The 57,671-nt window shown below is 64.7% G+C and carries 47 protein-coding genes (2 of these 47 cut by a window edge); 18 read left to right on the top strand and 29 right to left on the bottom strand.

Annotated elements, in window-relative coordinates; genetic code table 11:
- On the top strand, positions 1-39 hold the 3' end of the coding sequence (locus tag GUY30_RS16190; protein ID WP_167199816.1) for a sensor histidine kinase. 1,368 nt of this gene lie to the left of the window's left edge; only the last 39 of its 1,407 coding nucleotides appear in the window; the start codon falls outside the window, past its left edge; its stop codon occupies positions 37-39.
- Positions 36-668, top strand: coding sequence for a response regulator (locus tag GUY30_RS16195; RefSeq protein ID WP_167199819.1), 633 nt, complete (start codon positions 36-38; stop codon positions 666-668). The genes GUY30_RS16190 and GUY30_RS16195 overlap by 4 nt, the downstream gene beginning before the upstream one ends.
- 109 nt (positions 669-777) lie before the next feature.
- On the opposite strand, the gene GUY30_RS16200 is transcribed toward GUY30_RS16195, so the two are convergent.
- Both GUY30_RS16200 and GUY30_RS16205 read right to left on the bottom strand, forming a co-directional pair.
- Complete coding sequence (locus GUY30_RS16200; protein ID WP_139469088.1) at positions 778-1,539, bottom strand: 3-hydroxyacyl-CoA dehydrogenase; 762 nt, start codon at positions 1,537-1,539, stop codon at positions 778-780.
- A gap of 118 nt (positions 1,540-1,657) precedes the next feature.
- On the bottom strand, positions 1,658-2,236 hold the full coding sequence (locus tag GUY30_RS16205) for an NADPH-dependent FMN reductase (protein ID WP_167199822.1): 579 nt from the start codon (positions 2,234-2,236) through the stop codon (positions 1,658-1,660).
- 397 nt (positions 2,237-2,633) lie between these two features.
- Between GUY30_RS16205 and GUY30_RS16210 the strand changes: the two genes are divergently transcribed.
- A complete protein-coding gene (locus tag GUY30_RS16210) occupies positions 2,634-3,293 on the top strand; it encodes a TetR/AcrR family transcriptional regulator (RefSeq protein WP_167199825.1) in 660 nt (219 codons plus the stop codon).
- Positions 3,294-3,359: 66 nt separating this feature from the next.
- Here the strand turns inward: GUY30_RS16210 and GUY30_RS16215 are convergent, their stop codons facing one another.
- From GUY30_RS16215 to GUY30_RS16230, 4 genes are all read right to left on the bottom strand, one after another.
- Positions 3,360-5,186 carry a dipeptide ABC transporter ATP-binding protein gene (locus GUY30_RS16215; protein WP_167199828.1) on the bottom strand — a complete coding sequence of 609 codons (1,827 nt, stop codon included), beginning with the start codon at positions 5,184-5,186 and terminating at the stop codon, positions 3,360-3,362.
- Positions 5,183-6,244 carry an ABC transporter permease gene (locus GUY30_RS16220; RefSeq protein ID WP_228281483.1) on the bottom strand — a complete coding sequence of 354 codons (1,062 nt, stop codon included), beginning with the start codon at positions 6,242-6,244 and terminating at the stop codon, positions 5,183-5,185. Before GUY30_RS16220 ends, GUY30_RS16215 begins: the two co-directional genes overlap by 4 nt.
- A complete protein-coding gene (locus GUY30_RS16225) occupies positions 6,244-7,335 on the bottom strand; it encodes an ABC transporter permease (RefSeq protein ID WP_135808835.1) in 1,092 nt (363 codons plus the stop codon). Before GUY30_RS16225 ends, GUY30_RS16220 begins: the two co-directional genes overlap by 1 nt.
- A gap of 153 nt (positions 7,336-7,488) precedes the next feature.
- Complete coding sequence (locus tag GUY30_RS16230; protein WP_167199831.1) at positions 7,489-9,123, bottom strand: ABC transporter substrate-binding protein; 1,635 nt, start codon at positions 9,121-9,123, stop codon at positions 7,489-7,491.
- Between the two features lie 375 nt (positions 9,124-9,498).
- Between GUY30_RS16230 and GUY30_RS16235 the strand changes: the two genes are divergently transcribed.
- Entirely contained in the window at positions 9,499-11,037 is a 1,539-nt protein-coding gene (locus GUY30_RS16235) for an alanine/glycine:cation symporter family protein (RefSeq protein ID WP_167199835.1), read from the top strand.
- Between the two features lie 208 nt (positions 11,038-11,245).
- On the opposite strand, the gene fbaA is transcribed toward GUY30_RS16235, so the two are convergent.
- On the bottom strand, positions 11,246-12,271 hold the full coding sequence (gene fbaA, locus GUY30_RS16240) for a class II fructose-bisphosphate aldolase (protein ID WP_167199838.1): 1,026 nt from the start codon (positions 12,269-12,271) through the stop codon (positions 11,246-11,248).
- A 314-nt stretch (positions 12,272-12,585) separates the two neighbouring features.
- Entirely contained in the window at positions 12,586-14,499 is a 1,914-nt protein-coding gene (locus GUY30_RS16245; RefSeq protein WP_167199841.1) for a BCCT family transporter, read from the bottom strand.
- 234 nt (positions 14,500-14,733) lie between these two features.
- Here GUY30_RS16245 and GUY30_RS16250 point away from each other — a divergent pair, with 234 nt between their 5' ends.
- Positions 14,734-16,068 carry an MFS transporter gene (locus tag GUY30_RS16250; protein ID WP_167199844.1) on the top strand — a complete coding sequence of 445 codons (1,335 nt, stop codon included), beginning with the start codon at positions 14,734-14,736 and terminating at the stop codon, positions 16,066-16,068.
- Positions 16,069-16,161: 93 nt separating this feature from the next.
- Here the strand turns inward: GUY30_RS16250 and GUY30_RS16255 are convergent, their stop codons facing one another.
- Together GUY30_RS16255 and GUY30_RS16260 are read right to left on the bottom strand one after the other, a co-directional pair.
- Complete coding sequence (locus GUY30_RS16255; protein ID WP_167199847.1) at positions 16,162-16,692, bottom strand: SRPBCC family protein; 531 nt, start codon at positions 16,690-16,692, stop codon at positions 16,162-16,164.
- A 25-nt stretch (positions 16,693-16,717) separates the two neighbouring features.
- Entirely contained in the window at positions 16,718-17,065 is a 348-nt protein-coding gene (locus tag GUY30_RS16260) for an ArsR/SmtB family transcription factor (RefSeq protein ID WP_167199850.1), read from the bottom strand.
- Positions 17,066-17,167: 102 nt separating this feature from the next.
- Here GUY30_RS16260 and GUY30_RS16265 point away from each other — a divergent pair, with 102 nt between their 5' ends.
- Genes GUY30_RS16265 through GUY30_RS16275 form a run of 3 tightly spaced genes read left to right on the top strand, consistent with a single transcriptional unit; the run spans position 17,168 to position 20,480 of the window.
- Positions 17,168-17,812 carry a TetR/AcrR family transcriptional regulator gene (locus GUY30_RS16265; RefSeq protein WP_135808842.1) on the top strand — a complete coding sequence of 215 codons (645 nt, stop codon included), beginning with the start codon at positions 17,168-17,170 and terminating at the stop codon, positions 17,810-17,812.
- Positions 17,809-18,747, top strand: a complete 939-nt coding sequence (locus tag GUY30_RS16270) for an ABC transporter ATP-binding protein (RefSeq protein ID WP_167199853.1) — start codon at positions 17,809-17,811, stop codon at positions 18,745-18,747. Before GUY30_RS16265 ends, GUY30_RS16270 begins: the two co-directional genes overlap by 4 nt.
- Positions 18,744-20,480, top strand: a complete 1,737-nt coding sequence (locus GUY30_RS16275) for an ABC transporter permease (RefSeq protein WP_228281485.1) — start codon at positions 18,744-18,746, stop codon at positions 20,478-20,480. The genes GUY30_RS16270 and GUY30_RS16275 overlap by 4 nt, the downstream gene beginning before the upstream one ends.
- Here the strand turns inward: GUY30_RS16275 and GUY30_RS16280 are convergent.
- The 7 genes from GUY30_RS16280 to GUY30_RS16310 form a co-directional block, all read right to left on the bottom strand.
- Positions 20,470-22,761 (bottom strand): helix-turn-helix transcriptional regulator, encoded by a 2,292-nt coding sequence (locus tag GUY30_RS16280; RefSeq protein ID WP_167199856.1) that lies wholly within the window; start codon positions 22,759-22,761, stop codon positions 20,470-20,472. The genes GUY30_RS16275 and GUY30_RS16280 overlap by 11 nt on opposite strands.
- 288 nt (positions 22,762-23,049) lie before the next feature.
- On the bottom strand, positions 23,050-24,306 hold the full coding sequence (locus GUY30_RS16285; RefSeq protein ID WP_167199859.1) for an O-antigen ligase family protein: 1,257 nt from the start codon (positions 24,304-24,306) through the stop codon (positions 23,050-23,052).
- 19 nt (positions 24,307-24,325) lie between these two features.
- Positions 24,326-25,504 carry a glycosyltransferase family 4 protein gene (locus GUY30_RS16290; protein ID WP_167199862.1) on the bottom strand — a complete coding sequence of 393 codons (1,179 nt, stop codon included), beginning with the start codon at positions 25,502-25,504 and terminating at the stop codon, positions 24,326-24,328.
- A 4-nt stretch (positions 25,505-25,508) separates the two neighbouring features.
- Positions 25,509-26,870 carry a lipopolysaccharide biosynthesis protein gene (locus tag GUY30_RS16295; protein WP_167199865.1) on the bottom strand — a complete coding sequence of 454 codons (1,362 nt, stop codon included), beginning with the start codon at positions 26,868-26,870 and terminating at the stop codon, positions 25,509-25,511.
- Positions 26,857-27,540: a sugar transferase gene (locus GUY30_RS16300; protein WP_323127760.1), complete on the bottom strand. Its 684-nt coding sequence runs from the start codon at positions 27,538-27,540 to the stop codon at positions 26,857-26,859. The genes GUY30_RS16295 and GUY30_RS16300 overlap by 14 nt, the downstream gene beginning before the upstream one ends.
- Positions 27,540-28,154: an arsenate reductase/protein-tyrosine-phosphatase family protein gene (locus GUY30_RS16305; RefSeq protein WP_167199868.1), complete on the bottom strand. Its 615-nt coding sequence runs from the start codon at positions 28,152-28,154 to the stop codon at positions 27,540-27,542. Before GUY30_RS16305 ends, GUY30_RS16300 begins: the two co-directional genes overlap by 1 nt.
- Positions 28,154-29,860 (bottom strand): tyrosine-protein kinase domain-containing protein, encoded by a 1,707-nt coding sequence (locus GUY30_RS16310; protein WP_167199871.1) that lies wholly within the window; start codon positions 29,858-29,860, stop codon positions 28,154-28,156. Before GUY30_RS16310 ends, GUY30_RS16305 begins: the two co-directional genes overlap by 1 nt.
- Positions 29,861-30,240: 380 nt before the next feature.
- On the opposite strand from GUY30_RS16310, the gene GUY30_RS16315 reads away from it, so the two are divergent.
- Complete coding sequence (locus tag GUY30_RS16315; protein ID WP_167199874.1) at positions 30,241-31,308, top strand: ATP-grasp domain-containing protein; 1,068 nt, start codon at positions 30,241-30,243, stop codon at positions 31,306-31,308.
- Here GUY30_RS16315 and GUY30_RS16320 read toward each other — a convergent pair.
- From GUY30_RS16320 to GUY30_RS18225, 6 genes are all read right to left on the bottom strand, one after another.
- On the bottom strand, positions 31,297-32,613 hold the full coding sequence (locus tag GUY30_RS16320; protein WP_167199877.1) for a phenylacetate--CoA ligase family protein: 1,317 nt from the start codon (positions 32,611-32,613) through the stop codon (positions 31,297-31,299). The two genes, GUY30_RS16315 and GUY30_RS16320, sit on opposite strands and share 12 nt — an antisense overlap.
- A 92-nt stretch (positions 32,614-32,705) precedes the next feature.
- Positions 32,706-33,926, bottom strand: coding sequence for a DegT/DnrJ/EryC1/StrS family aminotransferase (locus GUY30_RS16325; RefSeq protein ID WP_167199880.1), 1,221 nt, complete (start codon positions 33,924-33,926; stop codon positions 32,706-32,708).
- Positions 33,923-35,869: a nucleoside-diphosphate sugar epimerase/dehydratase gene (locus GUY30_RS16330; RefSeq protein WP_167199883.1), complete on the bottom strand. Its 1,947-nt coding sequence runs from the start codon at positions 35,867-35,869 to the stop codon at positions 33,923-33,925. Before GUY30_RS16330 ends, GUY30_RS16325 begins: the two co-directional genes overlap by 4 nt.
- 249 nt (positions 35,870-36,118) lie before the next feature.
- A complete protein-coding gene (locus GUY30_RS16335; RefSeq protein WP_167199886.1) occupies positions 36,119-38,806 on the bottom strand; it encodes a LuxR C-terminal-related transcriptional regulator in 2,688 nt (895 codons plus the stop codon).
- Between the two features lie 282 nt (positions 38,807-39,088).
- Complete coding sequence (locus tag GUY30_RS16340; RefSeq protein WP_167199889.1) at positions 39,089-41,662, bottom strand: LuxR family transcriptional regulator; 2,574 nt, start codon at positions 41,660-41,662, stop codon at positions 39,089-39,091.
- Positions 41,647-42,414, bottom strand: a complete 768-nt coding sequence (locus GUY30_RS18225) for a helix-turn-helix transcriptional regulator (protein WP_407645315.1) — start codon at positions 42,412-42,414, stop codon at positions 41,647-41,649. The genes GUY30_RS16340 and GUY30_RS18225 overlap by 16 nt, the downstream gene beginning before the upstream one ends.
- Before the next feature lie 2,081 nt (positions 42,415-44,495).
- Between GUY30_RS18225 and GUY30_RS16350 the strand changes: the two genes are divergently transcribed.
- A complete protein-coding gene (locus GUY30_RS16350; RefSeq protein WP_167199895.1) occupies positions 44,496-45,689 on the top strand; it encodes an acyl-CoA dehydrogenase family protein in 1,194 nt (397 codons plus the stop codon).
- Positions 45,690-45,727: 38 nt separating this feature from the next.
- Positions 45,728-46,873, top strand: a complete 1,146-nt coding sequence (locus tag GUY30_RS16355) for an acyl-CoA dehydrogenase family protein (RefSeq protein WP_167199898.1) — start codon at positions 45,728-45,730, stop codon at positions 46,871-46,873.
- A gap of 359 nt (positions 46,874-47,232) precedes the next feature.
- Here GUY30_RS16355 and GUY30_RS16360 read toward each other — a convergent pair whose 3' ends face one another.
- From GUY30_RS16360 to pyrE, 4 genes are all read right to left on the bottom strand, one after another.
- Complete coding sequence (locus GUY30_RS16360) at positions 47,233-47,862, bottom strand: TrmH family RNA methyltransferase (protein WP_167199901.1); 630 nt, start codon at positions 47,860-47,862, stop codon at positions 47,233-47,235.
- Positions 47,859-49,541, bottom strand: coding sequence for an ABC transporter permease (locus GUY30_RS16365; RefSeq protein WP_167199904.1), 1,683 nt, complete (start codon positions 49,539-49,541; stop codon positions 47,859-47,861). Before GUY30_RS16365 ends, GUY30_RS16360 begins: the two co-directional genes overlap by 4 nt.
- Positions 49,541-50,416: an ABC transporter ATP-binding protein gene (locus tag GUY30_RS16370; protein ID WP_039212056.1), complete on the bottom strand. Its 876-nt coding sequence runs from the start codon at positions 50,414-50,416 to the stop codon at positions 49,541-49,543. The genes GUY30_RS16365 and GUY30_RS16370 overlap by 1 nt, the downstream gene beginning before the upstream one ends.
- 180 nt (positions 50,417-50,596) lie before the next feature.
- Entirely contained in the window at positions 50,597-51,163 is a 567-nt protein-coding gene (gene pyrE / locus GUY30_RS16375) for an orotate phosphoribosyltransferase (protein WP_039212054.1), read from the bottom strand.
- A 367-nt stretch (positions 51,164-51,530) separates the two neighbouring features.
- Between pyrE and GUY30_RS16380 the strand changes: the two genes are divergently transcribed.
- The 4 genes from GUY30_RS16380 (at position 51,531) to GUY30_RS16395 (ending at position 53,500) form a co-directional block, all read left to right on the top strand.
- On the top strand, positions 51,531-51,803 hold the full coding sequence (locus GUY30_RS16380; RefSeq protein ID WP_167199907.1) for a GlsB/YeaQ/YmgE family stress response membrane protein: 273 nt from the start codon (positions 51,531-51,533) through the stop codon (positions 51,801-51,803).
- A 313-nt stretch (positions 51,804-52,116) separates the two neighbouring features.
- Positions 52,117-52,335 (top strand): Asp23/Gls24 family envelope stress response protein, encoded by a 219-nt coding sequence (locus tag GUY30_RS16385; RefSeq protein ID WP_208091442.1) that lies wholly within the window; start codon positions 52,117-52,119, stop codon positions 52,333-52,335.
- Positions 52,332-52,907, top strand: coding sequence for a DUF6286 domain-containing protein (locus GUY30_RS16390; RefSeq protein WP_167199910.1), 576 nt, complete (start codon positions 52,332-52,334; stop codon positions 52,905-52,907). Before GUY30_RS16385 ends, GUY30_RS16390 begins: the two co-directional genes overlap by 4 nt.
- On the top strand, positions 52,904-53,500 hold the full coding sequence (locus GUY30_RS16395) for an alkaline shock response membrane anchor protein AmaP (protein ID WP_167199913.1): 597 nt from the start codon (positions 52,904-52,906) through the stop codon (positions 53,498-53,500). Before GUY30_RS16390 ends, GUY30_RS16395 begins: the two co-directional genes overlap by 4 nt.
- Positions 53,501-53,927: 427 nt before the next feature.
- Here GUY30_RS16395 and GUY30_RS16400 read toward each other — a convergent pair whose 3' ends face one another.
- Both GUY30_RS16400 and GUY30_RS16405 read right to left on the bottom strand, forming a co-directional pair.
- A complete protein-coding gene (locus GUY30_RS16400; protein WP_228281487.1) occupies positions 53,928-54,779 on the bottom strand; it encodes an SDR family NAD(P)-dependent oxidoreductase in 852 nt (283 codons plus the stop codon).
- Positions 54,776-55,600, bottom strand: coding sequence for a thioesterase family protein (locus tag GUY30_RS16405; RefSeq protein WP_167199916.1), 825 nt, complete (start codon positions 55,598-55,600; stop codon positions 54,776-54,778). Before GUY30_RS16405 ends, GUY30_RS16400 begins: the two co-directional genes overlap by 4 nt.
- Before the next feature lie 176 nt (positions 55,601-55,776).
- On the opposite strand from GUY30_RS16405, the gene GUY30_RS16410 reads away from it, so the two are divergent.
- The 3 genes from GUY30_RS16410 to GUY30_RS16420 form a co-directional block, all read left to right on the top strand.
- A complete protein-coding gene (locus tag GUY30_RS16410) occupies positions 55,777-56,571 on the top strand; it encodes an exodeoxyribonuclease III (RefSeq protein ID WP_167199919.1) in 795 nt (264 codons plus the stop codon).
- 110 nt (positions 56,572-56,681) lie between these two features.
- The gene (locus tag GUY30_RS16415) at positions 56,682-57,596 is read left to right on the top strand and encodes a GTP pyrophosphokinase (RefSeq protein ID WP_167199922.1); all 915 of its coding nucleotides are present in this window, start codon (positions 56,682-56,684) and stop codon (positions 57,594-57,596) included.
- A gap of 70 nt (positions 57,597-57,666) precedes the next feature.
- On the top strand, positions 57,667-57,671 hold the 5' portion of the coding sequence (locus tag GUY30_RS16420; protein WP_167199925.1) for a DUF5926 family protein. 874 nt of this gene lie beyond the right edge of the window; the window shows 5 of its 879 coding nt (coding positions 1-5); the start codon lies at positions 57,667-57,669; the stop codon falls past the right edge of the window.

Below are 57,671 nucleotides of genomic sequence, written 5' to 3' on the forward strand. Positions count from 1 at the left end.
GGCACGGCCGGCTCCCCGGACGAACAGGAGAGACCATGACGATCCGCGTCATCATCGCCGACGACGAATCGCTCATGCGCTCCGGCCTCAAGCTCCTCCTCGGCGCCGCCGATGACATCGACGTCATCGCCGAGGCGGTCGACGGTGTCGAAGCCATCGACCTCGCTCGCCGGCTGAGTCCCGACCTCGTGCTCATGGACATCCGGATGCCCCGCCTCGACGGTCTCGAGGCCGCGCAGACACTGCTGAGCGATCCCGAGCACCCACAGGTGCTCATGCTCACGGCCTTCGGCACCGACGATTTCATCCACCGTGCCCTGCAGTCCGGGGCCGCGGGCTACATCCTCAAGGACACCCCGCCGGAAGAGCTCATCAATGCCGTCCGGGCGGCGGCCGACGGCACCCGCACTCTGTCGGCGACCGCCCTGGCCACGTTGATGTCGTCCCGTCCGCCCGCCTCGGCGCCGGGTCAGGATCCGCTCGCGTCGCTGTCGACACGGGAGCGGGAGATCGCCGAGGCGGTCGCACAGGGTATGACGAACGCGCAGGTGGCGCGGTCGCTGTTCGTTTCGACCGCAACGGTGAAGACCCACTTGGCACGCGTCTTCGACAAGCTCGAGGTGACCTCGCGAGTGCAGCTGGCGCTGCTCGTCAACGCACGCCGCTGAGCAGCCCACCAGACGACAGAGCCGCCCGTCCGCAAATGCGGGCACCGGGCGGCTCTGTCGGTCAGGCGATTATTTCGGGGAGGACATCCTCGGTGAGAGTGTCAGGCGATCATTTCGGGGCCATGCGGATGGCGCCGTCGAGGCGGATCGTCTCACCGTTGAGCATCGGGTTGGCCACGATCGACTCGACGAGCTGCGCGTACTCGGCGGGCTTGCCCAGCCGGGCCGGGTGCGGGACGGACTTGCCGAGGGATTCCTGCGCCTCGGCGGGCAGGCCGGCCATCATCGGGGTCTCGAAGATGCCGGGGGCGATGGTGACGACGCGGATGAGGGAGGCGGCGAGCTCGCGGGCCATCGGGAGGGTCACCGAGGCCACGGCGCCCTTGGACGCGGAGTAGGCGATCTGGCCGATCTGGCCGTCGAAGGCCGCAACGGAGGCGGTGTTGATGATGACTCCGCGTTCCTCGCCTTGCGTCTCTTGGTTCTGCATGGCCGCGGCGGCGAGGCGACAGACGTTGACGGTGCCGACGATGTTGATGTTCAGCACCTTCTGGAATGCTTCGAGCGGCAGCGGACCCTTGCGAGAGACGAGCTTTCCGGGGGTCGCGACACCCGCGCAGTTGACGACGACGCGCAGAGCGCCGAGTCCGGTGGCGGTGTCGACTGCGGCCTGAACCTGCTCTTCGTTCGTGACGTCAGCAGTGACGAAATGGGCGGAATCGCCGAGTTCGGCGGCGGCCTGCTGCCCCACCTCGGCGTTGAGATCGACCATGACGACCTGGGCTCCGGCGGCCAGGAGGCGTTCGGTGGTGGCGCGGCCGAGGCCGGAGGCCCCGCCGGTGACGAGGGCGACGGTGTTCGTGAGATCCATGAGTGTCCTTTGCATCGCTGAGCGAACAGTTGATCACTGTGACTCTAACGCAAGTGCGGGGACGACGAAGCCCGCCGGTCGGGTGACCGGCGGGCTTCGAAGATGGTGTCGGGCAGACTCAGGCGGCCTGCTCCTCGGCGTCGGATTCGCGCACGGACTTCAGGGCCTCACCCCAGGCGACGATGTCGTCGACCATGGATGCGAACGGGGCGGCCGAGACCTCGGTCGGGGCGAAGGTGCCGTCGGCAACGTCGGTGAAGATCGAGAACGATGCCTGGTCGCGGACGACGGCCAGCTTGTAGTTCGCGAGGATATGGCGCAGGTGCTCAGCGGCGCGCACTCCCTTGTCGGCGCCGTAGTTCACGATGCCTGCGACCTTGTGGTTGAACTCGGTGGCAACGAAATCGAGGGCGTTCTTCAGCGAGCCGGAGATCGAGTGGTTGTACTCGGGCGTGACGAAGATGAAGGCGTCGAACTCTTCGAGCTTCGCACCCCAGGCCTTCGTGTGGTCGTTGGCGTACATCTTCGCGCCGGCGGGGACCACCTCGTCGAGCAGGGGCAGGTCGAAGCTGCCGAAGTCGACGACCTCGGCGCGGACATCATCATTGGAAGCCAGCTGCTGCTCGACCCAGTTCACGATCTGCGGGTTGAGAGCCTGCGGGCGGGAGGTTCCGGGAATGATGGCAATGTTGAGCATATGCATCCTCAATTCGTTGAGCGGTGTCCGCCGGCCGGGCGGCCGTGGCGGTCGAGTTCACGGGGCAGAGCCTGCGATCTCGGCATGCCGAATCGCCTGCAGCTCCGCACTGACCAACATGGTTGAACGCTCAATCATTCCCCACATTCGAGTGACCCTGGTCACTGATCAGCGCAAGGTGAGGTCACTGTCCAGCCACTGGTCGATCACTGTCCTGATGACGAGATCCGATGGAATCCGCATTCGGTCGCAACGGACGCTGAACACGGTGATACCGTAATTCCCCGCGAAATCAGGCCCGCAGAGACCACCGGTCGTGTATGGTCGTTGGGCAAGTGAAAGACTGTTCGTTAAAAAGTCGGCTTCAACGAAAAACTAGGCAAGGAGTCCGGTCATCGTGCGCTCAACCAACGGCCGCAACAACATTCTCCGCTCGGCCCGTGACACTTTCGCGGACAAAGGATTCGACGGCGCGTCCATCCGCGATATCGCACAGACAGCAGGTCTGAGCCTCTCTGCGCTCTACTACTACTTCCCATCCAAGCAGGAAGCTCTCTACGAGCTCGTCCACACCGCGTACACCTGGTACGTCGAGCACTGCCGAGCGGTCATCGCCGACGTCGATGATGATCCGGTCGGTCAGCTGGCCGTGGCCGTACGCTACCTCGCCCGCTATCGCATGGAAAACGTCTCGGTCTCCACCGTGCTGCTGCGCGACACCGAACGCCTCACCGGCGACAACGCGGTCCGCGTCAAGGAACTCCAGCGGGAAGCTCGCGAGATCATGGGCGATATCGTCCAGGCCGGCATCGACGCAGGCACGTTCCGCGTCAACAGTGCGGCTCTGGCCACTCGCGCAATCCACTCGATCTGCAATTCGCTCTCGCTGTGGTACCGACCGACGGGCGACCTGACGCCTGACATGATCGAGCGCGACTTCACCCAGTACTCGCTGCGCATCCTCGGCATCGACCCCGACGAGGCCGAACTCGACCGCCTGTTGGCTCTGCCGGTCAACCAGGCCGGAATGCTCGACTTCATCGCCGACACCAAATAACCCCTTGCTACCTGACGGCGGCCCAGCTACCTCGCGCGAGGTTGCTGGGCCGCCGTCAGGTAGTAATTAGGGGGTGGTGCGGAGGGTTCTGGCCAGTTCGCGGCGCTCAGCCTGCTCCTTCGGGTCCGGGACCGGCAGCGACGCGATGAGACGCTTCGTGTAGTCGTTGTCCGGTGATCCGAGCACCTGCTCACCCGTGCCCTCTTCGAGCAGCTCACCGTGGAAGAGCACCCCGATGCGGTCGGAGAGCATATCGACCACGGCGAGGTCATGGCTGATGAACAGGGCCGCGAAGTCGAAGCGGTTCTGCAGCTCGACGAAGAGCTCGAGCACCTTCGCCTGCACCGACACGTCGAGAGCCGAGGTCGGCTCATCGGCGATGAGCAGCTCCGGATCGAGCGCCAGCCCACGCGCCAACGACGCCCGCTGGCGCTGACCGCCAGAGAGCTCGTGCGGATAGCGGGCCGCATACGCCTTCGGCAGCTGCACGGAATCGAGGAGTTCGAGCACTCGCTGCGACCTGTCGGACGGGCTCATCTCCCGCCGGTGGATCGCGAACGGTTCGGCGATGCACTCCCCGATCGTCAAGTGCGGATTGAACGAGGCCGCCGGGTCCTGGAACACAAACCCGATCCGTCGCCGGATCTTCGAGAACGCACGCTCCTTGAACCCGACCATCTCGTGCCCGAGCACCGCGAGGCTGCCGCCGCTGGCCCTGGTCAGGCCCGCGATCGCACGCCCGATCGTGGTCTTGCCCGACCCCGATTCGCCGACGAGTCCGTAGACCTCGCCGGCCTTGATGTCGAAGCTGACCTTCTTCACCGCGTGGAAGTCCGATTTGCCGATTCCGCCCGGATAGACGATGTCGAGATCGCGCGCGGTCACGATCGATTCGCGTGCATCCCTCTCCTTCGCCGAGGCGGTCCCGACCGAGGTCTCCCCCGCTGAGTCGGTGCGGCGTGAGCCGGCACCGTCCGATGTCTCACCCGTCGACGACGGATCCCCCGCGGTCGCACCGGACTGGGGTTCCGCCTCGGCGGCGGCCGCCTTGCGACTGCCGGCCACGGTCGACCCGATCCGCGGCACTGCCGCGAGCAGCTCACGCGTGTACTGCTCCTGCGGATCATTGAAGAGCTGCTCGACGGACGAGACCTCGACGAGGTCGCCGCGCAGCATCACGGCCACGCGATCGGCGAGGTCGGCGACGACGCCCATGTTGTGGGTGATGAGGACGATGGCCGTGCCCGTCTCGTCCCGCAGTTCGCGCAGCAGGTCGAGGATCTCCGCCTGCACGGTGACGTCGAGGGCGGTGGTCGGCTCGTCGGCGACGATGAGCTTCGCGCCGAGAGCCAAGGCCATGGCGATGACGATGCGCTGCTTCTGCCCGCCCGAGAACTGGTGCGGATAGTAGTCGAAACGGCTTTCGGCATCGGGGATCCCGACCTGCTGCATGGCCGTGACGACGCGTGCCTTGAGGGAGGCCTTGCTCGCCTTCCTATCGTGGGCGCGCAGGCCTTCGGCGATCTGCCATCCGACCGTGTACACGGGGTTGAGCGCGGTCGACGGCTCCTGGAAGACCATCGCCACATCCCGGCCGCGCATGGCCCGCAGCTCATCGGCGGAGACGCTGAGCACGTTCTGCCCGGAGATGACGATGGCTCCGGAGCGCTGTGCCGTCTCCGGCAGCAGCCCGAGGATGGACCGGGCGGTCACGGTCTTGCCGGACCCCGACTCACCCACGATCGCCAGCACCTCACCGGGTGAGACGCTCAGCGATACGTCCTTGACGGCGTGGACGTCCCCGCCGTCGGTGGAGAAGGTGACGTCGAGGCCGTCGACGTCGAGGATGCTGCCGGTCGCCGAGGCGGTCTGCTCGTGTTTCTGCTTGCTCATGCCGTGACCTCCGCGGACTTGGTGTTCTTGACCTTGGCTTTGCGTCGCACGCGCAGACGCGGATCGTTGAGGTCGTTCATCGACTCACCGACCAGGGTGATTCCCAGCACCGTGAGCACGATGGCCAGGCCCGGGAAAACCGCCGTCCACCACACGCCGGAGGTGACGTCCGGCAGTGCCTTGTTGAGGTCGTATCCCCATTCCGACGCCGAGGTGGGTTCGATGCCGAAGCCCAGGAACCCGAGTCCGGCCAAGGTCAGGATCGCCTCGGAGGAGTTGAGTGTGAAGATCAGCGGCAGGGTCCGCGTGGCATTGCGGAAGATGTGCTTGGAGATGATCCGCGTCTTCGACGCGCCGAGGACGATCGCCGATTCGACGAACGGCTCGGCCTTCAGCCGCAGGGTCTCAGCACGGACGACGCGGAAGTACTGCGGGATGAAGACGACCGTGATCGAGAACGCGGCCGCGGCGATGCCGCCCCACGCACTCGACTGACCGCCGGAGATCGCGATCGACATGACCAGCGCCAGCAGCAGGGTCGGGAAGGCGTAGACGGCATCGGCGACGACGACGAGGATGCGGTCGAGCCAACCGCCGATGTAACCGGAGATGAGACCGAGGATGACACCGGCGAAGATCGACATGACCACGGCCACGACGATGACGGCCACAGCCGTCTGGGCGCCCCAGACGACACGGGAGAAGACATCGTAGCCGCCGACGGTCGTGCCCCAGATGTGGGTGCCGCCGGGCGGCAGCTTCGAGCCGAAGTTGCCCTCGGAGGTGCCCAGCTGGTTGAACCCGTAGGGGGCGATGAGCGGAGCGAAGATCGCGCAGATGAGCACGATTCCGCACAGCACCAAGCCGGTGATGAGCATTCCGCGCTGCAGACCGACCGACTGCCTCAGATGGGAGATGATCGGCAGGCGGGAGAACCAGGATTTCCTGGCCCGGTCGTCGAACGCCACTGCGGGGACACCGGAGCCGGGAGCCTCCTCGGCGAAGGTCTCGGCCGTCTCATCCGGGCCCGGGTTCTGTGGAGTCTCTGGAGTGGACATCAGTACCTCACTCTCGGGTCGATGAACGCGGCGATGACGTCGACGAGGAAGTTCGTGACCGCAACGATGACGGCGAGGAAGACGACGATTCCCTGGACGGCCACGAAGTCACGGGCGGTCAGGTATTCGGCGAGCTTGAAGCCGAGCCCCTTCCACTCGAACGTCGTCTCCGTGAGCACGGCGCCGGCGAGCATGAGCGCGATCTGCATACCCATGACAGTGATGATCGGGATCAGCGCAGGACGGTACGCATGCTTGGTGACCAGGCGGTACTCGGAGATTCCGCGGGATCGACCGGAGTCGATGTACTGCTGTTCGAGCGTGCCGATGAGGTTCGTGCGCACGAGTCGGAGGAACACTCCGGCGGTGAGCACGCCGAGCGCGATCGCCGGCAGCACCGCATGGGCGAGGACATCGCCGAGGACGGAGAAGTTGCCGATGCGCAGAGCATCGATGAGGTAGAACCTCGTCGGGCCGACGACACCGGACATGATGTACTCGGTCTCCGTGGTGCCGCGGCCGGCCACCGGCAGGACCGGCAGGAAGACGCCGAAGATGAGTTTGAGGATCATGCCGGCGAAGAACACCGGGGTCGCATAGCCGAGGATCGCGAGCACACGCAGTGCCGCATCCGGGGCCTTGTCGCGGTGGTAGGCGGCGAGCATGCCCAGCGGGATGCCGAGGATGAACGCGACGATGAGCGCGTAGAAGACGAGTTCGACGGTCGCCGATCCGTAGTTGAGCAGGATCGACGAGACGGGCTGGCCGTCGGAGACCGCGGTGCCGAAGTCGCCCTTGAGCAGGTTGCCCATGTATTCGAAGTACTGGACGAGGATGGGCCGGTCGTAGCCGGCGGCGTGGACGCGCTCGGCCAGCTGGGCCTTCGTCAGGCGTCCGCCCAGCGCTGCGGTGATCGGGTCACCGGTGATGCGCATGAGGAAGAACACCAGAGTGGTGAGGATGAAGATGGTGGGAATGATGAGGAGGAAGCGGATGAGGACATAGCGTCCCAGACCGCCTCCCGAGGGCTTCTTGACCGCGACCGAAGTCTCGGCGGCCTCTGCCCCTGGTTCGCTGATGGCAGCAGACATGTGTTCCTTATGGGATGTGTTTCGAGGCGCTCGCGGCGAGGGACGGGCAGGGGTCGCCTCGGTGAGGGGTCACTGCAGATGTACGGACCTCACCGCGAACGCGCCACGAGGTGCAGGCGAACCGGTCGGCTCACCTGCACCTCGTGTGGGTGATCACTTGCTCAGCAGCGCCAAACGGAACTGGAAAGCTGGGTCGAGGGTGTCGTCGACGCCCTTGACGTCCTTGCCGGACACGGCGATCTGGTTGCCCTGCAGGAGCGGCAGGGTCGGCAGTTCGTCAGCCAGCTGACCCTGGATCTTCTTCAGAGCCTCTTCGCGCTTGCCCTCATCGGCGATCGAGGACTGAGCGTTGAGCTCCTTGTTCATCGCCTCGTCACGGTAGTGGTTGGCGAGGAACGACGGAGTCTCGTCCGTGTCGTAGAAGAACGGCACGAGGTAGTTGTCGGCATCCGAGTAGTCCGGGAACCAACCCAGCTGGTACATCGGGTAGACGTCGTCGGTGCGGTCCTTCGAGTACTGCACCCACTCGGTCGACTGCAGCTTGACCTTGAACAGCCCGGTCTTGTCGAGCTGGTCCTTCACCAGGGCGTACTCATCGCCCGAGGACGGACCGTAGTGGTCCGGGTTGTACTGCAGCTTGAGCTCGACCGGGGTCTTGACTCCGGCGTTCTTGAGCGCCTTCTTCGCCTTCTCAACATCGGCGCCGCCCTTGCCGTCGCCGTATTCGGACTTCAGCGGCTCGTCGGAGCCGGGCAGTCCGTCGGGCACGTGCGAGTACAGCGGGGTGAAGGTGTCCTTGTAGACCTGGCTGGCGATGGCCTGACGGTCGACGGAATCGGCCATGGCCTTGCGCACGGCGAGCGCCTTCTTCTCATCGGCCTCATCGGTCTTCGCACCGAAGGGCATCGTGTCGTAGTTGAACACGATGTAGCGGATCTCGCCGCCGGGGCCCTTGTGGACCTTGAGGTCCTCGTTCTTGCCGAGGTCCTCGACGTCGGTGGCCGAGAGCGAACGCCAGGCCACGTCGATGGTGTTCTCCTGGACGTCGAGCTTCATGTTGTTCGCGTCCGAGTAGTACTTCATCTGCACGGTCTCGGTCTTCGCGGGCTCGATGAAGCCCTTGTAGTCCGGGTTGGCCTTGTAGGTGATCAGCTCGTTGAACTTGAAGCCGTCGATCGTGTACGGACCGGCGAAGGCCTTGCCGTCGACGATGTCCTGATCCTTCGTGACCTTGTCGGCCGAGAACACGTCTTCGTCGACGATCGGTCCGGCAGCGCTGGCCAGCACTCCCGGCCAGGTCTGGTCGTTCTTGCGCTTGAGGTTGAAGACGACGGTCTTCTCGTCCGGGGTCTCCACGGACTTCAGTCCGCCCAGCAGCGAGGAGGGCCCGTTGGGGTCCTGGATCTTCAGCTGCCGGTCGAAGGAGAACTTCACGTCCGAGGACGTCAGTTCGTTGCCGTTGGCGTATTTGAGCCCGTCCTTGAGCTTGACCTCGTACTTCGTCGGCTCGGTGAAGTCAGCCGATTCGGCGATCGAGGGGTTGAGCTCGGCCGTGCCCGGCTTGTAGGCGAGGATATACGGGTAGATCTGCTGTTCGACGAGCGAGCTTCCGTTGTCGTAGGCAGCAGCCGGGTCGAGAGCCACGACCTTGTCCGTGGTTCCGACCGTGAGCATTCCGCCCTTGTCGTCCCCGCCGCCGCCTCCGGTCGTCGAGGTCGAGCAGGCGGAGAGGAGCAGAGCTCCGGCTGCGGCGATGGCCACAGCCTTTGCACCGGTTCGTCGTTTCATGGTGTTCCTGTCGTTTCAAAAGTGCTCTTCGTGTCTTCTTTGCTCGAAGAGATCCGCACCACATCATACGGTTCCCGTCCCAAATAGTGAACTGACCCACATAAAGTGATCCAGTTCGCAACGACTTCGCAACAATTCGCCGAGGCGGCCCTGCCCGGCACAGCGAAACCTCTTTTGCCGGAACGGGACACTGCGTCGGCGAATGCGATTTGCGTCACCGATGACAATCGGCTTGACTTATGAGGTGCATCACAGAGAACACATGGGAAACTCTCGTGATACTGGCCGCTGAATCGCCGGCCGGCGCTCTGGCACAGACGCTAGATAAGCAACACCGTGTCGGCGATCCCGGCGCGGAAGAACGAATGGAGAAGCGTGTCCGCTTTCATCGACTGGCTCAACGGGGTGGTGTGGTCCTCCGCCCTCGTCTACCTGTGTCTCGGCGCGGGTGTCTATTTCACGATCCGCTCCCGCGCGGTTCAGATCCGCCAGATCCCAGCCATCTTCAGGCAGATGTTCAGGGGCAAGAGCTCCAATGAGGGAGTCTCGTCCTTCCAGGCCCTCGCGATCTCTCTGGCCGGCCGTGTCGGCGTCGGCAATATCGCCGGCGTCGCCACCGCCATCGGCTTCGGAGGCCCGGGTGCCGTCGTCTGGATGTGGATCTCGGCCCTCCTCGGCGCTTCGACGTCCTACGTCGAATCCACCCTGGGACAGATCTTCAAGGAACAGGATCCCCGCACCGGTGAGTACCGCGGCGGCCCGGCCTTCTACATCGAGAAGGCCTACCGCCACACCAAGGCCCGCGGCCTGTTCAAGGTCTACGGCATGGTCTTCGCTGCCGTGACCGTCATCGCCATGTCCTTCATGCTGCCGGGCATCCAGTCCAATGCGATCTCCGGCGCCGTCGAGAACGCCTGGAGCATCCCGACCTGGGGCACCGCCATCGCGCTCGTCATCATCATGGGCTTCATCGTCGTCGGCGGAATCAAGCGCATCGCGCACTTCGCTTCGCTGGCAGTGCCCTTCATGGCCGTCATCTACATCATTGCGGCCATCGCCGTGACGATCATCAACGCCGACCAGATCGTTCCGGTCTTCCAGCTGATGTTCACCTCGGCCTTCGGCATCGATGCCGGACCGGAAGCGGCCTTCGGCGGCATCATCGGCATGGCCGTCCAGTGGGGCGTCCAGCGTGGCATCTACTCGAACGAAGCCGGACAGGGCACCGGACCGCACGCGGCATCGGCCGCCGAGGTCTCGCACCCCTCGAAGCAGGGACTCGTCCAGGCCGGCTCGGTCTACATCGACACCCTGTTCGTGTGCTCGGCGACCGCGTTCATGATCCTCTCGACCGGCATGTACAAGGTCTTCGACGCCGACGAGACGACGATCATCGGCACCGGCCGCGGACAGATGGCCGAGGAGATCGCTGCGACTCCGGGCGAGAAGTGGCCGCAGGCGGGACTCGACTCGATGATCCACGGCTTCGGGGCCAGCTTCATCGCGATCTCGATCTTCCTCTTCGCACTGACCACGATCGTCGCCTACTACTACATGGCCGAGACGAACCTCGTGTACCTGCTGGGCAAGGTCAAGAACACCTTTGTGATCGCTGTCGGCAAGCGCGTGCTGCAGCTGCTCATCCTCGTCGCCGTCGCCGTGGGTGCGATGTCGACCGCGGGCAGCGCCTGGGCGCTCGGTGACATCGGCGTGGGCCTCATGGCCTGGCTGAACATCATCGGCATCCTCATCCTGCAGCAGCCGGCGTTCAAGCTCCTGCGCGACTTCGAACGCCAGACCAAGCACGGCCTGGACCCGGTGTTCGAGCCCGAGAAGATCGGCGTGCGCAACGCCGACTTCTGGGATCAGCGCGTGGCTCGGCTCAAGGCCGGCGAGGCGGTGCCGGAAGGCTGATGACCCGCGCGGTCGGCTGACGATTCGTCGCCGCCGATCCGCGGGACACCACGAGGCCCGGGACAATGGCGTCCCGGGCCTCGTGCCATTCACAGTGGAATCTCGCCGAGAAACGGGCTGAGCGCCGAGACACGGGTGTGCACATGCGTTTCTCGACGCTTGGCCCGTTTCTCGACGGTTCACGGGGCAGGCTCTGCTGCCCACCGGCTCACTTCTTCAGGCTGGTGCCTGCCGAGCCGAGGTTCTGGCAGGCTTCGACGACGCGTTCGGCCATGGCCTTCTCCGCCGCCTTGCCGTAGGAGCGCGGGTCGTAGAGCTTCTTGTCCCCGACCTCGCCGTCGATCTTGAGCACTCCGTCGTAGTTGCGGAACATGTGCTCGACGACAGGGCGGGTGAAGGCGTACTGGGTGTCGGTGTCGATGTTCATCTTCACGACTCCGTGGCGGACCGCCTCGGCGATCTCCTCTGCGCTCGAACCCGAGCCGCCGTGGAAGACGAGGTCGAAGGGATCTTTCTTGTCGACCTCGGCGCCGACCTTCTCCTGGATCTCACCGAGGAGTTCGGGGCGCAGCTTCACGTTGCCGGGCTTGTACACGCCGTGGACGTTGCCGAAGGTGAGAGCCGTGAGGTAGCGGCCCTTCTCGCCGGTGCCCAGCGCCCGCGCGGTGGCCAGTCCGTCCTCGACGGTGGTGTAGAGCTTGTCATTGATCTCGTTCTCGACGCCGTCCTCTTCGCCGCCGACGACGCCGACCTCGATCTCGAGGATCGAGCGCGCTGCCGCCGAGAGCTCGAGCAGCTCCTCGGCGAGGACGAGGTTCTCGTCGAGCGGAACCGCGGAACCGTCCCACATGTGCGACTGGAAGTAGGGCTCGCCGCCGTTCTTCACGCGCTCGGTCGACGCGGCGAGGAGGGGCTTGACCCAAGCTTCGACGGCGTCCTTCGGGGCGTGGTCGGTGTGCAGCGCGATGTTGACGTCGTAGCTCTTGGCCACCTCGGCGGCGAAGACGGAGAACGCGATCGCACCGCGCACACGGTCCTTGACCGTCGGCCCGGACATGTATTCGGCGCCTCCCGTGGAGATCTGCACGATGCCGTCGGAACCGGCTTCGGCGAAGCCGCGGATGGCGGCGTTGATCGTCTGCGAGGAGGTGCAGTTGATCGCGGGGTAGGCGAAGCCCTGGGTCTTCGCGCGGTCGATCATCTCGGCATACACTTCGGGGCTGGCAATGGGCATACTTGCTCCTTGGTCGGGGTCGGCCGTTTCTGCTGCCACCAGCCTACTCGTTCCGTCCTGCCCATGGCAGGAGGTCCCAACGGGGCCTTCCCCGCCGAGGATGCCCTCCCCCTGATGACGCCCACGGGCGGGACCCGGCGCGCAGCTGCGGATCCCCTCGCCGAGGCTGCCCTCCCCCGGCCTGGCCCGTGAACGCCGAAATCCGCCCGACCAGATGGTCGAGCGGATTTCGTCGGAGGTCGGCCGCCTCGGCGAGGCCCCTGCCCGATGCGGAGGTCAGGGAGCGCGCCTCAGCCGGGCCGCCTCTGTGCGGATCAGGACTCGGTGTCCGGAGGTGTCTCCGTCTCCCGTGTTGGAACCTCGCGGACGTCGCGCTTGGTCTCTCGGGCCGCTGACTTCGCACGCTGCTTGCCGAGCAGACCCTGCGAGCTGCTGAGGCGGTAGTCGATGCGTTCGTCGACCTTCTCGCCCAGGTATTCGTCGAAGTCGTCGGCCAGATGCTCACCGACCTGACGGAACCGGGCCGCCCGTTCGATCGCGGCGGAGCGCTTGGCCTCCATGCTGAAGGCCTTGATCGTGGACACGCAGATGAGCAGCAGCACGATCGAGAACGGCAATGCCGTCATCAGCGAGCCAGCCTGCAGGGCTTCGAGTCCGCCGGCCGTGAGCAGCGCGATGGCGATCGCGCCTTCCAGCAGCGCCCACAGCACGCGCGACCAGATCGGCGGGTTCGGGTGACCGCCCGAAGCGAGCATGTCGACGACGAGCGAACCCGAGTCCGAGGACGTGATGAAGAAGATCGCCACAAGAATGATCGCAAGGACCGAGAGGATCGATCCCAGCGGCAGGGAACCGAGAACGTCGAAGAGGACGCGCTCGGCGACGACTCCCTCGTCCGGATCGATGAGGTCCCCGGAGCCGAAGAGCTGCTTGTGGATACCGGTTCCGCCGAGGACGGAGAACCAGAAGAATCCGACGATCGAGGGAACGAGCAGAACACCGGCGATGAACTCGCGGACGGTGCGGCCGCGGGAGATCCGGGCGATGAAGACACCGACGAAGGGTGCCCAGGAGATCCACCAGCCCCAGTAGAACAGGGTCCAGGTCGAGTTCCATTCGGCACCTTCGTCACCGGTGTAGGCGCCGATGTCGAAGGTCATGTCGAGGACGTTCGCCAGCCATACGCCGAGTGACTCGACGAAGTTCTGGAACAGGAACAGGGTCGGGCCGAAGACGAGGACCGTGACGAGCAGGACGCCGGCCATCGTGAGGTTGATGTTCGACAGCCACTTGATTCCTGCGCCCACACCCGAGACCACCGAGGCGGTGGCGAGGAGGGTGATGATGACGATGAGGATGATGAGGAACGTGTTGTCGTAGTCGCCGACGACGCCGATGTGCTTGAGCCCCGCCGAGATCTGTTGGACGCCGAGGCCCAGCGAAGTGGCGATGCCGAAGACGGTGCCGAAGATCGCGATGACGTCGATGACGTCACCGGCCCACCCCTTGACCTTGTTGCCGAGGAGCGGCTCGAGCGCCCAGCGGATCGACAAGGGACGGCCGCGGCGGTGGATGGCGTAGGCCAGCGCCATGCCGAGCACGGCGTAGAGAGCCCATGGGTGCAGACCCCAGTGGACGAAGGTCTGAGCCATGCCCATCTGCGCATTCTCGACCTCGCCGCCCGGCCAACCGGGCTTCGGTCCTGTGGTCGCGTAGGTCAGCGGTTCGGCCACACCGTAGAAGACGAGGCCGATGCCCATGCCTGCAGCGAAGAGCATCGCGAACCAGGACAAGACGCCGAATTCGGGCTTGTCATCATCCTTGCCGAGTTTGATCTTGCCGAACTTCGAGAAGCCGACGACGATCGCGAAGGCGACGAAGAGTCCGACGACGAGCATGTAGTACCAGCCGAGCTGGGTGACGATCCAGTTCTGGATGCTCGAGATGACATTGCCGGTGCCTTCGGGCAGGGCCACGGAGAACACGACGATGCCGACGATGATGACCAGTGCCGGCCAGAAGACGCGCGGTGCGATCATGCCCTTGCCGATGCGCACTCCTTGGCGCTGCAGCTTCTTTGTGATCGCGTCGTCTGAGTCGGATTCGCCGATGTGTAGTTTCTCTGGCAGATGCAGTTCAACGGGGTCTGGTTCACCGAAGAGCAGCTGTTCCTCGGGCCCCGGACCCAACCTCGTTCCCGACTGGGAATTCGGGTCGGAGTCGCTCATATCGTCCTCCTGATCGAATGATTGGATTACCGCTTCACTCTGCCCCATTCCCCAGACACCTTCAAGGCAACTTTCAGGCAAGACCGCGACCACAGGGGTGATATCCCTGGTCACGTCGAGAATTCATCGTGCACGGGATCAGGAAATGCAGCTTGTGAAAATTGGAGTCTGAACCGGAGAATCAGCCCGAGATTCAGGCCTCATTTCGGACCGTGCGTTCAGTACAGTGGCCTCATGGCCTCGACTCTGACTCCGCCCGGTTCCGGCTCCGGTCCGGGCAATCGCCTGCGCATCTTCAACTGGGCGCTGTGGGACTGGGGCTCGGCGTCCTTCAATGCCGTGATCATCACCTTCGTCTTCGCTCCATATCTGACGAAGTCCGTCGCCGCCACCGAAGAGGTCGGATCCTCGGCACTGGGCTGGTCGATGGCCGCGGCCGGTTTCGTCATCGCCGTCGTCGCGCCCGCCGCCGGCACTCGCGCCGATGCCGGAGGTCGGCATCGCCTGTGGCTGGGCGTGCACACGGCAATCGTCGTGCTCACGATGTTCGGGCTCTTCTTCGTCCGCGATTCCCCCGACTATCTGTGGCTGGGTCTGCTGCTCCTGGCCGTGGGCAGCGTCTTCTTCGAATTCGCCGAGGTGTCCTACAACGGCATCATGGTCCGCATATCCCACCCCGACAACGTCGGCAAGGTCTCCGGATTCGGTTGGGGCATGGGCTACGTCGGAGGGCTGGTCCTTCTCGTCATCCTCCTCGTCCTCGTCATCCAACCCGAGGTCGGCTTCCTCGGCGCCAGCGACGAGGCGGGACTGAGGTTCCGCATCGTCGCGGTCCTGTCCGCCGTGTGGTTCGCGATCTTCGCGATCCCCGTCCTGTTCTCGGCACCGGGCGCGAAGGTCAAGGGCCCCTCGGGCGGGCACCCGATCCGCGCGTTCCTCTCCGATTATGCGGGCCTCGTGCGTCGTCTCATCCGGATGTGGTCGACCGAGCATCAGACGCTGCGGTTCTTCATCGCCTCGGCGGTCTTCCGGGACGGACTCGCCGCGATCTTCTCCTTCGCCGGTGTGCTCGCTGCCGGCAGCTACGGGTTCTCCGCCTCGGAGATCATCATCCTCGGCGTGGCCGCGAACGTCGCCGCCGGTGCCGGTGCGATGATCGCCGGCTGGTTCGATGATCGCCTCGGACCGAAGCCCGTCATCATCGCGGGCCTCGTCGTCATCATCCTCGGCGGGCTGCCGATCCTCTTCAGCGCCGAGGCGGCCGTGTTCTGGGTCTGCGCCCTGATCCTGAGCTTCTGCGTCGGTCCGGTCCAGGCGTCGAGTCGGTCGTTCCTGGCCCGCATCACCCCACCGGAATCGGCCGGAGAGAACTTCGGCCTCTACGCCACAACCGGACGGGCCGTGAGCTTCCTGGGTCCGGCGATGTTCGCCCTGGCGATCATGATCTTCGGTTTCCAACGGGCAGGGACGCTGGGCATCCTCGTGGTCCTCGCCGTCGGTCTGGCGCTCATCATTCCCGTCCGCCCGGACGCCCCGGCCCACTCCATGCAGGCCCGCACAGAGGCGTAGCCCAACCCCGGTGCGGAACCCGCGCGCCATTCTGCGGGAGAGAAATGTTGATTTCAGCGGCGAGAATCAACATTCCTCTCCCGCGGAATCGCCCTATGAGAGTTCGCTCGGTTGCGAGTTCGCACGATTGGCGGTTCCGCTGCGAGCCAGCAGCCCGTCGATCTGGTTGATGGCTCCGGTCGAACCTTCGACGACGCCCATCTCTATGACGGTGCGCAGTCCTTCGACCGAATCGAACACCGATTCGTAGGTGGCTCGGGTTCCGGTTTCGGTCGCCTCGAAGGTGTAGACGCAGCTGCTGCCGGGCATCGATTCGACGATGGTGAAGTCCTCATCGGCGAAGTAGTCGCGGAACTCCAGTCGCGTGAAACGATCGACGGCGGTCACTTCCCACAGTCCGCAGAATCTCTCCCCTTCCGGGCTCGTCATGAAGTACGTGACTCTGCCGCCGGGTTCGAGTGAATGGTCGACGACTGTGGCCGGGTAGGTCGGAGGGCCCCAGATCTGTTCGAGCTGGCGCGGATCGGCGTAGATGTCCCACACCCGCTGGGGCGATGCCGCGAATTCGGCGACGATCGTCAGCGTCAGTGTCTCTTCGTCATGAAATGTGTCGGTGACCGGCATGGCTGCTCCTCAAAGCGTGTGATGGTCAGTCTCGCGACCCGGCCGGCTCGTCTTCGGCCAGAAGGTCGTCGATTCTCTGGACTCGTTCGACCCAGTGGTCTTCGAGCTCGGTGAGCAAGCTCGTGATGGTGCGGAGCGGACCCACCTCTGCGTGGGCGATCTGCCGTCGGCCGACTCGGCGCTTCGTCACCAGTCCCACACGTTCGAGAACGGCGACATGCTTCTGCACCGCGGCGAAGCTCATGTCGTAGTCGGCGGCCAGATCGGACACCGAAAGCCCTTCTCCAGCAACTCGGCGCACGATATCGCGCCGGGTCCGGTCGGCCAATGCCTGGAAGAGCGCATCCGCCTCGTCATCGAGAAGTCCTTTCATACAATCCATCATACAACCGAATGGTTGTATGTAAATAGAGGGAGTGGAATCTTCCGGCTGCGCCATTGACATCCACGATTGTACACGCGTTTAATATTAAACATGCGTTCAACGACTTCCGATTCCAGCCCGCGCCGCTCTCCGAACTCCTCCCCGGAGACGGCGCAGAAGATCCTCTCCGCCGCCGTCGCCGAGTTCGCCGCTCATGGGTTCACGAAGACAACTGTCCGCGGCATCGCCGCTGCGGCCGCGGTCTCCCCCGGGCTGGTCATCCACCATTTCGGTTCCAAGGACGGGCTGCGCAGCGCCTGCGATGATCACGTGTTCGACCTGATAACGAGCGCAAAGGCGCGCAATGCCGAATACGCCACCATGGCAGTGCAGATGATGTTCGACGACCCCGAACTGGCCACGGCAGTTGACTATCTCGTCAAGTCCCTGCTCGAGCCCAGCGACCACGGACAGCGCTACTTCGACCACTATGTCAACCTCGTCGAGTCCTATATCACCGAGGGATTCGCCGGATACACCTTCCGACAGAGCGAGGACTCCCACGGACAGGCGGCGACCATCGCGGTCATGGCTCTGGCACCCTCCCTGCTCGAACATCGTCTGCATTCGGTTCTCGGCACCGAAGACACTGCCGGAACGATGGCCCGACTCGCCCCGCATCTGCTCGATCTCTACCTGCATGGAGCGCTCGAATCCGTCCCCGACAACTCTGACCTAGGAGATGAGGAACCATGAGCACTGTGACCCGCACCCGTCGTACCGACGACAACCGAGCATCCGCCTCGGCGGCGATCTCGATGCGAGACGTCGTGAAATCCTACGGACGCGTCCGCGCACTCGACGGCCTCGACCTCGAGGTCGCCCGCGGCGAAGTCCACGGCTTCCTCGGCCCCAACGGCGCCGGCAAGTCGACGACGATCCGGCTCCTGCTCGGCATCCTGCGACACAATTCGGGTACGGTGCGCCTCCTCGGCGAGGATCCTTGGGCAAAGGCGGTGCCCCTGCACCGCCGCCTGGCCTATGTTCCCGGCGATGTGGAACTGTGGCCGGGGCTGACCGGCGGTGAGGCGATCGACCTGTTCGCCCGGCTGCGCGGAGGGGTCGACAGACGCCGTCGCGATGAACTCATCGAGCGCTTCGATCTCGACCCGCGGAAGAAGGGCCGAACCTACTCGAAGGGCAACCGGCAGAAGGTCGCGCTCATCTCCGCACTGGCCTCGGACGTCGAACTGCTGCTCCTCGACGAACCGACGGCCGGGCTCGACCCGCTCATGGAGGCGGTGTTCCAGGACTGCATCCGCGAGGCGAAGGACGCCGGCCGCACGGTGCTGCTCTCCAGCCACATCCTCGCCCAGGTCGAGGCACTGGCCGATCGGGTATCGATCATCCGCTCCGGTCGCATCGTCGAGACGGGAACTCTGTCCGACCTGCGGCACCTGTCGCGGACGACGATCGCCGTCGGTCTCGAACACGATGTGCCCGCCCTGTCCGAGATGACCGGAGTCCACGACCTCGTCCGCGAAGGTTCGCGGCTGCATTTCAGCGCCGATACGGCGCAGCTGCCCCGTATCATGCGGGCACTCGGCGAGCATGATGTCGAATCGCTCACCGCGACCCCGCCGACCCTCGAGCAGCTGCTGCTGCGTCACTACGGCAAGGAGGAGTCATGAATCTGCTGGCCGCGCACACGGACGATGGGGATCGCCCCATCCACGGCGGTGGGCCCACAGCACCTCGGTCGTCGCGCCATCGTGGTGCACATGAACGCGAGCGGGGCGGCCGCCTCGGCGAGTCAAGCCTGGCCGGGCTGGGTCACCTGCTGAGGTTCATGCTGCGCCGGGACCGGCTGTGGCTGCCGATCTGGGTGCTCGCCCTTTCCGCACTCACCGCGTATTTCGCGAATGCGATCGCCGTGGTCATGGATTCGGATTCGCTGCAGGCGATGACGGCGTTCGCGAAGAATCCGGTGATGGCGCTCATCACGGGGCCGGGTTACGGGCTCGACCAGGTGACCGTCCCGCGGTTCATCGTCGGCATGTACGGGGTGTTCCTCATGATCGGGGCGGCTCTGATGTCGATCCTCACGGTCTCTCGGCACACTCGCGCCGAGGAGCAGACCGGGCGGGCCGAGCTCGTCCGCGCGAGCGTCACCGGTCGGCATACTCAGCTCATTGCGGCCCTTGTGCTCACGGTGTTCATGAATCTCCTGCTCGCTGCTGGGATGGCGGCGGCGTTCGGATTCTCTCAGGCCGAACCGGATTCGTGGTCGGCGACGGTGCTGTTCGCGGTCGGGATCGGCGCGGTGGGCTGTGTCTTCGCGGCCGTCACCGCGGTCACGGTGCAGCTGAGCGCGTTCGCCAGGGCCGCCTCGTCGATGGCCGGCGCGGTGCTTGCTCTCGGCTTCGTCGTCCGCGGTATCGGCGATATGTCGGCGGTGTCCGGGGGTTCGCTCGATTGGCTGTCGTGGTTCTCGCCCTTGGGGTGGGCGCAGCAGACGGCGCCGTTCACCCTCGACCGCTGGTGGCCGCTGCTGTATTCGGCCGGTCTGTTCGCAGTCCTCGTCGTCGTGGCCGTGGTGCTGCAGTCCCGTCGCGATCTGGGTGCCGGGATCGTCGCCGAACGGCTGGGCCGGTCGCAGGCAGGACTGCTGCTGTCGACGCCGTTGGGTGTGGCACTGCGCCTGCAGGCATCGAGTCTGATCTGGTGGTCGCTGAGCATGCTGGTCATGGGAGTGGTGTTCGGTTCGTTCACCGGGCCCATGGACGAAGGAGCGGCGGGGATGCCGCCGGAGATTCTGGCGATCATGGGCGGTCGGTCCGGAATCGTCGACGGCTATCTCGGCTATACGGCCCTGTACTTCGCGATCATCGTTGCCGCGTATGCGACCATCGCCGCAGGTGGGCTGCGGTCTGAGGAATCCGCCTTCCACACCGAACCGGTGCTTGCGACCGCGGTCTCCCGCAGCGGCTGGTTGGCTTCGTGGGCCGCCGTGACGCTGGTCGGGGCGGGATGGCTGATGGTCATGGCCGGTCTTGGCGAAGGAGTAGGGGCCGCGGTGTCGATGGACGATTGGTCCCTGCTGTGGCCTGCCCTGCTCGGCCACCTCGCGCAGACGCCGTCGATCTGGGCCCTGCTCGGCTTCGCCTACCTGCTCTATGGCCTCGCCCCGCGGCTGATGAGCCTGAGCTGGATCGTCTTCGGCGCCTCGGCGGTGCTCGCGCTCTTCGGCGGGCTGATGCAGCTCGACGACGCGGTCCTCGATCTGTCCCTGTTCACCCATATCGGCCAATATCCGGCCCAGGAAATCTCCGCCGAGGCGGTGCTGTGGTTGGCCGGAATCGCTGTGGTCCTCGTCGGTGTTGGGATGGTCGGGTTCCGGAGGCGGGACCTGGTTACGGCGTGAGGTACCCCAAGGACCGGGCCCGGCTGAGAACGTCCGCCCGGTTCGAGACTCCGAATTTGCGGTAGAGGGCGGAGAGACGGTTCTTCACGGTTCCCGTGACCTGCTGCAGTTCGCCGGCGATCTCAGCCACGGACAGGCCACGTGCCAGCAGATCGATGAGTTGGGCTTCGCCGACGTTGAGCTGCGGCGCTTCTGCTAGGTCCACGGAGACCGAGCCGATATGGCACAGGCGCTCCATAAGCTGCGTCGACGAGGCAAAGGTCACGGAGAACTCATTCGCAGCATCCGCCCATACCGGCGAGTCAGCTGTGAGGTCGACGAGTCGACTGCGATCGGGCAGCGGCAGCAGTGCAAGCGGCAGCAGTGAGCTCACCCAGGTCGAAAGACTCACAGCCATCGTGAAATCACCCTGCGCTGCGGCCTCGTCCCCGGTGCGCAGCTTGGCCGCTGCTCTGATGGCGGCGAGTTCTGCGCGGCTGCGCGGACTGAGCGAACGGTGATAGAACCAGGTGTCGGCGCACGCGATCGCCTCGTCGTTGCGACCGGCCACGAGCTTTGAGCGGACGTCGAGGACGATGCGCGCATCACATGCCGGCGAGAGCCTCTCTCGGTCGAGCTCGGCCCACCGCAGCTGACCGAGTGCGATGAAGACCATGCTGCGTCCGAACGCAAGCAGATCCTTCTCGGCTGCGGATAGGCTTCCGGAGTCGCGATACCGCTCGGCATCATCGTTGACGAAGAGCAGCCCGGATTCGGACTTTGCGGACAGCACTGCCAAGGTCCGAGCGATGAGAGGCAGGTAGACCCACAAGGTTCGCAGCTCGGGGTATGCGGACAGTGCGTCGATTTCCGTCTGAGCGCGTTGCACGTCGAGACGGTCGAGGGCCCGCAGTGCCGCGGCGATACGCAGCGGCGGCGTGACGAGCTCATCGATGATGACGCTCGGCCGTGTTGCTGAACGACCTGCGACAGAGCCGGTTCCGTCACCGGCTCGGCTGAGCTCGGACGACTCTGCTGCCAATGCGAGATGGATATCGGCTCGTTCACAGTCGCCGCTGACGGCCGAGATGAGAGCCGTCCACGCGATGATTGCCGGCAGCAGGAAGTCGCCGTCGATGTGACCGGCCCGAGCGGGTCCCTCGATCTCTTTGAGCAGGGACAGTGCCCGGCGAGACTTGGCTGCATGGTGGAGTGCGATCGCAGTGAGAAGTCGGACGACTGAACGCCCACGCACACTGGGCATCTTCGTCGCGGCACGCATGCCCAATTCTTCGGCATCACCATGCCGGCCGGAATCGGCGAGACCGATCAGCTGACGAACGGTGTCGATGACATCCACCGGCAATCCGTCCGGCCGGGATTCTCCGCTCCCATCTTCTCCCGGTGCCGAGTCGCCGAGGATCGGCGGCAGTCGTGACCTCAGAAGTCCCGGGCCGGTATGCCTGATCGCGGCGGCACGGATGCGTGCCGGATCGGCGGCAGCGGAATCGGCGTCGATGTCCTCGGCGAGTGTTCCGAAGAATTCGAGTCCGGGCCAGTTCGCACGAGTCTTGGGCGGCAGAAGACGAAACGCGGTGCAAGCGGTCCGCGGAGTGAGCAGGAACATCGGTATGCCCACTGCCTCGGTTACTCGCAGGAGCTGGGGCCAATAGCCGCCGTGTCGGGCCAAGAGCAGCACGTCGCTGAGGAGTTCGGGCTCGACGGTGCCCGCCGATTCCATATGTTCGATGAGCACCTCGAGAAGTGAGGCGACCACAGGCCCCGCATCGGGTGTGGTGGTGAGGTCATATCGCAGCTTGGCCGCGATGAGGGTCGGAACCTGCAGCAGTGAGCCCCGCACCGAATCCTCTACACGAGTGAGCGTCCCGCTGGAGTGGAGTCGGATCAGCACGCCCTCGGGGTCGTTGACCCCGATTCCGCCGAGGAGGTCGTCGGCTACCGCGGTCAGCGCCCGCACGGCGGTCGTCTCCGACACAGCGCTGAGCTGAGCGAGCACCGAGGCTGCCGCCGTGTCACCGGGTCCCAGCTCCAGGGACAGCCGTGGACACAGTTCGACGACCCAATCGGCGAAGGCAGCAGACTCGGGCTCCACCGTGACCCCTGCGGTGGCTCCGGCACGGAGGACCGCCTCGGCGAAGCGAGCACGACCGGCGCATTCAGTCCACAGCAGGTGGCAGAGCTCTGTGTCGACCGGGCCCACGCCTGAAGATTCGAGTTCGACGATGAAGTCTCCCAGACTGCGGCGAGGATCTTGCGCTTTCCCTTCAGCATTCGAGCTCATGGTCGCCCATCCTTCATCTCGGCGGATCACACCCGCGTCACGCTCATCGACGTACACGTGAGCTCCTCCTTCCCTGTCCGGTCTTCACCGGCCGACCCTGTCAGCACGCAGCTCGCGAGCCTGCCCGGACTCCCAATGTGCCCGTATACCGGGTGCTTTCGTGCTCCACCGCGAGTGGTCTGCGGTAGTCCGCCAAGGGAATGCGGATACACGAACGGACCGGAGGACAGCTCCTCCTCAGCGGGAGTTCGTCTGACCTGTTCACCCGCCCCGGATACTGGCCGTCGTTCAGTTCGCCGCGTCGATTTCCGACTGTCCTCGTGCAGACTGGCGGACAGCTGCAGGCGGGAGGCCAGCATACAGAATCGGCAGAGAGACGAAGAAGATCGTGAAGAGTGTGCCCACGAGGCCGACGGTGAAGAAGGAGACGCTTTCGACGCAGGACAGACCCATGACCCCAACTGCCGAGGCGTAGAGGACATGTCGACGTCCGACGTCGAGGTGTGATCGGACGACCCTGCGCCAGGCCAACCCGAGGATCAGCAGCATCAGGATCAGCTCGACCATTCCTCCGCCGACCAACGATTCGACGAAGAAGCTGTGGAATTCCTCATAGGGCATTCCCCTCTCCTGAGCGAACATGACGCCGCGGAAGCTTCCGCTGCCGAGCAGGATCCCGTGCTCTCGCCAGATGTCGAGTCCGATCGACCAGACGACGTCGCGGCCCGCCAACGCGGCGTCCGGTCTCAGAATGAGTTCTTCGAGTTTGTCTCCGACTCCGGTGGTGACTACGACCGCGGCACCGATTCCGCCGACGGCGAGGAAAGAAGCGAAGTACTTCGGTTTGGTCCGGAGCCTGAGCACGGCGAAGACGGTGAGGAAGATGAGTGAGGCGGCAATCGATCCCCGCGACATGGTCAGAAACAGCGAGGCGATCTGCAGGGCGAAGAGACCGATGTTGTGCGCGCGACAGCGTCGGGCATGGAGGTACAGCATATGGGCGACGAGGCCGAGGAACAGGAAGTATCCGAACTGATTGCGGTTGGCGAAGAAGCTGGCGAACTCGAACTGGTAACTCGAGTCGGCGCTGAACATCAGAGGAATGTCGGATGCGTGCTGCACGAAGTTGACGATGATGGCGATGAACGTGAGCCACAGAAATCCGCCGAGAAAGGTGTGCAAGTCGTGCTCACTCGGGTGCAGCGCCTGGACCAGGCCGGCGAAGACAAGGATTCCGATGATCCCAGCGGCCGCTCCGAGCAGGTCCAGAACGTCATAGATTCCGTACCTCATGCCCACAGAAACCAGAGTGGTCGCCTGCATGATTCCGTAGACGATGGCAATCGCGATCCACGGATCCCTTGGCTGAACTCGCCAGTGGAAGGCCGCGACGACGATGACCAGCAACTGCAGCATATAGCCGATGCCCACCGCCACCATGAACGGCACCGGGACTCCGAATGCCACCACCACAGCCACCGGCACGATTGCGACCAGGAGAAGTATGAGCAGAAGCCCGCCGACTCCGCTTCGAGTCGAACTCATGCGGTGAGCAGCTGCTGACTCAGGTCGCATCGAGGACCACCCCGCCGAGGCGTTCATAGGTCACCGCCCGATCGAAGCGCTCCTCGGCCATCCGTCGTGACCCCATACCGCGTTCCACCAGATTTCGGTCTTGGGCCAGTTCCACCAGCGCTGCGGCGACGGCTTCCGCCGTCGGTTCACAACTGATTCCTGCTCCGTAGGCGACGAGCAGGTCCCGATACTCGGGGCATTCCTGAGAGTTGACGACCGGCAGCCCTGCCGCAGCGTAGTCGCCGATCTTGTTGGTGATGGACTGTGCGGCTCCCGCAACGATGGGATTGACCGCGATATCGCATCCTCGCAGACGTGCGACCATCTCCGGATACTCGAGTCTGCCGTAGAAGATGACCTCTTCGAGCAGATCGGCAGTTTCCCCGCGCCATTGGGTCTCGAACGGTCCCGTGCCCATCACATGCAGGCGCATGCGCTTTCCTGCACGCTTCAGTATGCGAAGTGCTTCGAATACCGTCGGCAGGTCGTAGCTGTGCCCCAGGGTGCCGACGTATGCAAGTTCGATGTATCCGTCGTCGGTCGGTCGGTTCGCGCCGAAACTGTCGAAGCGCTGCAGGTCGGTGCCGAGATAGACGGTCGTCACCCCGGCCGCGTCCCCGCGAGCCTCAGCAACGCGATTCGAGTAGGTCTCGGAGACAGTGACCACTGAGTCTGCAGCACGATAGATCCGTTCAGCTGTTCTGCGCAGCGGTGCGAGCACGGAACGTCCGGCCCAATGTGGTCTGAGCACGAGTTCGAAGGCTTCGGGCCACAGATCCTGCACATCGAGGATGAGTCGCACACCGTTTCTTGCGGCGAATTCGGTCGCAGCGTGCGCGGCTTCGAGCGAGGGCACGGCGCAGTAGACGACGTCGGGCACCCGTCGGTGCCGCAGATATTCCTTGAGGTTCCGACCGAGGGCCCGGTGGCTGAGAAGACGACGCATGGAGACGTTGGTCCGATAGGCAGGTTCAGAGACGTAGGTGGTCACGAAGAGCTGAGTCTCCCCGTCGGAAGGGTCCCGATGCTTCTTGGACAGATGGTGGAACGACGAAGTGACCAGCTCGACCTCGGCTCCCCGACGGGCGAGAATGCCGGCCAAGGTGTCGAACCGGTCATCCGGCCGTCTTCCGCCGCCGGTGAAGTGGGCGATCATCAATACGTCCATGGGGTCACTTCCTCGTTGTGTCTGAGTGTCGATGGATGGCGTCGCTCATGGCTGTGTCGGCCATGGCCGTCACATCCGCTTCCGCGGCCGATCGTGGATCGCTGTTATTCGCATCCTCGGCGAGCCCGTCGCAAGCCGAAGATTCGGGTCTGCTCCTGAGCACTCGGATGAGTGCGTACGCACCTGCTGCGGCACAGACGGAGTACCCGATGATCGACCCGTAGGCTGCACCGAGCATGCCGTAGGGCGGAATCAGCGTGAGATAGGCGAGCACCGAGGCGGCCGTGCCGACGATTTCGACGATCGAGACCCGTCCCGGCGCGTCCAAGGCAATGAGCAGACCCTGCTGGACGCGAGTCAGTCCGAATACGACAGCTGAGGCCGCCAAGGGAACGATCACTGCGGTCGCCGGCCGATAGGACTCGGGAAGCACGAAGATGATCATGGCGAAGGCCGCACCCGCCAGCACTGCCGCGAAGACGATCAGCAGAAGGACGCTTCGGACGATGACACGGAGGACTGGGAGCGGGCCCGACGAGAACGACTTCGACCAGCTGCGCAGAGAAGCGTCAACCCACTGCTGCACCGGCCACGTCGCCATCTCGAGAACTGTGGCGACGGTGACATACAGGCCGAGCTCCGCCGAACTGCTCAGCATTGGAAGCAGCAGTCGGTCCGAGCGCAGCATCGCGGTGTTGCTGAAGTCTGAGGGGAGCAGAACCCAGCCGCGGCGGCGCAGCCCCCGGCTCTCCGCCCGGGAGGGTGCCGACTGCTTCCACCCGCGCGGCGCGAGGAACAGAAGAGCGACGGCAGGAAGCGCCGATGCGGCATATGCCCACATCCACACCACCGGGTCGTCCATACGCAGCAGCACCAGCAATGCGGCACCGACCACGATGATCACCTGGGTGGCGACCGCGTTGACGGTGAACCACTTCCATTCCCGGCTGCAGACATAGGCGACGCGCAGCGCACGCACCAGCGAATTGAGTGCAACATATCCTGCGATTGCGATGACGCCCATCCACAGCCATGTGGTGCTGAACGGTGACACCATCGCTGCGAGGACCACGATCGGAAGGATGCAGAGAGTCCCCGGCGTCACCATTCGGGCGAAGACTCGGTATTCGGTGCCGAAGCCTCCGGACCGAGCGGCGATGAAGGGCCGCTCGAGACCCATGATCGCGAACACGGAGAGGAAGTACGCGAGCTGCAGGGCAAAGGCGAGATCTCCGCGTCCCGACGGGCTCAGCACGAAGGCTGCCAGCAGGTTCACCGCCACCGCTCCACCTGCAGCGACCATCTGCGCGCTGACCAGGACAACGGCCGCGAGCTTCGCTCCCCCGAGTCTGCTACGAATCTCCATTGCCCGCGTTCCTCTCTCCGGTGAACGTGGGCATCGTGTCGAAGCCGCCCTTGCTGATGCCCTGCCGTCCGAGCACGGTCTGCACTGTCTGCAGGAGAATGAGCAGGTCGAGTCTCAGACACCGGGTGTCGACGTATTCCACATCGAGTCGGAATTTGTCGTCCCAGTCGAGGTCGTTGCGGCCACGAACCTGCGCCAAACCGGTGATTCCGGGCAGCGCCTCGTGTCGCCGGGACTGTTCAGGCGTGTACCGGTCAAGATACTCCACCCGCAGCGGTCGCGGTCCGACGAGACTCATCTCGCCGCAGGCGACGTTCCACAGCGAAGGCAGTTCGTCGAGGCTCGACGCCCGCAGGAACCGGCCGAGCCGGGTCAGTCGCTGTCCATCGGTGATACGGTCGGCGTCCGGATGCAGCATGGTTCGGAACTTCAGAATGTCGAACACCTTCCCTCCGCGCCCGGGACGAGGCTGCCTGAAGAGCACGGGCCTGCCATGGACGACGAGCACGACAACGGCGACGACCGCTTGCAGGGGTGCTGTGATGATCAGCCCGAATACGCTGAGGCAGACATCGATCCCTCGTTTCACGGTGTCGTAAGGGCGTCGTTGCGTACGGGTATTCATTCGGCGCGCGCGAGTGGCTGCCGGCTGCTGCTCGATCTCGTCCATCATTCCTCCTCACCGAGGTTGAGTGCCCTCTGGAACAGGACTGCCACGCCTTCGACCGCTGGGGCGAGCTGCAGAGCCGCGAGCGCATAGATGTCCCGATCGCACCCATACGGGTCGATCACGTCATCATCTGTGGGAAGATCCGGTGCGCGTCTGCGACTGCGCCGTCGCACCGCCGCTCCGACCGCGGCCCGCAGACGCGTCGCCCGGTCCGCTGACGGAAGAGCGCCCTCGCTGACGATCTCGTCGTCGCGAGTCACCGCCGCGAGACTTGCGAGTTCGCGGATCGTGAAGGTCCGCCGAACGATGCGCGGGTTGAGTTCGACGACTGCGCGTCGGTGCTCGCGTGTCATGACGAGCACGAGGTCAGCCGCGCTGAGCGAATCCTCACTGACCTGCCGCGCCCGCTGGGCCCGGATGTTGATCACCCCCATGAACCCCGCAACTTCCCGGGCTTCTTCGGGCATCATTCGCCCCGGTGCGGCACGGGTGCCGGCCGAGCGCAGGCGGATCTCGGAGACGTCGGCGAACCTCTGGGCCAGCACCAGCTCGGCAAGACGCGAGCGACAGAGGTTTCCGGTGCACACAGTGAGCACGGTGAAGCTCTCAGACATCAGCTTTCGTCCGCTCTCTGCGGATTCGCATCACCGGGGACCGCGCCCACCCGGGGCAGCTCGGCGGTCTGCGGTTCCTCGAAACCCGTGTCATCGGCCGGAGCGCACCGGTGATCGGCGAGTCTGCTCCGACTGGGGATCGGCCAGACCTTCGGGGCGGAGAGATGCTTCGATCCGAAAGGTGCCGCTGGATGACGATCGACCGCCGTGTCGATGCCGTCGTCTGCGGGACCCTGTACATGACTTCGATCCGGTCGGAACATCCAGCTCGGGCCGGTATCGGCCGACAGTCGTTCGGTCTCGGTCGGGGGCCTGCCATAAACCTCCGCTGCACCGTAGGTGTACAGATCCTCGCCGTTCGGCGGCAGCATCGTGACGACTATCCCGGCGACACGGGCGCCCACGGCCAAGTGGGTGCGGATCGACTCGGTGAAGGCGCGCTTCTTGGTGCTGCTCGCCGCGGAGACCATGATGATGCCTGCCGCCTTCGTCCCGACCACTGCGGAATCTGTGACAGCCAGGGTCGGTGGTGCGTCGAGGATGACATAGTCGAAGTCTTCGCCGAGCTCGTGCAGTACAGCGTCCATCGCTTGGGAACCCAGCAGCTCACTCGGATTCGGTGGGATATGCCCTGCCGGCAGGGCACTGAGCCCGTGTTCGCCCCATGGTTGGAGGACGTCGGAGATCTCCACCCGACCGACGAGGACGTCACTGAGCCCCGCCGCGCCTTCGATGCCCAGATATTCGGCGACTTTGGGCCGACGAAGGTCACAGTCGACGAGAGCCACCCGCAGCCCCGATTCGGCGAGGATGATCGACAGATTCGCTGCCGTGATCGATTTGCCCTCACCGAGACTCGGCGAAGTGATGGCGAAGACTCGGCGCTTGGAGCCGACTCCGAGGAAGTCGAGGTTGGTGCGCAGTGCCCGAAACGCCTCTGCCGTGGGACCGTATTTGAAGGCTCGAACCACCAACGGATCGTCGGCGACAGCGGAGTCTCGGGGGATTCTTCCGATCACGGGGGTCTCGGTGAGCTGCCTGATATCCTGCACCGATCGCACCCGAGTGTCGAAGACCGCGGTGAGGATGGCGATTCCGATCCCGCACAGCAGCCCCAGCAGCAGTCCGGCGGGCACGAGCAGACTTGCCTGTGGACTCACCGGTGCATCTGCGGTCTGAGCTTCCTGCGTGGTGGTCAGGCTGATCGAACTCCGCCCGTCCGCACGTTTGGGTTCGAGCCGATTCTGCACTGCCTGAGTCAGGCTTCGGCTGATCGCCGCGGCGATCCGCTCAGCCTGCTGAGGATCCGAATCGGCGACGGTGATGTCGATGAGGACCGAACCGTCGGGGGTGCTCGCTTTCACATCATCGCGCAGTTCGGCCACCGTGGTGTTGAGTCCGAGTTCGGAGATCACCGGGTCGAGGACGACGCTGGACCCGACGATGTCTGTATAGCTGCTGACGACTTCTTTTGCGAAGCTGTTTCCCTGCACCAGGTCACCGGTTCCTCCCGCATCTGATTGGACCGACACGTAGAGCTGGGTGTGCGCTTCATATGTGGGTGTCATGAGCGCGACGGGCACGGCACCTGCGACGATTCCGAGCATCGTCGCTGCTGTGACGAGCAGCCATCTGCGTCGAAGGATCCTCACGTAGTCGCGCAGGTCCATGCCCGCGCCGTTGGGTGCCGATTCTGTCATGCCCATGTCTGTGTCCTTCCGAACTGCGTAACCGCTGCGCGTAGAACCGATGCCGATGATTGCGACCGGTGATGTCGGCGAGCGCCCTTGGACTCCTCTGCGCCGCTCTGACCTTTGCTGACAGCTCGGCGAATCGGACTTCACGCTACATTCGCAGGCCGTCGTCGAACGCGGTCTGCGACAGAGCCTGCGGTGATCCGCAGTGGCCCTGTGGAAAGCCGCCCGAACGCGTGTGGACCGAGTCATATCCTGGTTCGGCCCCAATGATGCGGATATGCTTTCAGTGCCGAGCCGATGATGGCCGGTCAGTGGCGTCAGCCGTTATTCGAACCGAGAAGTCCCATGCGTGAATCACAGAATCCGCTGGGTGACTGCAGGAGGACCACATGACGTCGATTCCAGCCACAGTCGTGATCGGCTCGGCCGGTCGACGCCTGTATCTCATCGACTGGTTCCGCAAGGCCTTCGAGACTCTCGGCGTCGAGGGGCGCGTAGTCGTCACCGAGAACGACGAGACGAGTTCGTCCGCGACTTATGGCGACATCGGCAGAATCATGCCGAAGTACTCGGACCCTGCTTATGAGACCGCCCTGTTGGACCTCATCGTCGACCTCGAACCGCAGCTGTTCATCTCCGTCAACGACTATGAGCTCCTTCATCTCCATGTGAATACGGACCTCGCGGACCGAATGCGACAGTTGGGAGTGCTCGTCCCCGGTGTGTCCGCCGAATGGCAGCGCGGCTGCGTCGACAAGTTGCGGATGGCGCAGATGCTCACCGCGATCGGCGTGCGAACTGCGCCGACGGTCACCGGCGGAGACGGCGCAGGACTGTCGGCGCTTGCAGCGTATACCGATGACGTTGTCGTCAAACACCGGTTCGGCAGCGGTTCGTCGGGTCTCGCGATCGTGTCCGCTGCTCGGGCAGAAGAAGCTGTGGCCGAATCACTGCTCTCCGCACCTGCGCAATCGGGCGGTGAGCCGACTGCCGACGATGTCGTGATCCAACCCAAACTCTCCGGCACCGAACACGGTGTCGATATCGTCGGTGCACTCCATGCCCCCGGTGACCTCGCCGCTGTCCTTGCCCGACGCAAGCTGCGGATGCGAGCGGGCGAGACGGACAAAGCGGTTACGGTGGATCCTGCCCCGTTCGTGGCGAATTCGGCTCTCATCGCGAAAGCGGCTGGGCTCACCGGACTCATCGATGTCGACATGTTCCTCGACGGAGAGGGACGCAGCACTGTCATCGACATCAATCCGCGCTTCGGCGGCGGATATCCATTCGTGCATCTCGCGGGAGCCGATGTCCCGCTGTACTACCTGGCCCAGGCCATGGGCAGAGATGACGGGTTCGAGTGGAGTCGTTATGAGCCCGGCGTTGTCTCCGCGAAATACGAAAGTATTCGAGTCGCCGGAAGAGTGCCGGTGACTCCTACCAGTTCAGTTGAGTGATCGGGACCTGAACAGACTCTCTGGATCGGGAATCTCGTTGACGAAGCTCTGACGTTTACCGGACCCGACGACGAGTTGCTGCGAATCATAGGTGAAGTCACAGCGCATGATGTCCCCGACGCAGTCGTCGAGGATACTGCGAAGACGGAGCTCGAGGGCTGCGGATCGGGGCGCATTGAGCACCCACGTAAACTTCCCGATATCGTTCTGACGAAGCTGGAACTGTCGGATCTCCTGGAGCTGGTCAGCAAGTTCCATCATTCCCATATGCAGTATCCTCTGAGGCACCTCTGCGGTACCGCCGATGCAGAAATCCCGGTTGCGCCCACTGAGCTCCTGCAATATGCCGGGAATCGGCGCACCGGCGTCGTCGACAGCGAACCGCCCGACGTCCCCTGTGTCGTATCGGATATAGGGCGAAGCACGATTGAACAGGTCTGTGACCACAATTCGTCCGATCCCGCCCGGCGGAGCTGGGCGGTCCGAGTCCAGGTCCAGGATCTCGAAATGGAAGGTCGCAGTGTTGAGCCTGTAACGGGTCAGCGCGCCGTCCGAGATTCCGAAGATCCCATTCTCGGTATTGGAGTACCTCATAGCGAGATCAACACCTGCTTGGGCCCGGATGAGTTCGTTCAATGAGCTGGTAGCGGGCTCACCGATTCCAAGCACTGCACCGATGACTCCTTCTGCGAACTCGATGTCGTACCTGCGAAAGCCCTCGAAGAGCGCATCCAGATAAGAGCACAGCGCAACGACGATGGTGCCGCGTCGACGCCTCAGCCATCGAGCGATCGCCCGAATACTCTGCTCATCGTGCTCTCCGCTGTACATCCGCTTGCCTTGTAGGAAATACACCAGCTTGGATTTGACCGAAACGTCGAACCATGTCGTGCCGTGGAGGGTCGGGGCAAACGGGTCGGCGCCGAGGAACCGAAATGCAGCTACCATTTCGGCCCTGTGATGAGAGATCCGGTCGGCGTCGAAGTAGGAATCGTAGAGTACACCAGAAGTCCCAGACGAATAACGGCTGGCAAGGTTGTCAGAATTCACCCGCTCATCGAAGAACTGCGAACGGTCCGCCACCATCATCGGTTTCGTGACCACCGGCAGTGCCTCGAAACCCTCGCCCTTCAGGTTCTGGTAGAAGGGCACATGAGTGCGAGCATGCCGCGCGATCTGTTCCAATGCGGCAGAGGAAGAACGGGATGCGGGGTTGTTCAGCGTCGAATAGACCTCTTCGACGACTGACAGTGAGACTCCATTCGGCAGCATCTGAGCCGCGAATCGGCGGGCCGTGGACAACATGAAGTTTCCCTTCTCCTCTTCCGAGTATCTGTGTCAGGTTGCGTTGGCGCGTTGGGGAATTCGAGTATGGGACCGTCTGCCACGGGACTGGGTCACGGCGCAGCTCCATCGACGGCTGCGCCTCGAAGCTCGAAGTACGCAGTCGCAACGGCAATGACATGTTCGATGTCGGCATCGGTCATCTTCGATCCGCTCGGCAGGTTGAGGCCGGTGGAGAAGATGCGTTCGGATACCTCTCCGCCGTATATCGGCACCTCGGCGAAGACCGGCTGCAAGTGCATCGGCTTCCACAGCGGTCGGGTTTCGATATCGTGTTCAGCCAGCCAGGCTCCCAACTCGGCCGCACTGAATCCAGTCCGACGCTCGTCCACGAGGATCGCAGTCAGCCAGGCATTGTCGCAGTGGTCGTTGTCGTTGCCGAACACAGAAACCCCCTGCACCGAGGCGATTGTGTCGCTGTAGCGTCGACGGATCTCCCGGCGACGGTCGACCATCGCGTCGAGCCGGGTCAGCTGCGCCCGTCCGAGAGCGGCGAGCAGATTGCTCAGCCGATAGTTGAACCCGATCTCCCGGTGTTCGTAGTGGGCCACCGGCTCCCGGGCCTGGGTCGACAGGAAACGGGCGTACTCTGCCAGTCGGGAATCGTCGGTGAGCAGTGCTCCACCGCCCGAGGTGGTCATGATCTTGTTGCCGTTGAATGACACGACCGCGGCGTCGCCGAAGCTGCCGCAGGTGACAGCTCCATAGCGGGATCCCAGCGATTCGGCGGCGTCGACGAGGACGGGGACTTCGAATTCGGCCGCGATCGGCAAGATCCGGTCGTAGTCGGCGGGCCGTCCGAGCAGGTCGACCGGGACGATTGCCGCCGGCTTCTTCTTACCTCGGATCGAGTTCTTCAAAGCCCGGTGCAGCTGTACCGGATCCATGTTTCCGTCCGAGGAGCAGTCGACGAATACAGGTTCGGCTCCGCAATAGGTGATGGCGTTCGCCGTTGCGGCGAAAGTCATCGTCGACGTGATCACCAGGTCTCCCGGCCGCACTCCGAGACCGAGAAGGCCGAGGTGGAGAGCCGCCGTGCCGGATGAGAGCCCAACTGCATAAGAGACTCCGACTTTTGCCGCAAGCTCGGTCTCGAACGCTTCGAGGTCCGGACCGACAGGTGCTATCCAGCCGCTGCGAAACGCGCGCAACAGGAATTCCTCTTCGAGCTCCCCGACGTCGGGGCCCGACAGGAGGACCCGGCTGGCGGCCTGAACAGGCTGAGGCTCCGGTGCGGTCTGCGGCTTCGTCGGTGCCGCGTCCGAGATCGTCATGGCCTGACCTCATCCGAAATCAATGTGGTCGGCACCGACAGGTGGACAGTTCCGCCGGCGGGTTCTCGGCGGTCCACTTGATGACCGAGTTCCGGTTGGGGGCTGCAGCTGCGGTCACAGAACTCGTCGATGACGCCTCGCTCGGCCATCACGACCGGCAGATCGGCAGGTGAGAGCTCAGGAGCTTCGACCCGGCTGATCTTGTCGTGGATGCGGATGACCGTGCCCTCATAGTCGCCGAAGAGCTCCTCGTCGAGCTTCTCACCCTCCCGCAGGCCGGTATAGACGATCTCGGTAGTCTGATTCGACATCGCAACCAGACTCCGGGCGATGTCGACGATGCGCACGGGTTCACCCATGTCGAGAACCATGACGTAGCCGTCCTCGCCGATCGTCGCCGCCTGCAGCACCAGCTGGCACGCCTCCGGGATCGTCATGAAGAAGCGTCGGACCTCCGGATCGGTGACCGTGATCGGACCGCCCTGTCTGATCTGTTCCTGGAAGGACAGGAGCACCGATCCGCGGGAGCCCAGAACATTGCCGAAGCGAACCGAGAGGTAAGTGCCTGGAGACTTCGCTGCGAATCCGCTGACGAGTCTTTCGGCAATCCGTTTGCTCCGGCCGAGTTCGCTCGTGGGTGCTGCGGCTTTGTCCGTCGAGATGTTGACGAAGGTTTCGACTCCGACCGTGCGTGCTGCTTCGAGGACGTTGAGGGTGCCGTGGACATTCGTCTTCCACGCCTCCTCGGGGAACCGCTGCAGCATCGGCAAATGTTTGAGCGCCGCCGCATGGAAGACGATCTGCGGCTTCGCCTCGGCGAAGATGTGGTCGAGGGCGCTCCTGTCGCGGATATCGGCGAGCACTGTGTTCTGCGACATCAGCAGCGCCGAGCCGTAGAGCGTGAGTTCGACTCCGTGCAGCGCGGTCTCATCGCGATCGAGCATGACGAGGCTCTCGGGGTGGAGAGCGAAGAGCTGCCGGCAGAGTTCGCTGCCGATCGATCCTCCGGCTCCGGTGACGAGTACCCTCTTGCCGGCCACCTTCTTCGCGATCTCGGCCAGATCGGTGTGCACCGGAGCCCGGCCGATGAGGTCTTCGACCTTGATATCGCGGATGTCGCCGATCTCGACCTTTCGATTGACCATCTCTGCCAGCGGCGGGATCGTCCTCAGCCATTTCCCTGTCGGCTGCAGACGATCACGGCAGATCTGCAGAAAATCCGCTTCGGAATCGGCGATCGCAACGATGGCTCCGGAGACGTTGAGCCATCCGGCCACCTCGGCGATGTCCTCACTTGTCCCCCGAACACGGACCCCATGGATGCTCAGCTGCCGTTTGCGCGGATCGTCGTCGATGAGCCCGACGGGAAGATAGGCGCCGTCAGGGTCGGAGAGCATCTGCCGAATGAGGGACTCGGCCGCGGCACCGGCGCCGACGACGAGCACTCGCTCCCCCTGCAGCGGACGGGTCGCGATCTGGTGGGACCAGCGGACGAGGTACCGGCTGCCGGTCATGAAGATGACAGCGGAGAACACGGTGAGCAGAACGAATGGGGAATCTCCCAAGGTGACAGCCATCAGACCGCACGCGCTGATCAGTGCGATGATCGCGATGCCGCCGTATTCGGCGAAGCTGCCGTAGTGGTAGCGACTGCGATAGAGCCCGATGAGCAGGCCGAGGAGCAGCTGCAAGACCGCTGCGGCAGTGACTGCGGAGACGAGTTCGACCGCACTGACGACACCTGCGCCCATCACCGCCGAGGCGAGCAGTCCGGCAGCAGCCCATGCGGCAACGTCGAAGACCAGTTGGAATGCGGTCTTGCTCCTCCAGATCCGCATCGCCATCCGGGCCGACCATGGTGCACCAGAAGTCACCGGGGCCGGCGGGGCCTCGCCCACTGCCCCCATCCGGGTGAGTGGTTTCGGATGTTCTGACACAGTCATCGTGATCTCCCATGCTCGGCTGTTCCGGCCCAGTCGTTGTGGCTGCCGGACATCGTCGGAGCGAGCCGGCGATGCAGCGATTCCAACTAGCGGAATGCGTCGACTTCACGCTATGGGCGCGATGACTCTGTTCTGGCGCTTGCGGAGAGGAGACTGCGGTCATCCGCGATGGCGGTGCGGGTCTCCGTGGGGCGTTCTGCCGCAGACGGCACGAACCGTCTGCGGCTCATGCACCACACGGATATCAGCTCAGACCGCGGCGAGACGCGGGTTGCCGGCGAGCCTCGATACGAGCTCGGTTCGCGAACCGACGTCGAGCTTGCGGTAGACGGCGGTGAGGCGGAGTTCGACGGTGCGCAGGGAGACGAAGATCCGTTCGGAGATCTCCCGGTTCTTCAGTCCGGCACGGACCAGCTCGACGACTTTGAGCTCCTCATCGCTGAGTTCGCCGAGGCGAGGCAGGTCGGGCATCGTCGGTGCCTTCGGTTCCTCGACGATCTGCCCGTTGCGCAGGTGCTCGGCGAGACGCCCGGCCCCGACTTCGCGAAGCAGCGCTGCGGCGGCGAGCCTCTGTTCGCGTGCTCTCAGCTTCGAGCCGTTATCCTCGAGGCGAGAGGCGAATGCCGCATGAGTGACTGCTTTCTCGAAGACGAACTCAGGTGTGCTGGCCTGCCGCAGTGCCCGCCCGAACAGATCGGCGGCGGTCTCCCCGGCGGCCAGAAGCGCTTCGGACCGACCGACGACCAGATCGGCCCACCGCGACGGGTACGTCTTCGCGCAGTCACGCAGCTGCTGGAGCAGAAGAGTCGCATGCTCCCGTCTGCCCACACTCACCAAGGCTTCGATGAGGTCGCCGTCGAAGCGACGCACGTTCGGGTTGCCCTCGGCGGCGGACAGCTGTTCGCAGCGTCGAAGGTGTCCGAGTGCTACGGCCGGGCAGTCGGTGCGCAGCAGGTATCTGCCCTGGATCGCATTGAGTTCGGCCAGCAGGCGATGGTTGTTCGTCGCCGACGCCAGGGCAGCGGTCTGGTCTTCGACGGGCCCCGCTTCACCCGCGCTTCCGGTCAGCAGCAGCTTCCAGGCGCGCAGCAGCAGGATCCGATCCTGACGCACGACGGCAAGGCCTCTGCTCTTGTCCGTCGCCACGTCCGCAGAGATTCCGTCGATGACCTCGACGGCCTGACTGACGCGGCCGCGCCGCATTTCCAGTTCCGCACGAACACAGTCCACCTGCCGCTTCCAGACCCTGGTCGCGGCACAGATCTCACCGATGCGGTCGAGCACGGCCGTGGCGGCTTCATAGTGCTCGGTGAGCATCAGCCCGTGGGCGACGGCGAGTCCGAAGCTCGGTCTGATCGAATCCTGGTGTTCCTGCAGGCTCGCGAATCCGGCAAGCGCCGATCCTTCCTTCCCGCCGTTGCTGTCGAGCAGGACGCGAACGGCCTGCGCAAGCTGCGGCTCGCTGTCGCGGAAGTGCTCAGCGGCGGCTTCGGCCAGTGCCAGAAGCTCCCGCGCTCGGGAGAATTCGCCTCGTTCGCAGTGACAGAGCGCCAGAGTCAGCTGCAGCCGCGCGACTTCAGCGGGCGCCTGCTCCGATTCGTACCTGCTCCACGACGTGAACAATGACGACGGCAACGTCTGCGTCTCGAGGAAGACGTTGCGGACCTCGAGAGTCCTGGCGCGGACGACGACTGCGGCCCGGTTCGACCGGCAGGCGATCCGCACATAGCGTCGAGAGAAGGCGAACTGCCCGTGGTCGGACAGTGTCTCGGCGATCTCGACCAACTGGCCCCGCAGCTCCTCGAGGTCGTTGCAGACGCGGATGGCCCGTTCGGCGAATTCGGCCCCTCCGGCAGTGAGTCCGCGCCGCACCAGTCCGAGAGCATGCGCCGCCAGCTGCTGCGCCGTCTCCTCCCCCGGGTCGATGAACGAGACGTGCCAGGCTTCGACCTGCGGCCAGGTGTCGGCACAGTCCTCGGCCAGAACAAGGTGGGTCCTGCGTCGTTCACTCGCCCCCATCGACTGCTGCACCATGGCACGGACGAATCCGTGCGGTATCCGCAGGAATGCTCCCCGACGTTCGATCGTCCCGCGCGATTCGAGTTCGTCGACGGCTTCCCAGAACCCGGGCAGCCTTCTGGCCAGAGGCCGCAGCGGGGTCAGCGGGGACAGAGACAGGCATCTGAGAAGCCCTTCGGCTTCATCGCTCAGCCCTTCGACGTATTCGGCGATCATCGGGCGGCTGGCCGGTCCCACGCGCACCGGGATCGACAGCGCGATCTCCCCGCGCATCTCGCTGGGGGCCATCTCCTCGAGGATGTGGCTGACCGCCAAGGGGCGACCCGACGCGGCGTGGGCGGCGACCTGGGCCGCCTCCTCGGCGATCCTCGTCTGTCCGAACCGGGCCAGGGCGAGGTCACGCGCGAGGTCGATGAGTTCGGCGATGTTCAGATCCGCAAGTTCGATCTCCGGCACCGAGGCGAACGGGCTGTCGTCGTCGATCGCCCGTGCCGTGATGACGATGTGCAGACGGCCGGACTTCAGCCGGCGCAGCATCCGTCCGAGCACCCGCTGCGAGTCCGTGTCCATGTCGTCGGCATTGGGCACGAGGACGAGCGTGTCCTCATCTCCTGAGATCGATCGGAGTGCCTCCATGAGGCTCGGCACGACCTCGTCGGCGGCGAGTTCCGCCGGATCGCAGAGTCCGTCAGCGGATGCGCTGACCGCGGCGAGCAGACCGCTCAACCCGGACAGGGGCGTGTCCTCGTCGAGCGGGCTCGATGCGACTCTGATGACGGGTCCCTGCCACTCGGATTCGAGTGCCCGCAGGATCGACCGCCTGCCGGTCCCGAATCCGCCGGTGAGAGCTGCGGCGCGATGCCGTGTGAGGAGAGAGCGGAGGTCGCCGACCTCCTTGCGACGAATCACCTGACGCATGGCCTACCTCCTGTCGTCGAGTCCGGGGAGTCCGTGCGGAGAATGATTCCCGGCCCGGTGATGGTCGCTGCCGTTCGCGCAGCGCGGGGATTGTTTCGCCGAGGAGGGTGCAGTGTGATGTCCATACTCACATACTGCTCGCCGGCAGCCGTCCCGGACCAGGTGGTCGATACGGGAGTCCCCTTCAGGTCACTACTCAGTCACCGCCGGGTCACCACTGGCGAGTTGGACTGAGTACTCGCTCGTGTCCGAAATCCGCAATTGCCGGTACTCCATTCGAGCTCAGGCGCGCAGTCGTCCTTCGGTATCCCGCATCGCCTCGGCGACCTGATCTCTGCGCTCGATTCCGAGTTTTCGGAACAGCCGGTACGTGTGTCCTTCGACGGTTCGCACCCGCACCCCCAGTTCCAGAGCGATCTCCGCATTCGATCGGCCGGCGACGATGAGCGCGCTGATCTGCTTCTCCCGGGCAGTCAGTCCCGTGTTCTGCCTGCCCGGTCCACCGTCCTGACCAGCTCCGAATCGTGCAGCCAGGGCGATGCACTTGCCCGCCAGGTCGGGCATCGACGCCCCGTATTCCTCCGCCATGGCCGTCAGCGCAGCACGATCGTGGTCGCGCAGAGCAGCGCCGAGGCGGCCGACGATGTCGAACTCACGCCCGGTTCCGTGCGCGGCGGCCTCGCACATCGCCTGGGGTGCGATCTCGTCGAAGTGAAGGAAGAGGTGCAGCCGGATGAGGACGACGATCGCCGCGGCCCCATCGGCTTCGGCTTCGTCCAACATCCGGCGCAGCTCGTGCTCAAACTTGGGTTCTCCGGTGCGTATCGCTCGTGCGGTGGTGCGGAGCACGAGTGCCCGACGATACTCGTGGTAGAGAGCGGTGACGGGCAGCTCGTCGAAGCGGGCGTGCAGGTCGTCGGCCTCGGCGGGGGTTCCGACACATGACACCGCATATTCGGCCTCCGCCAACGCGATGGCCAGCTGCGTGCCCATGTTCCAATAGGTCAGCGATTCGATCGCTGCTCTCAGCGCCTTCATCGCCCCGGGCAGATTGCCCTCGAGCAGATTTGTCTGAGCCCACAGCAGGTCGATCGGCCCGGACCGAGCAGACAGGTAGGCGATGTCATGTGTCGGCAGTGTCGTCATCAGCTCTCTCGCCTCAGCGATTCGTCCCAGCTGCAGAAGAGTGCGGCCCTGCAGCATGGTCAGGTGAAGTGAAGCTGTGCCTTCATTGCTGAAATCAGCTCGAGCGGATTCGAGGAGCGCGAGGGCTTCCAAGGTGCGTCCCGAGTCGAGCATGTCGGTGGCGTGCAGCATCGTGTCAAGCAGTTGGAAGCTGCCGGTTGCCCCGCTCTCGGGTGTGAGTCCGTCGAAGACGACTACGGTGATCGGCCGTTCTTCGGCCACGACGGCAGCGATCCGGTCGAGGAAGTCGAGCCCGAACGCCGCGTCCACTCCCCCTCCCGGGTGTCCGTCACCTTCCTCGCGCAGCCGATTGAGAGCGGTGCGGAAGTCCGCAAGTCGCAGGGCAGGAGACTGGGATGCGGAAGCACGGTTCATCCAGACCACGAGCGCGTCGACGACCAACTGTGCGCAGCATGCGGTACGGACCGCGTGGGCCAAGATGTCGAGTCCGAGGGGAATCTTATTGCAGCCGCAGTAGAGCAGAGCGACTGAGAGCAACTCGTGCCGGCTCATCTTCTCCGTCGGAACCTCCGCGATCAGACGCATGGCCCGATGCCAGTCTCCGAGGCGGGCGGCGATCAGTGCGGCGTCGATGGTCCTCGACTCACTGACTTCCGCTCCGCAGATCATTCCCCATTCGGCCCTGATCACCTGCGACCAGTCCGCAGGTGCGTCTCCGCAGGAGTCGATGAAGTCGAACCATTCTCGACTCCGACCGGTTGGGGTCGTGTACCTGATCGTGTCCGAGGTGTGGTTCTCCACTGCCTCGTAGATATGGGGTCTCTGCGCGTCGATCTTCAGTTCGCCGGCGGCCACGAGGGCATCCGCGGCTTCCCCGAGCCCCGCCTCGAGCAGTGTCTCCAGCTCCACCTCCCCCGCGAGGACGACCAACGCGAGGGCCTCGGTCTCCTGCGGCGAATGGTCGGCAAGACCGATCCGTGCATAGTCGCGGGCGCGCGCATCGTAGTCGGTGTCGAGTCCGTCGAGGATCCACACTCCGCGGCGCAGGAGGAAGCGTGACCGTCGTGCGGTGTATTCGAGGAGTTCGAGCAGCTTTCCCGGATTGCGCTTCGAATGGAAGTCGACGATGTCGACCACGGCTTGGGACACGATGTGGCCGAGGCGGTGTTCGACCATCGACCGATAGTCCTCACGCGGCAGGGGGCCGAGGACGAGATGCTGGAGCACACGGTCTTCGACCAGGGTTGCGAACGGTATGACCCCGCTCTCGGGGTTCGATCGCGACATCGCGACGAGCCTGATCGAGCCGACGCTGGCCAAGTCGGTCAGGATCTCCTGCGAACGGGGATCGAGCAGGTGGGCATCATCGACGAAGACCGCTCTCGGGGCGCGCGCCGAGGCAAGTCGGGACACGATGCGGCCCAGCAGCGTGGACGGGTCGCCATCGAGGTCGACGAGCAGACCGAAGACCCCGAACTCGGTGTTCTGGTGCACGCGGTCCCCGCGGATCCAGATTCCGTCGTTCCCGGCGTCGAAGGCCGTTCTCGCGAGGAGCGTCTTGCCGACGCCGATCTCACCTTCGATGAGGATGCCGGAGCACTGCGAACACTGTAGTGACTGACTGATCAGGTCGAGTTCGCCCCTGCGTCCGAAGATCTCACCTCCGACCTGAGCACCCGCGGCCGATGCGGGGGTCAGTTCCTCAGCCATTCCGTCACCACCTCTCGCAGTTCCTGACGATTGGCCACATGCACTCGGCGGTAGAGACGACCGAGGTGCCATTCGACGGTTCTGGCCGACAGGTGCACCTCTTCTCCGATCTGTGCGCTCGTCCGACCTTCGACGATGCCTGTGATGATCGAGTGCTCGAGTTCGCTCAGGTTCTCCTGGAACCGCTCGCCGTCGGCGTCGAAGTCGAGCACGCGCCGGCTCCGGCTCAGCAGGATCCGGGCTTCTTTCGTGACTGCGGCATCGCCTGCCGCGACGGCGCGCTTTCGGGCCTCACCGGAGAGCTGGGCACAGAGCACGACTGCACCGAAGAGCAGAGCCTCACGAGCCGCGGTGATGAGCGCCTGCAGATCGTCGGTGCTGAAGGCCTGAGCCGCGGCACGCAGCAGGCGTCCGAGTGCGCCGTCGACCCTACCGGCCGACGCGGACAAGCTGCCGATGGCCCATTCATGTCCGAGCCGACCGGCCTCGAGCCAGGCGAGGCAGGCAAGGGTATGCGCACCGTGCTCTTCTGCCCAGGCCCCGAGTTCATACAGCTGCGGGGCAGCGGGCCCCGGCGACGTCTGCGCCAGCGTCTGAAGATCGAAGAGCCTGGCTTCGAATGACGCCCACCAGGAATGCCGACTGGCTTCGGCCTCCGCGTCGACAGGAAACGAGATGACCTCTGTCCGCTGCTGCGTCAGCGAAGCGGACAGAGACTGAGCCGACCTGGCCATTCCCGCTATGTCGACCATGTCGCTGGGATCGGCACCGAGATTGAGGTCGCTGAGGCAGCGATGGGCCTTTGCCGCGTTTCCGGTGCGCAGGTCGATGAGCGCGTTCGTCAGTCTGGTCAGCCGCCGGCTGGACGTCAGTTCATCCATTGCCGTTCGCGCTTCGGTCCAATTGCCGGCGATGAAATTCGCCACGAAGAACTGCGGAACGGCGTCTTCCCGTTCGAACGATCCGGGTCCGGGAAGGTCGAACATCAGTCGGGCCTGTGCGATATAGCTCAGTCCCAGTTCGATCCGTCCGGCCATCACTTCGGCCACGCCGAGGAACGCACAGGCGCGCAGACGATGGCGCACCGAACTCGCATGGTTGAGATAGACGCTTTCAGCCAGAGCGCAGGCAGCGGCGATGCGACCTCCTTTGAGGTCGAACCGGACACGCGTCGCGTCGAGCCGTCCGAGGTCGGTCGGCGATTCCAGTCGATCTCGGACCCACTCCAACCGCAGCCGCTCAGGAGTCCGCGGGTCCGTCAGTCGCAGCTCCATAGCCGCGAGGCGGGACAGATACTCCCCAGACGAGTGACTGTGGTCCAGGCACGCTTCGGCGATGAGCGGGTCGATGATCTCCCTGGCCTGTCGGAGCCTGCCGGCTCCCCATTCGCAGCGGGCAAGTTCGAGGTCGAGTTCGGGGCCGCGATAGCCGCTCGTGCGGATAATCTCCGCGGCCTCGAGGTACCTTCCCCGCGAGTTTCCCCACATGGCGGCGTCCACCACCAGCTTCGGCGTGGGCACCCGGCCCAAGGAGATCGACCATGCGGCATACCCGAAGAGCGCCCTCCCATAGAGAGCCGAATGGTCCGCTCCGGCATCGAACCGGGTGAGCAGCTCGAGACTCCGAGAAGGCGGAATCGCGGCGCGGACGTTCTCGGCCGTGACGGGTTCGTGCATACTCACCTCTCCCCCTCGGCCTTTCGAAATCGACAGGAGACCGTCCTCTGCCAGAGAGTCGATCGTCAGCGGACTGGTGAGTCCCACGAGCACGTCATAGGGCACCGCTTCGATGAGAGAGACGGTCTCGAGTACCTCTCGGCTGGGCTGATCGACCCGGGCGATCGCTGTTTCGACCCCGCTGGTCCGGCTCCGGCCGAAGAGCAGCCTCTCGAGCAGCCGCGGATTGCCGTGGGCGAGCGCACTCAGCTCTGAAACCGATCTGGTCTCGGTCTCCATGAGTCCGATGCTGTTGATCATCGCTGCCGCATCGACCTCGTCGATACCGTCCAGATCGATTCTCACGACGCTTCCGGCCAGCCACAGTCCGGCGATGAGATCAACCGGCGGACGCGCGGATTCGGCGGCGACGACGAGCTTGATCCTGTGTGCGTCCGTCAGCTGGGCCAGCACAGCGAGGGAGTGGTCGTCGACGAGATCGGCATTGTCGACGACGACCAGAGACAGTCGGCCCTCTGCTCTGCGCTCGAACAGCCCACCGATCACCGACAGCGCTCGACCCGGCGGGAGGTCGGTGTCGATGCCCTCTCGGGACAGCAGTATTTCGAAGATCCCGAGATTTCGCACCCGTGCGTTCTCCGAGCCGCGCAGGCGGGTGACCGACAGTTCCGGGTCGAGGCGAGAGAGTGCGGTGTTGACCAGCGCGGTCTTCCCGACGCCGGGGGCGCCGATGATGAGTGCGCCCAGATGCCTCTGGCCGGAGATCGCGTCGACGACCGTCGAGAGTTCGGATCCATATCCGAAGAGTCGGCGCGCCGGTGCGACCGGGGGGATGTGTGTGGTCCTGCCTGACACGTTACTCAGCTTTCCGTACCCCTGGGGATGTTCTACGGCGGGGAATGCGGAGTCCAACGGCACGGGGTTCAGTCCGGAGGGGCTCTCAAGCGGAATCAACGATGAAATTCCTGAATTAGTATTACCACCCGCGATAGGTGTAGTAATACGATTCTGAAACAAAGTTAGCCGATTGTGATATGAACATCCGATCGGACAGGAGGGCCGCCTCGGCGAGGATCTCCGTCTTTGCCCACTTGTGAGCCGGAACACCGGACCGTACCATTGGAGGAAAGTTACTGAACGATCTATAAGGAGTTCACATGGACACACTACTGAATGCGGAAGAGCGCGATTTCGCGCAGCAGATGCGTCAGTTCTACCGCACGGAGATCCCTGAGGAACTCCGCCTCAAGGTCGCCACCGGCCAGGAGCTGACCAAGGACGACATGGTCACCTCGCAGCGGATCCTCAACCAGCACGGCTATGCCGTGCCGAACTGGCCGGTCGAATGGGGCGGCCAGGACTGGACCCCCGTGCAGCGTCACATCTGGCTCGAAGAGATGCAGCTGGCCTGCGTTCCGCAGCCGCTGCCGTTCAACGTCTCCATGGTCGGTCCTGTCATCGCCACCTTCGGTTCGCAGGAGATCAAGGAGCGCTTCCTGCCCGCCACCGCGAACATCGACATCTGGTGGTCGCAGGGATTCTCCGAGCCCAACGCCGGTTCGGACCTCGCCTCCCTCAAGACCACCGCGGTGCGCAAGGGCGACAAGTACATCGTCAACGGCCAGAAGACCTGGACGACCCTGGGCCAGTACGGCGACTGGATCTTCAACCTCGTGCGCACCGATCCGGATGTGAAGAAGCAGGCCGGCATCTCGTTCCTGCTCATCGACATGAAGACTCCCGGCGTCACCGTCCGTCCGATCCAGCTCATCGACGGCGGCCATGAGGTCAACGAAATCTTCTTCGACAATGTCGAGGTGCCCGTTGAGAACCTCGTCGGCGAAGAGAACAAGGGCTGGACGTACGCGAAGTTCCTCCTCGGCAACGAGCGCACCGGAATCGCCCGCATCGGCGGCTCGAAGGTCAACCTCGCCCGCGCCAAGGCCTATGCCGCGGTGACGAAGACCGCTCGCGGCACACTGCTCGACGATCCTCTGTTCTCCGCTCGTCTGACGAAGATCGAAGCCGAACTCACCGCGCTCGAGATGACCCAGCTGAGGATCCTCTCGACCCAGGCCGCCGGATCCGACAAGCCGGATCCGCGCTCCTCGGTGCTCAAGCTCAAGGGCTCGCAGCTGCAGGAGGACATCTCCGAACTCCTCGTCGACGTGCTCGGCCCGCAGGGCCTCGACTTCGTCTCCGACCGCGTACAGGGTCAGGGTCTGTCCGACCTGCCCAACGGCGCCGTCGATGCGCTGCCCGCCTACTTCAACACCCGCAAGGTCACCATCTACGGCGGTTCGTCAGAGGTGCAGCGCGGAATCATCTCGAAGGCACTGCTCGGTCTCTGAGATACCGACGCTCATCCGATCTCCCAAGAAGGACAACCATGGATCTTGAACTCAACGACATTCAGCAAGAACTCGCCAGCACACTGAACAAGTACCTGCGCACCGAGTACGACATCGCCAAGCGCGAAGAGATCCTTCGCAGCGAAGAGGGCATCTCCCGCGAGAAGTGGCAGGCGTTCGCCGAGATGGGACTGCTCGGTCTCGCAATCCCCGAGTCCTACGGCGGCGCGGACATGACCTTCAACGAGGTGGCCGTGGTCGCCGAGGCGTTCGGGCGCTCGCTCGTCCTCGAACCGTTCCTGGCGACTGCAGTCCTCGGCGCCAATGCCGTCCTGCTCGGCGGCAGCGAAGAGCAGAAGCAGGCCATCCTGCCTGGTGTGGCAGAGGGCCAGACCTTCCTCGCTCTCGCAGCGCTCGAGCCCGGACTGCGCTACGCCGTCGACGCCCCGCAGACTCAGGTCTCCGGTGCCGACGGCAGCTTCACCCTCACCGGTGAGAAGAACAACGTGCTCGGCGGAGACGTCGCCGACCACTTCGTCGTGACCGCTTCGCAGAACGGCGAACTGGGACTCTACCTCGTCGCCGCCGATGCCGAAGGTCTGACCCGAGTCGCTCAGCGCCAGGCCGATGGCTTGGGCAGCGCGAACCTCAAGCTCGACGGTGTCGCCGCTCAGCGCCTCGACGCCGCCGATGCCAACGCCGTCCTGTCCGAGGTCCTCGACCTGGGCAACGCTGCGATCATGGCCGAGGCCGTCGGTGCACTCGAAGCCTCGCTGACGATGACCGCCGAGTACCTGAAGACCCGTGAGCAGTTCGGTGCTCCGATCGGTGCGAACCAGGCTCTGCAGCACCGCGCCGCAGACGTCTACGCCGAGCTCGAGTACGCACGCAGCATGGCGCTGTACTCGCGTCTGGCCGTGACCTCCGAGGTCCCCGGGGCCGAGAAGGACCGCCACCGCGACGTCATCGCTGCGAAGATCATCGTCGACCGGGCAGCTCGCAACATCAGCCAGGAATCGATCCAGATGCACGGCGGAATCGGCATGACCATGGAATACCCCATCGGTCACTACGCCAAGCGCCTGACGGTCATGACCCGCACCTTCGACGACGCGGATTCGCTGACCGCGGAGCTCGCCGAACTGGGCGGACTCATCGAACCCCAGGCGGCCGACCTCAGCTGAGGCAGCGACCGAGTCGCTCCGGTTCCGCCGAGGACCCGAGCGACTCGGTCCGGCAGCACAGAAGCGCCGAGGCGGCACGAAATCATTCGTGCCGCCTCGGCGCTTCTTCGTGTCCGCTTCGCACGGTCAGCATCGTCCGTGTCTACTCCGCCCAACCCTGGCGAAGGTACAGCACCTTCGGCACCTCACCCACCGGCTGATACGCTGCTGCGCCCGGCGGAGTTGGATTGTGGGGTCGATCCACGGTGATTTCCGCGCTCAGAACACGGTGGATCGACCCAACAATGACGTCAACCGCACCTGCCCGAGGAGGCCACAGCTTCCTCGGCGCGGGCAGCACCTCCGCCCCGACGAAACCGTCAGTTCACGGGCTGGTCGTACACGTGGCGGCGGATCCAGGAGTGCATGGTGATCGCGGCGGCGGCTGCGGCGTTCATCGACCTCGTCGAACCATATTGCGCGATCGAGAGCACGTCACGGCTCGCCTGATGCGCTTCCTCACTCAGCCCCGGTCCTTCCTGGCCGAACAGGAGCAGGCAGCGCTTGGGCAGGTCGTAGGTTTCCAAAGGCACGGAGTCCGGGAAGTTGTCGATGCCCAGCAGCGGCACGTCGTTCTCGGCGCACCAGCTGAGCAGGTCGTCCACGCTCGGATGGTGGATGACGTGCTGGTACTTGTCGGTGACCATCGCTCCGCGCCGGTTCCAGCGGCGTTTGCCGACGATGTGCACGGCTGCGGCGTTGAACGCGTTGGCGGTGCGCACGACCGAACCGATGTTGAGGTCGTGCTGCCAGTTCTCGACTCCGACATGGAAGTCGTGCCGCGAGGCATCGAGGTCGGCCACGATCGCATCGTGCTTCCAATACCGATACCGATCGACGACATTGCGCCGATCACCCTCAGCCAGCAGCTCCGGATCGAAGTGCTCTTCCACAGGCCAGGGGCCGGTCCACGGACCGACCCCCACCTGCGGTTCAGCGCTTTCGGTCACTTGTCGTCGCGGGAATCATCCGCCGACTTCGCGTCCTCTTCGTCTTTCGCCTTCACATTCGACTTCTTCGCCGAGGCGGCCTTCGACTTCCCGTCGACCGCTGAGTTCGCGTCCTCGTCCGAGTCGACATCGTCCGAATCCGCGTCATCCGCGTCCGAGTCCGAATCATCCGCAGCCGAGTCCGATTTCGCGGAGCCCTTCGCCGAGGTGGCGGCACCGACCTTCTGCGCGCGCTTGCTCATCTTCACGGTCTTGCCGCCGCGTCCGCCTCCGGACAGCACCGAGCGCACGTACGCACCCGAGGCCAGAGCGTGGAGGATGACGGCGAGGACGAGAGCGATGCCGGCGGCGACGAGGCCTTCCCACCAATCGGTCTGACCGGCGAAGGAGCGGCCGGCGATGCCCAGCGGCGAGGTGAACGGCGTCCACGACAGCACCTTCGCGACGGTGCCCGTGGGGCCGATGAGGACCGGGGCGAAGAAGCCCGCCACAGTGATGACGCCGATGATCGCGAGGAAGGTGGCACGTGCCTTGGACCCGACGACGGTCGATGCCCAGACCAGCAGCGCGAACACCGACCAGGCGGTCAGCAGCAGAGCCAGAGCGAACCAGCCGAGGCCCGGCAGCATGGCGAAGGCCAGGGACGTCTTGCCCGACAGCGAGAGTCCCAATTCGGTGATGACGGCCGCTACGACGAGGTGGACGATGACCAGGGTCAGCATGCCGGTGATCCGGCCCGAGGCAGAGGCACGCGGCGGAATCGTGGCCGCGATGATCTCGGTGATCCGGTTGCGCTTCTCCAGGCGCAGGTTCTGGTACAGCGCGGTGCCCAGAGTGGCGACGACGAGGAGCGAGAGTGCGACCATTCCCCACAGCAGCGGAGTGGCCACCTCGCTGTCGACTGCCGGAGTTTCGAGCAACGTGGCCTCGGTCTTCGGCGCGAGCTTTTCGAGCAGGGCGTCGGGCTGTTTGTCCAGCGCAATGATCGTCGGCTGCCCCTGACCGCTCGGGTCCTGGATGAACGCGGCATCGACCTTGCCCTCACGCACGAGCTTCTCAGCCGCCGGCGCGTCCTTCGCGTCGGTGATCTTCACACCGAGCTGCTGCTCGTACATCGCCGCCTGCTCGCCGACTCCGACCATCGCCATGGTCGGTGTTCCGGAGTCCTTCTGCACGTCGGCGACGATTCCGGAGATGATGGCGGCCAGCACGCCGAGGATGACCACGGCGGCCGTGACCAGGAAGTACGGGCTGCGCATGGCCGTGGTGCTCTCGCGGTTCGACACGAGCCATGCGGCCTGGCGGTTGCCGACATCGACGAATTCCGAGACCAGGCCGGTCTCCGGCAGTTCGTCAGGGTCGGGGGTGTCCTCGGCCAGTTCGAAGGGAACATCGTCGAGGCCGTCGGTGGCGTCGGACTCATCAGTGTCCTTCGCAACTGAGCCCTTTGCTGCCGCGCTCTTCGCGGCCGATTTCTTCTTCGCCGAGGCGGCCGATCCCTTGGTCGCACCGGTCGCGGTCGCGTCGTCGTCCGACTCGACCTCGTCGGCAGCGGTCTCGTCTTCGATCACATCGTCATCGACGGGCACACCGAGGTCGTCGATGCCTTCGCCGGCCGTGCCCTTGGACACGAGCGGTTCCGGGGACTCGTCGTTCGCACCGTTGTCTTTGCGCGCCATTACAGAGCCTCCTTGTACTGCTCGGCCAGTGTCGGGCGGACACTTTCGAAGTTCTTCACATTCTTCAGCTCGGCCACGGCAGCGGCGGCTGCCTTCGCATCGTTCGCGTGGAAGCTCACGCCCTCGTGTCCGGCGGTCTTCACGTCGCTGATTCCCGTCCGGGACTTCAGCGCCGAGGAAGCCACCTCGGTGTCGGTCGTCTCGACTCGGTAGTGCGGATCGCCGAGCAGCTTCTCGACGCTGCCCTTGGCAGTCACCTTGCCCTGGCCCAGAATGACGACGTCGTCGGCGAAGGTCTGTGCGGCCTCCCAGTCGTCGGTGGCCAGGATGACGGGCACTCCCGATGATGCGTGGGCCCGCAGAAGGGACGTGACCAGGCGCAGCGAAGCCGCGTCGAGGCCGGCGAAGGCATCGTCGATGACGACGACGTCCGGGTCGGCGGCCAGTGTCGCGGCGATGTCGACGCGGGCGATCTCGGCTCCGGAGAGGTTCTTCAGCGGAGCGTAGCCGCGGTCGGCCAGCTCGAGGTGGCCGAGAAGCGTCAGCGCGTTCCGTTCGGCCGCGCCCAGGGTGATCCCGTGCAGGCGGGCGAGGTAGACGATCTGGTCGAGGACGCGCATGTTCGGGTATCCGCCGCGTTCGGCGGGCAGATAGCCGAAGTTCTGTCGGTCGCCGAAGTCGAGTTCGAAGTCCTCGAGTTCGATGGTGCCCTCATCAGCGGCGATGAGGCCCATGATGATGCGCACCAGTTCGGTGCGGCCCGCCGAGCGGGTTCCCACGATTGCGGTGATCCGGCCCGCCTCGGCGGTGAAACTCACCTCGTCCAGATATGTCCGCTTCCCTTTGCGCAGGGAAACCTCTTTCAGTGTGAGCACGCGTCATCCTTTACATCAAACAGTTCTTGGGGAGTGTCTCATCTATCGTGTTGAAATAAGAGACTTGTTTCAAACCACGTCCTCGATTTCGACAGAATTGCCAGTCGAGTCCCAGGTCGTGATCGGTGAGCCGATTTCGTCGAGGCGGCACCGTGCAGGCCCACCTCGCCGAGGCGGAGCTCAGTCGAGTCCGAGATCCGCGGTCGTCAGCGCGGTCAGGTACGGAATTCCCGTCGCTTCGACCCGTTCCTTGGCGCCGGTGTCGCGGTCCATGACCACGGCCACCGCGACCACCTCGGCGCCGGCTTCCTTGAGCGCGTCAACCGCGGTCAGCACGGAACCGCCTGTGGTCGAGGTGTCCTCGACGGCGACGACGCGCTTGCCGGCGACATCGGGGCCTTCGACGCGACGCGACATTCCGTGCTTCTTCGCCTCCTTGCGCACGACGAAGGAGTCGAGCGGAGTGCCGCGGACGACCGACCGGTGCATGACTGCGGTGCCGACCGGGTCGGCGCCCATGGTCAGGCCGCCGACGGCATCGACCTTGTCGAGCAGATCATGGGCCTCGAGGAGATCAAGGACGACGTCGCCGACGAGCGGTGCCGAGCGATGGTCGAGGGTGACTCGACGCAGATCGAGGTAGTAATCGGCCTCCTTGCCGGAGGAGAGGGTCACTCTGCCGCGCACCACGGCGAGTTCGTCGATGAGGTCGAGCAGTTGTCGGCGAGTGTCAGCGCTGTCGGTCATGAACTCCAGTCTACTGGGCGGTCGGCACGCGGCCGTTCAGCCCCATCTCAGTGACTGCGGGGGCACTCAGTGACAGTAGGGCCGTCCGGCGAGTGGCCGCGGGCACCTCCGCTCCGCGACCGCGGACATCTCTTCTCTGCGACCGCGGGATTGTTCCCTGAGAGTCCGCGTTCGTATACGGTTCTCGCCTCCAGTCTCATGTGCGCGATCCGCCGAAGAGGTGCGTGAGGATCCGGACGGCCCTGCGTCCGTACAGATGTCATAAAGAATCAACGAGACTTGGCACTTACCCTGCATTTCGGAGGTACAGTGGCAACAGAACCGTGCAACCCGGCCGGTCAACAGTCTTAGAAGGGACGTGAGCAACATGGGTTTCATCGCATATCTCATCCTCGGACTCATTGCCGGAGCCATCGCCAAGGCGATCCTGCCCGGCAAACAGGGCGGCGGCTTCATCGCCACGCTCATCCTCGGCGTCATCGGAGCCATGCTCGGCGGTTGGCTCGGCGGCATGATCTTCGGTGTCCAGATGGACAAGTTCTTCTCGCTGTCGTCGTGGCTGTGTGCGATCGGCGGCTCGCTGATCGTGCTCATCGTCTGGGGTCTCATCACCGGACGCTCGAAGAGCAAGGCCGACTGAGCGCCACCGGCAACGGCCCAGAAAAAGGCGTGTAGCCCGTGTTTGAACATGGGCTACACGCCTTTTTCTGGGCTATTCGCGTTCTATCCTCCACTGCGGGCAGCAGTGAGCCGCGACTGACCCCGCGGGGCGGACGGGTTTCAGCGGCTGCGGCTGACGACCCGGACGTCGATGTCGATCTCCCCGACGGGCCCGTCGACCGCGGCTCGCAAGTCGACGGCGATGACGGCGAAGAGCTCATCGACGATCTCGGTCACTGGTCGGCTGTCGTCGAGGTGCGCATCGACACGGACATGGAGATCCTCACCCGTCCGTGGACGTCACCCGGTCCGGACGCAGCTGCACGCTCGCCGTCCAGCTGGGCCTGGCCTACCCCACCCCCATCGCCGAGGCGACCGAACACGTCCGCTCCACGCTGAGCACCGAAGTCGAACGCCTCACCGGTGTCACCGTCCGTCAGGTCGACATCAGCGTGCGGTGGCTCGCCCCGGAATCCTCCGGTGCGAATCGAGGAAGGAATCGCCTGCAATGAGCACACGCCTGCTGCGCAAGCGGCCCTCCCGCATCGGTCCGGCCGTGGTCGTCGCCCTCATCCTGCTGCTCCTCGCCGTGGGACTCGGCTGGGCCGGCATCGCCGCATTCGTGAGCTTCGGATCCGTCGCAACCGCACTGATCGAAACGCCGGATTCCGCCATCGCCGAGGCGGTCGGGAACCTGCATTGGAATTCCACGGTCGTCATCGCGGTCGGCATCGTCCTGGCTCTGCTCGGACTCATCGCCTTCATCCTCGGCATCTCTCCCGGAGCGCGCCGGATTCTCGGCGTGAGCGCTGCTGGGTCAGAACACATCGGTGATTTCGAGGTCGCCCTGCCCACCTCGGCGCTGTCTCAGATCGCGGCCGCGGCCGCCGATGGGGTCGACGGCGTCAGCGGGGTCAAGGCCTCGTCGAACGCGAAGTCGACGATCGTGACGTTCTCGACGCCGGTCCGCGACTTCGAGCCGATCCGCGCCGAGGTCGAAGCCGCCGTGAAGGACCGCTTCGCATCGATCTCGTTCGACCGCACCCCCACGGTGAAGGTCCAGGCCAGAAGGAGTCAGTCATGAGACGCACGGCCGCCGCTGCCAACCGCACGGGACTGATCATCCTCGGCCTCATCGCTCTGCTCATCGGGCTGGCGGTGCTCGCCATCGGGTTCGGTCTCACCGCCCCGATCGCCCCTGCCCTGGAGGCGGGAGCAGATCTCGGTCCGGTCGCCTCGGTGCTGGCCCTGCCCTATTCGGCGCTCATCGCCGTGGTCGTGGCCCTCATCCTCGCGATCATCGGGCTCCGCTGGCTGAGCGTGCAGGTCCCGCGGAAGGACTTCGCGAAGCCCTTCCGGATGCAGGCCGATGCCCGCACCGGTCTGACCACGGTGAATGCGGAAGTCATCGCCGAGGCGGTCGCCGCCGACCTCGAATCCACCGACGGAGTCTCCGACGCACAGGTGATCCTGCGCGGCACCGCGCGGCGACCGGAGCTGCTCATCCACGTCGATGCCGATGAGCGCGCCGACATCGATGCCGTCATCGCCGATGTCGCCGAACGCGCCGCCGGCAATGCCTCGGTGGCGCTCGGGGCCCCGCTGAGTGCGGTGGCATTGGAGATCGGCATCGCCCGCACTCACTCGCGCCGCCAGCGCAGCGTCAGCATCCAGTGACCCGGAGCACCGCCTGTTGCGCAGTGCATCAGCGGGTCGGAAGTGCATACGTGCTGTATCAGATCAGTGCGTATGCGTTTCTGACCCGCTGATGCGGTCCGCGCCTCAGTGATCGCGGAAAACGGCTGTGAATGACAAGAACCCCGGGGCGCGTAATCGCGACATCCCGGGGTCCTCGCAGCACTCCCCTCGAGTACCCGGACGCATCCCCATACGTCCGTTATGTCCACCCGATCCCCACCGGGCGAACATCATTAATTTGACCACACTTTCGTAGCGCTTGTAAAGAATCTCACGTCCCGTCTTGAATCCTGTCGGGCTCTATAGCATAGAAGCGATCAGAATAAAACCCCTGGTCACAGGCTCATCTCCAGGTAGTTCAATCCTCAACTCAATGCTGTCGGGCTCGCCCAGAATTGCATATAGGTCACATCCTGCGAGTGCGGGCGAAGGAGAATCCAGTCGATCCCCAGCGCATGAGCGGACGCGGCACCGCGGGAGCCACGAGCGCGGCCAACCGATATCCCCATCCCGGAACCGAGACGACCTTTCCCGCCCGGGCATCACGCAGCGACTCCCGCACCACCTGATCGACGCTGAGCCAGATCAGACCGGGTCCTGGACGCTCCACGCCGAGGCGGCTGTGGAACTCAGTCCGGATGAAACCGGGCAGAACGGCGGTGGCCGTCACCGGGCTGTCCCTGAGTTCCCCGGCGAGCGCCTCGGTGAAGATCAGAGTCGACGCCTTCGAGGCTGCATACTGTCCCATCGTCGTCACCGCCGCCAGCGAGGAGACGTTGACGATTCCCCCGCGACCGCGGGACTGCATGCGCCTGGCCGCAGCCAGCGACAGCTCCCTCACCGCCCCGGTGAGCACCCGATCCTGTTCGTCGAGTTCGGCGATATCGGTGTCCAGCAGCGTCCCGCGCAGACCGAAGCCGGCGTTGTTGATGAGCACATCGATCGGCTGCGTGGCGATGATCTCGACGACCGAGTCGATCCCGTCACGGGCGGACAGATCCGCCACGGCCACCTCGGCGCGGATGTTCTGCGTGGCCTGGAGCTGGTCGGCCAGCTCTCTCAGTCGGGCTTCGTTCCGGGCGACCAGGACGAGGTCGTAACCTTCCGCCGCCAGGGTGCGGGCATAGCCGCGTCCCAGCCCGGAACTCGCCCCGGTGATGAGGGCACGCGGCCGGGGACTCGGGTCCCGCCTCGGCGAGGATCCGTCCCGGGTTCGGGACGTCTCGCTGCGCTGCATGGGCGGGACCTCGCGGCTCATACCGCGCCTTGTCCTCTGCGCACGGTCAGCGACTGCACGGCGGTGCCGATGGGGCCGCCGGCGTCGCTGAGCACGCTCGTCGTCTGCCCCAACCCGGTCGGTCCGAAGGCGACCCGGGTGTCGAAGCCGACCCAGCCGGGCTCGGGAACGCGCGTGAGGTGGATGGAGAGGTCGACGTTCGGGAAGAACGTCGTCTTCGGATTCTCGCGGACGGCCAGACCGTTGGCCGTATCAACGAACTTGACGAAGGCTGCGGTCGGCGGGTCGCTCTCACCATCGACGAGAGGATAGGGGCTGCGCACCCAGGACTGTGCGTATCCGGGGTGGGCGTCCGCGCCCTGCCGGCCCTCGAGCGACGCGATGTAGCCGCCGCCCCAACGACCGGTGAAAGGAGCCTCGGGCACTTCGGACACCGGTGGCATCGCCTGCCATTCGTCGCCGGCGACCTCCTCGGTGTCGGATGCCTGCAGACGCCACACCCGCGCGGCCACGCTGGTGCGCTCACCATGGCGCATCTGTGCTTCGACGAGTTCGATGGTCCGTCCCGGACGGATGACGTTGACGTCGACCGTGAACTCGCCGGAGTGAATGACGCCGAGCACGTCGAAGGTCACTCGGGAGATGAGCTTGTCGCTGGGCAGCCGCCGCTCGATCTCGGCGAGCACGATCCCCGAGGCAGGCGCGAGGTGCTGCTCGCCGGGCTGCCACGCTCCCTGACTGTGCAGGGTCGAGACGAGGCGGTCCTCTGACAGGCGCACATAGTAGGAGTCCGGGTAGGCGGCCCCGTCGTGGCCCAGGTGTTCCTTGGGAGCTTCAGGCATGGTCCCAGCTTATCGAGCCGAGAGGGTCCGCTCGACGCAGGGGCTGGACACGTCCCCTTCCACACGGCTCCGGCATAAGCGGCTGTGTTGCTCCGGCATAAGCACGCCGAGGCGTCCCACCGGCAGCCGCACGCACCCCGCTTTCACCTCCGGCGCGGACGGCTTAGGGTGGGAGGGTGAGAATCGCTACGTGGAATGTGAACTCGATCCGTGCCCGCCACGACCGCATCGGGGCCTGGCTGGATCGTTCGGATGTCGATGTCCTGGCCATCCAGGAACTCAAGTGCAAGGATGCCCAGTTTCCCGAGGAGCTGTTCACCGAGCGCGGATACGAGGTCAGCTATCACGGCCTCAACCAGTGGAACGGGGTGGCCATCGCCTCGCGCGTCGGCCTGGCCGACACCGAGATCGGGTTCAAGGACATCCCCGCCTTCGGCGCTGACGAACCCGTCGTCGAAGCCCGGGCGCTGTCGGTGACCTGTAGTGATGTGCGCGTCTACTCGCTCTATGTGCCCAACGGCCGCGAACTCGACCACCCGCACTACGGATACAAGCTGGAGTGGTACAAGGCGCTGACGGCCGATATCGCCGCCCAGCTCAGTGCCGAACCGGAGAAGAAGCTCGTCCTCTGCGGTGACTTCAATGTCGCCCCGCTCGACGAGGACGTCTGGGATATGGCCGAGTTCGACGGCGCCACGCATGTTTCCGGACCCGAGCGTCAAGCTTTCGACGATCTGCTTGGTGCGGGACTGTCCGAAGTCACTCGACAGTTCACTCCCGGCCCCGGCGTCTTTACCTTCTGGGACTACCAGAAGCTGCGGTTCCCGAAGAAGCAGGGCATGCGCATCGACTTCCAGCTCGCCTCGCAGGCACTGGCGAAGACCGCGACCGCAGGCGAGATCGACCGCGAGGAGCGCAAGGGCAAAGGCGCGTCCGATCACGCTCCCGTCATCGTCGACTACGACGTCTGAGGCACCCTCGTCTCACCTTTCGACACCTCGCGACAACTTCAGCGTCGAAGCCATAGACATCTCTCCTCTCTTCTGGTGAAGTTGAATCAGGAGCTAGGAAGGTGACGAGGATGTCAGCAACTGTCCGCGAATTGGTCGACGAAGCCTACGACCGGCGTGAGTCCACCTGGAGGGCCGCCCTCGAGACGGTCAACGACTGGGTCGAGTCCGTCCGCGCTCCTTCCGCTCTGCTCTCCGGGGATCGAGTGCGCGTCGTCGACGGTCGGATCAAGGATCGGATGCGCACAGGCGAGAAGCTGCGCCGCAAACTCGCCGATGCCAATGACGAGATCCACGAATCCGTCGAGGTCGAGAATCAGGTCATCGATGTCGTCGGCGCCCGTGTCATCTGCCGCACCGAACGCGAACAGTCAGCCCTGTGGGATCTGCTCACCGCGGTGAGCGACGATACGAACCTCTCCATCGCCGAGGTGCGCGACTATTCCGCAACCCCGAAACCGTCGGGATACCGCGGCCGCCACCTCATCGTCGAGGTGCCCTTCGACTCCGAACCCTCCGTCCTCGTCGAACTCCAGCTGCGCACGATCATGCAGGACGCATGGTGCGTGCTCGCCGAGGAGCATCTGTTCAAACCGGGCCAGGCCCTGAAGACCGATGCCCAGCAGGAACGGCTCTCGGTGATCCTCGCCGGACTTATGGCACAGGCCGACTCCGTGGCCGGCTATATCGCCGATGACGTCGGCGCGTATCTGGGCATGGGCAATTCCGCTCTGCCCAGAGCCTTCGCCGAGGCGGACGAACCGACCGATCCGGCCATCGAGGTCACGATCCGCGAACTCAACCACTCCTACGTCCTCGCCGCCGATGAGGTGGGTCGTCACGGCATCATCCGCTTGGAGACGCTCGGGCTGACTCCCGACAATCCGGAGCGCTCGGCCTTCCCCCATCCGGGCGACAAGCTGCAGGTGCGGATGGACGAGTCGAACAACACGCGCTACTTCATCCCCGTCGGCCGGGAGAGCTGAGCCCGTCGCCACACGACCGACTGCGGACTGGGCAGCCTTCCGGGCGCCACACCGACTAGACTTGCGTCCCATGGG

This window comes from Brevibacterium pigmentatum, assembly GCF_011617465.1.
Lineage (GTDB): Bacteria > Actinomycetota > Actinomycetes > Actinomycetales > Brevibacteriaceae > Brevibacterium > Brevibacterium pigmentatum.

Bases quoted from the DNA above. Each gene is read 5' to 3' on its own strand.
- GUY30_RS18225 (WP_407645315.1), bottom strand. From the start codon at position 42,414: ATGGTCGACATAGCGGGAATGGCCAGGTCGGCTCAGTCTCTGTCCGCT.
- GUY30_RS16250 (WP_167199844.1), top strand. From the start codon at position 14,734: ATGGCCTCGACTCTGACTCCGCCCGGTTCCGGCTCCGGTCCGGGCAAT.
- GUY30_RS16230 (WP_167199831.1), bottom strand. From the start codon at position 9,123: ATGAAACGACGAACCGGTGCAAAGGCTGTGGCCATCGCCGCAGCCGGA.
- GUY30_RS16200 (WP_139469088.1), bottom strand. From the start codon at position 1,539: ATGGATCTCACGAACACCGTCGCCCTCGTCACCGGCGGGGCCTCCGGC.
- GUY30_RS16335 (WP_167199886.1), bottom strand. From the start codon at position 38,806: ATGCGTCAGGTGATTCGTCGCAAGGAGGTCGGCGACCTCCGCTCTCTC.
- GUY30_RS16395 (WP_167199913.1), top strand. From the start codon at position 52,904: ATGAGACGCACGGCCGCCGCTGCCAACCGCACGGGACTGATCATCCTC.
- GUY30_RS16205 (WP_167199822.1), bottom strand. From the start codon at position 2,236: ATGCTCAACATTGCCATCATTCCCGGAACCTCCCGCCCGCAGGCTCTC.
- GUY30_RS16270 (WP_167199853.1), top strand. From the start codon at position 17,809: ATGAGCACTGTGACCCGCACCCGTCGTACCGACGACAACCGAGCATCC.
- GUY30_RS16260 (WP_167199850.1), bottom strand. From the start codon at position 17,065: ATGAAAGGACTTCTCGATGACGAGGCGGATGCGCTCTTCCAGGCATTG.
- GUY30_RS16255 (WP_167199847.1), bottom strand. From the start codon at position 16,692: ATGCCGGTCACCGACACATTTCATGACGAAGAGACACTGACGCTGACG.
- GUY30_RS16195 (WP_167199819.1), top strand. From the start codon at position 36: ATGACGATCCGCGTCATCATCGCCGACGACGAATCGCTCATGCGCTCC.
- GUY30_RS16225 (WP_135808835.1), bottom strand. From the start codon at position 7,335: ATGTCTGCTGCCATCAGCGAACCAGGGGCAGAGGCCGCCGAGACTTCG.
- GUY30_RS16300 (WP_323127760.1), bottom strand. From the start codon at position 27,540: ATGGACGAGATCGAGCAGCAGCCGGCAGCCACTCGCGCGCGCCGAATG.
- GUY30_RS16215 (WP_167199828.1), bottom strand. From the start codon at position 5,186: ATGAGCAAGCAGAAACACGAGCAGACCGCCTCGGCGACCGGCAGCATC.
- GUY30_RS16315 (WP_167199874.1), top strand. From the start codon at position 30,241: ATGACGTCGATTCCAGCCACAGTCGTGATCGGCTCGGCCGGTCGACGC.
- fbaA (WP_167199838.1), bottom strand. From the start codon at position 12,271: ATGCCCATTGCCAGCCCCGAAGTGTATGCCGAGATGATCGACCGCGCG.
- GUY30_RS16295 (WP_167199865.1), bottom strand. From the start codon at position 26,870: ATGGAGATTCGTAGCAGACTCGGGGGAGCGAAGCTCGCGGCCGTTGTC.
- GUY30_RS16305 (WP_167199868.1), bottom strand. From the start codon at position 28,154: ATGTCTGAGAGCTTCACCGTGCTCACTGTGTGCACCGGAAACCTCTGT.
- GUY30_RS16220 (WP_228281483.1), bottom strand. From the start codon at position 6,244: ATGTCCACTCCAGAGACTCCACAGAACCCGGGCCCGGATGAGACGGCC.
- GUY30_RS16380 (WP_167199907.1), top strand. From the start codon at position 51,531: ATGGGTTTCATCGCATATCTCATCCTCGGACTCATTGCCGGAGCCATC.
- GUY30_RS16325 (WP_167199880.1), bottom strand. From the start codon at position 33,926: ATGACGATCTCGGACGCGGCACCGACGAAGCCGCAGACCGCACCGGAG.
- pyrE (WP_039212054.1), bottom strand. From the start codon at position 51,163: ATGACCGACAGCGCTGACACTCGCCGACAACTGCTCGACCTCATCGAC.
- GUY30_RS16275 (WP_228281485.1), top strand. From the start codon at position 18,744: ATGAATCTGCTGGCCGCGCACACGGACGATGGGGATCGCCCCATCCAC.
- GUY30_RS16290 (WP_167199862.1), bottom strand. From the start codon at position 25,504: ATGGACGTATTGATGATCGCCCACTTCACCGGCGGCGGAAGACGGCCG.
- GUY30_RS16400 (WP_228281487.1), bottom strand. From the start codon at position 54,779: ATGAGCCGCGAGGTCCCGCCCATGCAGCGCAGCGAGACGTCCCGAACC.
- GUY30_RS16390 (WP_167199910.1), top strand. From the start codon at position 52,332: ATGAGCACACGCCTGCTGCGCAAGCGGCCCTCCCGCATCGGTCCGGCC.
- GUY30_RS16265 (WP_135808842.1), top strand. From the start codon at position 17,168: ATGCGTTCAACGACTTCCGATTCCAGCCCGCGCCGCTCTCCGAACTCC.
- GUY30_RS16320 (WP_167199877.1), bottom strand. From the start codon at position 32,613: ATGTTGTCCACGGCCCGCCGATTCGCGGCTCAGATGCTGCCGAATGGA.
- GUY30_RS16365 (WP_167199904.1), bottom strand. From the start codon at position 49,541: ATGGCGCGCAAAGACAACGGTGCGAACGACGAGTCCCCGGAACCGCTC.
- GUY30_RS16350 (WP_167199895.1), top strand. From the start codon at position 44,496: ATGGACACACTACTGAATGCGGAAGAGCGCGATTTCGCGCAGCAGATG.
- GUY30_RS16415 (WP_167199922.1), top strand. From the start codon at position 56,682: ATGTCAGCAACTGTCCGCGAATTGGTCGACGAAGCCTACGACCGGCGT.
- GUY30_RS16330 (WP_167199883.1), bottom strand. From the start codon at position 35,869: ATGACTGTGTCAGAACATCCGAAACCACTCACCCGGATGGGGGCAGTG.
- GUY30_RS16405 (WP_167199916.1), bottom strand. From the start codon at position 55,600: ATGCCTGAAGCTCCCAAGGAACACCTGGGCCACGACGGGGCCGCCTAC.
- GUY30_RS16355 (WP_167199898.1), top strand. From the start codon at position 45,728: ATGGATCTTGAACTCAACGACATTCAGCAAGAACTCGCCAGCACACTG.
- GUY30_RS16285 (WP_167199859.1), bottom strand. From the start codon at position 24,306: ATGAGTTCGACTCGAAGCGGAGTCGGCGGGCTTCTGCTCATACTTCTC.
- GUY30_RS16310 (WP_167199871.1), bottom strand. From the start codon at position 29,860: ATGGGCATGACAGAATCGGCACCCAACGGCGCGGGCATGGACCTGCGC.
- GUY30_RS16340 (WP_167199889.1), bottom strand. From the start codon at position 41,662: ATGGCTGAGGAACTGACCCCCGCATCGGCCGCGGGTGCTCAGGTCGGA.
- GUY30_RS16280 (WP_167199856.1), bottom strand. From the start codon at position 22,761: ATGAGCTCGAATGCTGAAGGGAAAGCGCAAGATCCTCGCCGCAGTCTG.
- GUY30_RS16245 (WP_167199841.1), bottom strand. From the start codon at position 14,499: ATGAGCGACTCCGACCCGAATTCCCAGTCGGGAACGAGGTTGGGTCCG.